At 42.5% G+C, this 47,229-nt stretch carries 44 protein-coding genes and 1 pseudogene; 23 read left to right on the top strand and 22 right to left on the bottom strand.

Features of this window, described 5'->3' with window-relative positions:
- Positions 1 to 589 precede the first annotated feature (589 nt).
- The 4 genes from AC5JL8_RS26395 to AC5JL8_RS26380 all read left to right on the top strand — a co-directional run bounded on the left by AC5JL8_RS26395 (position 590) and on the right by AC5JL8_RS26380 (position 3,342).
- Complete coding sequence (locus AC5JL8_RS26395) at positions 590 to 841, top strand: hypothetical protein (protein ID WP_495882645.1); 252 nt, start codon at positions 590 to 592, stop codon at positions 839 to 841.
- Positions 842 to 1,225 (top strand): type II toxin-antitoxin system VapC family toxin, encoded by a 384-nt coding sequence (locus AC5JL8_RS26390; protein WP_495882644.1) that lies wholly within the window; start codon positions 842 to 844, stop codon positions 1,223 to 1,225.
- A 96-nt stretch (positions 1,226 to 1,321) separates the two neighbouring features.
- Complete coding sequence (locus AC5JL8_RS26385) at positions 1,322 to 2,653, top strand: ParA family protein (RefSeq protein ID WP_495882643.1); 1,332 nt, start codon at positions 1,322 to 1,324, stop codon at positions 2,651 to 2,653.
- A gap of 38 nt (positions 2,654 to 2,691) precedes the next feature.
- Positions 2,692 to 3,342 (top strand): Rho termination factor N-terminal domain-containing protein, encoded by a 651-nt coding sequence (locus AC5JL8_RS26380; RefSeq protein ID WP_495882642.1) that lies wholly within the window; start codon positions 2,692 to 2,694, stop codon positions 3,340 to 3,342.
- 228 nt (positions 3,343 to 3,570) lie between these two features.
- Here the strand turns inward: AC5JL8_RS26380 and AC5JL8_RS26375 are convergent, their stop codons facing one another.
- Positions 3,571 to 4,791 (bottom strand): flavin monoamine oxidase family protein, encoded by a 1,221-nt coding sequence (locus AC5JL8_RS26375; RefSeq protein WP_495882641.1) that lies wholly within the window; start codon positions 4,789 to 4,791, stop codon positions 3,571 to 3,573.
- Between the two features lie 613 nt (positions 4,792 to 5,404).
- On the opposite strand from AC5JL8_RS26375, the gene AC5JL8_RS26370 reads away from it, so the two are divergent.
- Together AC5JL8_RS26370 and AC5JL8_RS26365 are read left to right on the top strand one after the other, a co-directional pair.
- A complete protein-coding gene (locus AC5JL8_RS26370) occupies positions 5,405 to 5,548 on the top strand; it encodes a hypothetical protein (protein ID WP_495882640.1) in 144 nt (47 codons plus the stop codon).
- Between the two features lie 39 nt (positions 5,549 to 5,587).
- Positions 5,588 to 5,803: a hypothetical protein gene (locus tag AC5JL8_RS26365; RefSeq protein ID WP_495882639.1), complete on the top strand. Its 216-nt coding sequence runs from the start codon at positions 5,588 to 5,590 to the stop codon at positions 5,801 to 5,803.
- A 50-nt stretch (positions 5,804 to 5,853) separates the two neighbouring features.
- Here the strand turns inward: AC5JL8_RS26365 and AC5JL8_RS26360 are convergent, their stop codons facing one another.
- From AC5JL8_RS26360 to bicA, 9 genes are all read right to left on the bottom strand, one after another.
- Positions 5,854 to 6,513: a Na(+)/H(+) antiporter subunit B gene (locus AC5JL8_RS26360; RefSeq protein ID WP_495882638.1), complete on the bottom strand. Its 660-nt coding sequence runs from the start codon at positions 6,511 to 6,513 to the stop codon at positions 5,854 to 5,856.
- Positions 6,514 to 6,715: 202 nt separating this feature from the next.
- A complete protein-coding gene (locus AC5JL8_RS26355; protein WP_495882637.1) occupies positions 6,716 to 7,330 on the bottom strand; it encodes a DUF4040 domain-containing protein in 615 nt (204 codons plus the stop codon).
- Positions 7,323 to 7,601, bottom strand: coding sequence for a monovalent cation/H(+) antiporter subunit G (locus AC5JL8_RS26350; protein WP_495882636.1), 279 nt, complete (start codon positions 7,599 to 7,601; stop codon positions 7,323 to 7,325). The genes AC5JL8_RS26355 and AC5JL8_RS26350 overlap by 8 nt, the downstream gene beginning before the upstream one ends.
- A gap of 78 nt (positions 7,602 to 7,679) precedes the next feature.
- The gene (locus AC5JL8_RS26345) at positions 7,680 to 7,937 is read right to left on the bottom strand and encodes a hypothetical protein (protein WP_495882635.1); all 258 of its coding nucleotides are present in this window, start codon (positions 7,935 to 7,937) and stop codon (positions 7,680 to 7,682) included.
- On the bottom strand, positions 7,934 to 8,323 hold the full coding sequence (locus tag AC5JL8_RS26340) for a Na+/H+ antiporter subunit E (RefSeq protein ID WP_495882634.1): 390 nt from the start codon (positions 8,321 to 8,323) through the stop codon (positions 7,934 to 7,936). The genes AC5JL8_RS26345 and AC5JL8_RS26340 overlap by 4 nt, the downstream gene beginning before the upstream one ends.
- On the bottom strand, positions 8,308 to 9,744 hold the full coding sequence (locus tag AC5JL8_RS26335; RefSeq protein ID WP_495882633.1) for a cation:proton antiporter: 1,437 nt from the start codon (positions 9,742 to 9,744) through the stop codon (positions 8,308 to 8,310). Before AC5JL8_RS26335 ends, AC5JL8_RS26340 begins: the two co-directional genes overlap by 16 nt.
- Positions 9,741 to 10,076, bottom strand: coding sequence for a cation:proton antiporter subunit C (locus AC5JL8_RS26330; protein WP_495882632.1), 336 nt, complete (start codon positions 10,074 to 10,076; stop codon positions 9,741 to 9,743). The genes AC5JL8_RS26335 and AC5JL8_RS26330 overlap by 4 nt, the downstream gene beginning before the upstream one ends.
- Positions 10,077 to 10,110: 34 nt before the next feature.
- The gene (locus AC5JL8_RS26325; protein WP_495882631.1) at positions 10,111 to 11,526 is read right to left on the bottom strand and encodes a cation:proton antiporter; all 1,416 of its coding nucleotides are present in this window, start codon (positions 11,524 to 11,526) and stop codon (positions 10,111 to 10,113) included.
- Between the two features lie 85 nt (positions 11,527 to 11,611).
- A complete protein-coding gene (bicA, locus tag AC5JL8_RS26320) occupies positions 11,612 to 13,297 on the bottom strand; it encodes a bicarbonate transporter BicA (protein WP_495882630.1) in 1,686 nt (561 codons plus the stop codon).
- A gap of 1,352 nt (positions 13,298 to 14,649) precedes the next feature.
- Here bicA and AC5JL8_RS26315 point away from each other — a divergent pair.
- The 5 genes from AC5JL8_RS26315 (at position 14,650) to AC5JL8_RS26295 (ending at position 21,295) form a co-directional block, all read left to right on the top strand.
- The gene (locus AC5JL8_RS26315; RefSeq protein WP_495882629.1) at positions 14,650 to 16,512 is read left to right on the top strand and encodes an NAD(P)H-quinone oxidoreductase subunit F; all 1,863 of its coding nucleotides are present in this window, start codon (positions 14,650 to 14,652) and stop codon (positions 16,510 to 16,512) included.
- Between the two features lie 127 nt (positions 16,513 to 16,639).
- Positions 16,640 to 17,338: a carbonic anhydrase gene (locus AC5JL8_RS26310; protein WP_495882628.1), complete on the top strand. Its 699-nt coding sequence runs from the start codon at positions 16,640 to 16,642 to the stop codon at positions 17,336 to 17,338.
- 73 nt (positions 17,339 to 17,411) lie between these two features.
- A complete protein-coding gene (locus tag AC5JL8_RS26305; protein ID WP_495882627.1) occupies positions 17,412 to 18,914 on the top strand; it encodes an NADH-quinone oxidoreductase subunit M in 1,503 nt (500 codons plus the stop codon).
- A 449-nt stretch (positions 18,915 to 19,363) separates the two neighbouring features.
- Positions 19,364 to 20,686, top strand: a complete 1,323-nt coding sequence (locus tag AC5JL8_RS26300) for a CO2 hydration protein (protein ID WP_495882626.1) — start codon at positions 19,364 to 19,366, stop codon at positions 20,684 to 20,686.
- A 345-nt stretch (positions 20,687 to 21,031) separates the two neighbouring features.
- The gene (locus AC5JL8_RS26295; RefSeq protein WP_495882625.1) at positions 21,032 to 21,295 is read left to right on the top strand and encodes a hypothetical protein; all 264 of its coding nucleotides are present in this window, start codon (positions 21,032 to 21,034) and stop codon (positions 21,293 to 21,295) included.
- 218 nt (positions 21,296 to 21,513) lie between these two features.
- Here the strand turns inward: AC5JL8_RS26295 and AC5JL8_RS26290 are convergent, their stop codons facing one another.
- Positions 21,514 to 22,314 (bottom strand): RMD1 family protein, encoded by an 801-nt coding sequence (locus AC5JL8_RS26290; RefSeq protein ID WP_495882624.1) that lies wholly within the window; start codon positions 22,312 to 22,314, stop codon positions 21,514 to 21,516.
- A 286-nt stretch (positions 22,315 to 22,600) separates the two neighbouring features.
- Between AC5JL8_RS26290 and AC5JL8_RS26285 the strand changes: the two genes are divergently transcribed.
- On the top strand, positions 22,601 to 22,876 hold the full coding sequence (locus AC5JL8_RS26285; RefSeq protein WP_495882623.1) for a DUF5132 domain-containing protein: 276 nt from the start codon (positions 22,601 to 22,603) through the stop codon (positions 22,874 to 22,876).
- Positions 22,877 to 23,002: 126 nt separating this feature from the next.
- Here AC5JL8_RS26285 and AC5JL8_RS26280 read toward each other — a convergent pair whose 3' ends face one another.
- Positions 23,003 to 26,011: an ExeM/NucH family extracellular endonuclease gene (locus tag AC5JL8_RS26280; RefSeq protein ID WP_495882622.1), complete on the bottom strand. Its 3,009-nt coding sequence runs from the start codon at positions 26,009 to 26,011 to the stop codon at positions 23,003 to 23,005.
- A 166-nt stretch (positions 26,012 to 26,177) separates the two neighbouring features.
- Positions 26,178 to 26,351 carry a hypothetical protein gene (locus AC5JL8_RS26275; RefSeq protein ID WP_495882621.1) on the bottom strand — a complete coding sequence of 58 codons (174 nt, stop codon included), beginning with the start codon at positions 26,349 to 26,351 and terminating at the stop codon, positions 26,178 to 26,180.
- Positions 26,352 to 26,916: 565 nt separating this feature from the next.
- Here AC5JL8_RS26275 and AC5JL8_RS26270 point away from each other — a divergent pair.
- The 4 genes from AC5JL8_RS26270 to AC5JL8_RS26255 all read left to right on the top strand — a co-directional run bounded on the left by AC5JL8_RS26270 (position 26,917) and on the right by AC5JL8_RS26255 (position 29,326).
- Entirely contained in the window at positions 26,917 to 27,057 is a 141-nt protein-coding gene (locus AC5JL8_RS26270; RefSeq protein WP_495882620.1) for a hypothetical protein, read from the top strand.
- Positions 27,058 to 27,108: 51 nt separating this feature from the next.
- Positions 27,109 to 28,185 (top strand): galactokinase, encoded by a 1,077-nt coding sequence (gene galK, locus AC5JL8_RS26265; RefSeq protein WP_495882619.1) that lies wholly within the window; start codon positions 27,109 to 27,111, stop codon positions 28,183 to 28,185.
- A gap of 22 nt (positions 28,186 to 28,207) precedes the next feature.
- The gene (locus AC5JL8_RS26260) at positions 28,208 to 28,585 is read left to right on the top strand and encodes a signal peptidase I (protein ID WP_495882618.1); all 378 of its coding nucleotides are present in this window, start codon (positions 28,208 to 28,210) and stop codon (positions 28,583 to 28,585) included.
- A 291-nt stretch (positions 28,586 to 28,876) separates the two neighbouring features.
- Positions 28,877 to 29,326, top strand: coding sequence for a DoxX family protein (locus AC5JL8_RS26255; RefSeq protein WP_495882617.1), 450 nt, complete (start codon positions 28,877 to 28,879; stop codon positions 29,324 to 29,326).
- A 367-nt stretch (positions 29,327 to 29,693) separates the two neighbouring features.
- On the opposite strand, the gene AC5JL8_RS26250 is transcribed toward AC5JL8_RS26255, so the two are convergent.
- A complete protein-coding gene (locus tag AC5JL8_RS26250; RefSeq protein WP_495882616.1) occupies positions 29,694 to 30,104 on the bottom strand; it encodes a hypothetical protein in 411 nt (136 codons plus the stop codon).
- Entirely contained in the window at positions 30,094 to 30,987 is an 894-nt protein-coding gene (locus tag AC5JL8_RS26245) for a pirin family protein (RefSeq protein ID WP_495882615.1), read from the bottom strand. Before AC5JL8_RS26245 ends, AC5JL8_RS26250 begins: the two co-directional genes overlap by 11 nt.
- Positions 30,988 to 31,275: 288 nt before the next feature.
- On the opposite strand from AC5JL8_RS26245, the pseudogene AC5JL8_RS26240 reads away from it, so the two are divergent.
- Positions 31,276 to 31,803, top strand: a pseudogene (locus AC5JL8_RS26240) (PadR family transcriptional regulator); the annotation flags it as partial.
- 339 nt (positions 31,804 to 32,142) lie between these two features.
- Here the strand turns inward: AC5JL8_RS26240 and AC5JL8_RS26235 are convergent.
- Entirely contained in the window at positions 32,143 to 32,733 is a 591-nt protein-coding gene (locus AC5JL8_RS26235; protein ID WP_495882614.1) for a flavodoxin family protein, read from the bottom strand.
- 421 nt (positions 32,734 to 33,154) lie between these two features.
- Here AC5JL8_RS26235 and AC5JL8_RS26230 point away from each other — a divergent pair, with 421 nt between their 5' ends.
- On the top strand, positions 33,155 to 33,448 hold the full coding sequence (locus AC5JL8_RS26230; protein WP_495882613.1) for a hypothetical protein: 294 nt from the start codon (positions 33,155 to 33,157) through the stop codon (positions 33,446 to 33,448).
- Between the two features lie 210 nt (positions 33,449 to 33,658).
- Here the strand turns inward: AC5JL8_RS26230 and AC5JL8_RS26225 are convergent, their stop codons facing one another.
- Positions 33,659 to 34,276: a TetR/AcrR family transcriptional regulator gene (locus AC5JL8_RS26225; RefSeq protein ID WP_495882612.1), complete on the bottom strand. Its 618-nt coding sequence runs from the start codon at positions 34,274 to 34,276 to the stop codon at positions 33,659 to 33,661.
- A gap of 226 nt (positions 34,277 to 34,502) precedes the next feature.
- On the opposite strand from AC5JL8_RS26225, the gene AC5JL8_RS26220 reads away from it, so the two are divergent.
- The 3 genes from AC5JL8_RS26220 (at position 34,503) to AC5JL8_RS26210 (ending at position 37,795) form a co-directional block, all read left to right on the top strand.
- Positions 34,503 to 35,810, top strand: coding sequence for an ABC exporter membrane fusion protein (locus AC5JL8_RS26220; RefSeq protein ID WP_495882611.1), 1,308 nt, complete (start codon positions 34,503 to 34,505; stop codon positions 35,808 to 35,810).
- Positions 35,807 to 36,985, top strand: coding sequence for an ABC transporter permease DevC (gene devC, locus AC5JL8_RS26215; protein WP_495882610.1), 1,179 nt, complete (start codon positions 35,807 to 35,809; stop codon positions 36,983 to 36,985). The genes AC5JL8_RS26220 and devC overlap by 4 nt, the downstream gene beginning before the upstream one ends.
- A 108-nt stretch (positions 36,986 to 37,093) precedes the next feature.
- Positions 37,094 to 37,795, top strand: coding sequence for a DevA family ABC transporter ATP-binding protein (locus AC5JL8_RS26210; protein ID WP_495882609.1), 702 nt, complete (start codon positions 37,094 to 37,096; stop codon positions 37,793 to 37,795).
- 57 nt (positions 37,796 to 37,852) lie between these two features.
- Here AC5JL8_RS26210 and AC5JL8_RS26205 read toward each other — a convergent pair whose 3' ends face one another.
- From AC5JL8_RS26205 to AC5JL8_RS26185, 5 genes are all read right to left on the bottom strand, one after another.
- Positions 37,853 to 39,181 (bottom strand): sensor histidine kinase, encoded by a 1,329-nt coding sequence (locus AC5JL8_RS26205; RefSeq protein ID WP_495882608.1) that lies wholly within the window; start codon positions 39,179 to 39,181, stop codon positions 37,853 to 37,855.
- Between the two features lie 5 nt (positions 39,182 to 39,186).
- The gene (locus AC5JL8_RS26200) at positions 39,187 to 42,258 is read right to left on the bottom strand and encodes a PAS domain-containing hybrid sensor histidine kinase/response regulator (protein ID WP_495882607.1); all 3,072 of its coding nucleotides are present in this window, start codon (positions 42,256 to 42,258) and stop codon (positions 39,187 to 39,189) included.
- A 343-nt stretch (positions 42,259 to 42,601) separates the two neighbouring features.
- Positions 42,602 to 43,129 carry a DUF3592 domain-containing protein gene (locus AC5JL8_RS26195; RefSeq protein ID WP_495882606.1) on the bottom strand — a complete coding sequence of 176 codons (528 nt, stop codon included), beginning with the start codon at positions 43,127 to 43,129 and terminating at the stop codon, positions 42,602 to 42,604.
- 25 nt (positions 43,130 to 43,154) lie between these two features.
- Entirely contained in the window at positions 43,155 to 43,349 is a 195-nt protein-coding gene (locus AC5JL8_RS26190) for an RNA-binding S4 domain-containing protein (RefSeq protein WP_495882605.1), read from the bottom strand.
- Between the two features lie 278 nt (positions 43,350 to 43,627).
- A complete protein-coding gene (locus AC5JL8_RS26185; protein ID WP_495882604.1) occupies positions 43,628 to 44,095 on the bottom strand; it encodes a cupin domain-containing protein in 468 nt (155 codons plus the stop codon).
- A gap of 435 nt (positions 44,096 to 44,530) precedes the next feature.
- On the opposite strand from AC5JL8_RS26185, the gene AC5JL8_RS26180 reads away from it, so the two are divergent.
- Positions 44,531 to 45,892, top strand: a complete 1,362-nt coding sequence (locus AC5JL8_RS26180) for an APC family permease (protein ID WP_495882603.1) — start codon at positions 44,531 to 44,533, stop codon at positions 45,890 to 45,892.
- Positions 45,893 to 45,942: 50 nt separating this feature from the next.
- Positions 45,943 to 46,566, top strand: a complete 624-nt coding sequence (locus AC5JL8_RS26175; RefSeq protein ID WP_495882602.1) for an SAM-dependent methyltransferase — start codon at positions 45,943 to 45,945, stop codon at positions 46,564 to 46,566.
- Positions 46,567 to 47,229: the final 663 nt, after the last annotated feature.

Below are 47,229 nucleotides of genomic sequence, written 5' to 3'. Positions count from 1 at the left end.
GCTATTTAAGCATTATAGCCTTTTTTACTTTTTTGTTTTGTTTAAGTCCCGTTAGGACTTACGCAAAAAACCTCTCAAACTCTCATTGCTCTGCGCCTCTGTGGTTCGATTTTCCGTAACCCGCGTGTAAGTTTTGAAAATTTTTACCTTGCAGACCAGTCTTAACTATGAATTCTCTGCAATTATTGTTGCAGAGAATTCATAAGTCATGGTTAATTTATTAAATACTTAACTAAGAAGATATAGTTCTTGGTTTTCGTCATCCTCAGAGGTTGTTTTAAAAGTGGTTTGCTGTGATTTTAGGCACTTATCGATCCCCCCTAACCCCCCTTAAAAAGGGGGGAACCTTCTTCAAGTCCCCCTTGGAAAGGGGGATTTAGGGGGATCTCAAAGGATTTATACATCACCAAGGACTTTTAAAACATCCTCTCAAGTACGGCAACATACAGGTTTTGCAGTGGCTTAACTTGAGTGTATCAAGGCAAAATTGTAGCGATCGCGTTAGAGTTTGAGCAAATAGACATCAAGTAGTTTAGCTTTCAAGTTATCATGAGGTCAGTTTAGAGCAATTATCAAATTTAATTCAACAATGCCAAAAACATATAAGGCTTGGTTGAAAGGAAGCCGTTTAGAGTGGATTGATGAAGTACCTAAATTTGGAGAGCAGCAAATTCAAGTCCACGTGACATTTCCTGATAACGAAACAGCCCTAGAAACAAAGTCACGAGGGCGGAGAATGGCTGAGATATTGAACAACCTCGCTACAAGTGAAGCTCCCAATATTGATCCAGTTGTGTGGCAAAGGGAAACCCGTCAAGACCGTTCACTTCCAGGGCGATAAATGCTTCTCGATAGCAATATCATCATCTACTCTGCTCAACCAGAGTACCCCCAACTGAGAGATTTAATTGCTGAGTATACACCTGCGGTATCAGCACTCAGCTACCTTGAGGTGTTAGGCTATCATCTGCTTACAGAACAACAACGCCAGTATTTCGAGGAATTTTTTCAAGTTGCTCAGGTTTTACCGATATCTCAAGATGTGTTAAACCAAGCGGTAATCCTGCGACAACAAAGGCGAATGACTTTAGGAGATGCGATTATTGCCGGGACTGCGTTGGTTCACGGATTAATCTTGATAACGAGAAATATAGATGATTTTCGTTGGATTGCTCAACTTGAGTTGCTAAATCCTTTTGAGAATGATGAACCCGAAGTAGTTTAGCAATTGTTTTTTATAATCAGTTTATTGAATAAATAATTGTCCTCAGATGGGAACAATAGGCTAAGACATTGCTGGAAGTCAACCCATACTATGAGCATGACAATTCTCAGTCTTCGAGCGGCCCTGCAAAGCCTTCCCGAAAACGCACCAGAAGCTATTATAAGCGGCAATTTTGCTCCTCACTTGTTGAGGGCGTTAGGGTTTCAATCTGAAGAAATTTATCCACAATATAACACTGGTGACGGTGCTGTTGATAAAGCAGCCAGAAAAACTACCGAAGATGATGTTTTTCTATACACCAAATCTAATCCATACCTTCTATTGGAGTTAAAAGGAAGGGATGTTAACCTATCTGAAGATACCGCACAGTATCAAACAACAGTTAACCAACTGAAGCGTTATCTACTCGCGCCTAATTGCAAAACAGTGCAGTGGGGAATAATTACTAACTCCTGCCATATCCAACTGTTTCGTAAGCATGGGAAAGTAATTCATCCGGCAACACAATGTCTTGCAATTGATGCAGATAATATTGATAATGTAGTTGCTTCCATTAGGCAAAAAATTGAAAATCCTGTTAAAGCTCTAACCATTGCGGTTTATAACAACAAGGGTGGAGTTGGAAAAACGACAACTACTGTCAATTTAGCAGCTATCTTAACTTTTTTAGGTAAAAAAGTTTTAGCAATTGATTTTGATCCTAACCAACAAGATTTAACCAGTTCTTTAGGCCTTCCATTAAGTAAAGGCAGTGTGTTTGAGGCTCTAACAGAAAGAAATGTAGAACTTCAAACTACTCTACACCCTTATAAATTTCCTCTAAAAAAGCTTAGTGCCGAACTGAGATTTGATGTTATTCCCGCCGATCAAGAACTGACATCTGTGCCTGAACATATCTTACTTAATCATCTGAGAAGTAACACTCTTCATCGCAAGCTAGAATTTTCAAGACAAGAATATGATTATATACTGATAGATTCGCCACCTAACTGGCGAGTATTTAGTCAACTGGCTGTTTATGCAGCTGATGTTGTTCTTATTCCCACAAAGCATAACAATCTTTTTTCTTTAGAAAATGCTGCAATGGCGATGAAGAAATTCATTCCTGAAGTACAATCTAAAAAAGTTGATGGTAGCCCTATTCCCTTGCCAATATTCTTCAATGGCGAAAAGATTACGCCACCTAAACTGGCAGTTGCTCAACAAGAAATTAATAACATTCTTAAAACTGCTAAAAAAGAGGGATTTAATTTACTTCCTTACTTCTATCCCAAGTATACCAATGCCAGCAGAGATCTTCGTATTCATGAGGTTCCAAGCTACGCTAATATAGCTGATTCAGCTTTTTTGCGTATTCCTGCGGTTTATAGAGATCGATCTGCTCATGAATATTACAAAAATCTAGCTAAGGAGTATTTTTTACAATGAATAGTCTCAGCGATATTGGAAATTTAATGCATTTATATTTGGATGAAATTGACCCTGGTGAAGGAACTGATGCGCCTGAATTTTTAATCAAAGCATCAGCCCATTTACTTAACCAAAAAGGAGGCCGCAATTGGATTCCAGTTATTGTAAAAGAAACTGGCGAAGATAAGTATCAAGTAATTGCTAACTCTTTCATTTATGCGATTGCAGAAGAGGCTGGCTTAGATCGCGTTTGGTGCATTATTACTGATGGTAGTGATGAGACAGTTGAAGTAACAAAAATACTTGCAGGGGAAGAAATTCCAAAAATCAATCTTTCTAAAGCATCTAGGGATGAAATTAAAGCAGCATTAGAGTATTTAGTCAAACAACCAGACAGCGCTCTCAAAGCAGTTAAACCTGCTATAGCTACAAACCGGATTGATGAAGCTCCTCGTCAATATTGGAAGACATTAGAGCCAATCATTAATCTGAAATGTGGAATTACCAAAGGTAAAAAACTTGATGCTTTAAATCAAGTTTTTTATCTGACTCCTCAACCAATGCCGCCTACGATTACCGATACTAAGATTCTCAAAACAATGTCAACGGCTGATCTAAAAGTAATGGCGAAGAAACGAGGCATTACTGGCATCAATAAGATGAAAAAAGACGATCTTGTTGATGCATTGAGTAAGCCTTTAAAATAAAGAGAAGACAACAGAGCGATCGCCCAGTATTAACAGTGCGATCGCATTTAATTCCGCCCAGAGGAATGCAACAAATTAATATTTTAAAACAAGACTAACTTTGGCAACTTGGTATTAAAGAGGAGTATCTTAACTTTTGCGTAAAATCGTGGCGAATTGAAAATTGGAATTTTAACACAAAGAAGCGCAAAGATACGCAAATAATTTGCTACAAATTAATCAAAGGTATCACTTCATCAAAGGAACAGTAGAGCCAGCAAAATGAATTTCTTTAGCAGCATTAAGTCCAGATTCTAATGCTCCTTGAACCCAGCCTCTCGTTTTGGAAGTATGGTCTCCAGCAAAATAAATCTTTCCTTCTGATTTCCCTAATTCTGAAAATAGTTTCTTCTCCTGTTCCTCTGTTGGATAGGCCCAGCCTCCTTTTGACCAGATATCTTTTGTCCATGAATAAAAGTGCGATCGCACAGAATAATTAGTTACCCCAGGCAGAATCTTCTCCCAATGCTGGAGTAATTTTGTCTGTTGAGCTTTGCCCTCAAAAGCATCGATATCAAGAGCTTTTTTTCCTTTGAGATAGGCATGAAGAATACCTGTCTTTTCAGGTTTATCCCAAGTAGTATGCCACAGTTCTTCATCCTCGAAAAATCCCCACCCATTTAAGTTATCTTTTTCCCAGAACCGATTAGGAAATTTAACAAAGCAACGGGTTGCTGCTCGATAGTTATATCCTCCTGCGGCCGCCTGTTTTTTTGCTGGAGATAGGTCAGGTGAAAAAGTAATCTGATTTAAGACGGTTAATGGGACAGTACACAACACAAAATCACCAAGATATTGTTGCCCTGACAAGCACGACACTTCAACACCATTAGATGTTTGTACAATCCGAGCAACAGGATCATCAAGTTTAATTTTGTCTGTCAATGCTTGGGCGAATGCTTGGGGAAGTAAATCAAATCCATCCGTCAGTTTTTGAATCTCTTGTGGACGGATTTGTGGTTGATTTTGAAATAGTTCTTTCGCTGTGACTAATATACGTTTTCCGTCCTTCATCGTGAGATATTTCCCAGATGTCGGCGCAAATTGTGAAAGTCTTAAACCAAAATGTTTAATGTAACTAAGGGTTAAATGATGATTTGGTGGGATTCTAGCCGCTCCAAGTTCTACTAAATCCCCTCCTTGAAAGGCTCCTCGCAGGGTTAACACTCTACCACCGACACGTTTCCTTGCTTCTAAAATGGTGACATCATGACCAACTGCTGTTAATTCATACGCTGCCACTAAACCGGAAATACCTGCACCAATAATAAGTACTTTTCGACGCGGCAATCCTTTGGGCAAAGCGCCGGGGGAAGCTGGTTTTTGGGCTTGTACTTGATCGTAGGTGACAGTTGCGGCAATGGCGAGAGTACTCCGCAATAAAAACTGACGACGATTCAGGTTGAACATAGAGGCGGAATTATTGATTGGGGAAGGACAGCAATTTAGGGTATTCTTATTTCTCGACTAGTAATGTTTCCTCATCATCTTTGAGATGTCTTTTTGTCTGGGCAACAACTACTGCATCTAATATCTTGAATGCTGTTTCAAAGTCCATTGCTCAGGATTGAATTACAACTGTTTATAAATTTAGCTACAACCAGAGTTTTTAACTTTCCAGATTTTTCCCTAACAAAATTTAAATAGCTGAAATCCAGACTGCACCTGCTTAGGAACTTCCAACTAAAAAAATATCCCATCGCATTGAGGGCGGGGGAGCAGGGGGAAGGAACAGTCGTGTTGAACCAGAAATTGGAATAATTTATTTTTTGGATTTCCCTTAAGGGAGGATTACTCTCCTTAAATTTTATTAATTCACCTTACTTAACATTTTTTGTAGTTTAATTTTTTAGATGTTGAAACTCGTACAAAGCACACTAGAGTACCGTAAGATTCAATCTTATGAGTATTTATCGACTACGAATGATGTTTTAGAGGGGTGATGCTATCGGTACTCTGTGTGAGATTGACGATGCGATTGATCAGTATGAACTTTTGACCCAACAAGCTACTGAGGTTTGAAATGGAACAAGAAATTAAACAAGCTATAGATCTGGCTAATCCTCAAATTGTGCCAGAACCAGAGCCAAAACCCGAACCACCACCAAAAATAACAATTTATGATTTGGCAGATTTGCTGGCTAAGAACGAACCACCTAAAAAGTAAAAGTACCCAGAAGTTAAGAGCAACCCAAGGCTTGCGAATGTGGCATTGATTTTAGCTCTGGTTCTGGTTGCAATCATCTTCAGTCAATGGGATATTACGTTTGAATTTGGCGATCGCACATTAGTTTATTCATCTGTAACTCTTACATCAATACTCCAGAAGGCTTCTTCTTGGGCACAAAACTTCAAATTTTGGACGCGATCGCCTCACACCCCAATTCAATCAATTAATTGTCCGCCAAAACTTAGAAGCTGATCAACAAGGATTAAAAGATTACCTAAACTGAAAGCTTTAAACCTCACTGATCACAACAATCCCCGATAACGAATAAAAACCAAAATCACCGCCCACGACCCCAACGCGACTTTGACCGCGACTAGGATATTGAGCAAGGGGATAACCCCTCCACTGACAAGTGCGCCCAACTCTCCGTGCGGTAACTCTACTCCAACCAAAGTTATAACCGCCAGTACAATGAAAACTAGAACCGAAACTTTCTCCCATGTAGCGGCGTGCCAACGCTGGTAGATTCCTTGCATCCACTGCGATGATGAGGTAATTGCAACCAGGCCGATCGCTGTTCCGCCCGCCACCCCAGCCGCAAAACCACCGCCGGGACTGAGATGCCCCCGAATCGCTAGTTCGATACCTACCAAAGAAGTAATGGTGGCTCCCAGACGTGCCAGAACAATTGATGGTTGATCGGTGAACTGATAGATCGCGCAGAACGGCCCTTCATTCGCCAGCAGAAAATGGGCACCCATTACCGCGATCGTAAATACCACCACTTCAAAGATAGTGTCATACAGGCGATTCCTGAGAATGATACCTGTAACTGCATTAGGTACCCCACTATCTTGTACAACCGATTCGACGATCGAGAACGATAAGTCCGGTGCCGGATTGGGCATGATCAGGAATTTGACGTACAGTGCTATCCCCGCTGCAATATAGACCCATTTCATATAGCAATCCTATCTGAGTTGTGAAAAATATTTTGTTTAACGAACCGCAAAGGAGGCGAAGAAGGAGAGGAGAAAAAATTTCATGAATGATTTAAGTAAGTCGGCACAATAAAACCAAACTGTGTGAAGTAAAGTAAACAAGGATCAAATCCTTTTTCCCCCTGCCCCCTGCCTTATCCCAACGATAATTATTTACGCCGACCTACTTAGGACTGCTATAGATGTTTTCCCCTGAGTTTGGTGCATTTTCATAGGTCAAGATTGTCGCTGGTGACGAAAGTTCGGCTTTCATGATGTCATAGAGGCGTCGAACTCTGGTCGTGGTGTGATAGAGTGGCGCATGGTCTTGGTCATCGTGTTCCGATCGCGATCGCTTCTTACAGGTCGCATGGATTTCTTTGTCCATCAACGCTCGGTACAAGGCCTGCCTATTCGTGTACGGGACTAGCTCAAGACGCATATAGTGTTTGTCAAAAATTGTGCGTAATTCATCGATCAATTGTCCAAAATGGCGTTCTGCTTTGCCGTCTTGCAGAGAATCTTCATCTGGCTCGATCGCACTCTCTTCGATCACGCCAAGACGCATGACCAGCGATGAACGCACCGCGATCGCATAAAGTGTAATCGCCAGCAGGGTACCCATCAATGCTTGGGTCAAAGCGACATCCGCCGCCCCCAAAACTGCAAATACCAATGCCGCCACCGCTCCCAGTATTCCTTGGATGACTAGGGCATGGTATGGATTGGACTGAAGTACCAGCATGAACGCGGATAACGGCAACAGGGCAGTGATGATATAAACATAGCTATCATTCATGGTCACCCTCGCTGCTAGAACAGTATGCCAACACATACCCCAGCACTGTATTCCAGATTGCCAAGGAGATAATGCCAAGGATGAGCAGTGGCCATTCACTAGGTATCTTCAGGAGCAGCCCGACAATGATACTCATCGAGCCAAGCGTATCTGCAACCGAAAGACTATGCAGCTTGAATAATACTGAGCGATCGCCGACCAGGGGCAATGTTCCCCAAAACCAGAAGCCGATTCCTACGCTTATGCAGATATAACTAAACAGGTCTATCATAAGTAGTTGGGCAAAATTAAATTCATTCGTAAAGACAGGGAACAGGAAAACAATATGTGTATGTGTAATTAATTTTGTTTAGGCATTTATATCATTCATACGTTTCAGTAGATGTGCCAACAACATTAATCCGGCATTACCCACACTCAGGATGATCACCCCGACAACACCGATCATCCAATCATCGCGCAAGACGGATACGATCAGGATCATAATTGATGTCTTGGTTGCGATACTGGCAAACGCCAACATTTTTTGCCAAATATCATCATCCTGCCAAGCCTCGTAGATAGGTATAAGCAAGGCCAAAATCATTGCAATCAGTACCACGTTCATACCTTTTTCCTCCGTCTAATGCGGTGTACTTCGTACCAGCCATGTTTGTGGTATTTCAAGACAATAGTTTTTGGCGTAAAGGTGATCAGAAATATATCTAGGAATATCAGCCCAGGCGTCCGTTGGGGTTTGACTCGTTCCATGATTACATCTTCGTGATTATGCGGACGGAAGATGATTTCAAATGCCTCCATATACGCCTGGGGAATCGCCACGATGACCTCACCCAACACACGCAGCCAATCTTTTAATGCTTCCGGGACTTTCTGACGGCCCGGCAATAAAAGTGCGATGCTGACGCCGATGATGATATTTGCCAAACTGACATCGGCGGTGAGCAGAAACCAGATGGCTAGTCGCAATATCAGATTCAGATGCCCAACCATGCAAATCCCTTCCAGAACAGCAGGATTAAAATCAGACTCATCACACCGATTAGATGCTCAAATTGCTCAAAGACACGCGGTAGCCTGACTACTAAGTGTTTAAAAATCAGAAAGTAAGCCAGCCAACCAATGGCGATGGTTGCCAGAGGTTTGATGATATTATCGACGGTATAAGCCTCGTAATACACAACATTAGCTAGAATCAGCCCACCGATCAACAAGATGACGGCTGCCCAGAAACCAGGTTTTACATCCGCTTTTCCCCCACGCGGCAGAAATATGAATTTGGCAAACGATATTGCTGTACCAAGGGCTGCAATATTCATAGCGATCGCTTGCCAAGGCAGCAAATTCTTTGTCGTCAACACCTTCGCCCCAAAACCGGACAACAAGGGAAAGCCCGAAATCGAGAAGCTGGCCATGACCAGGGCAATCCAGATTGGGGTAGCGATCGGTTGATGTTGCAGTTCCTTAAGGTTTCGACTCGGTAAGACACCTGCTATTAAAAAGAGCGCCGATTTAACCAGACCGTGCGTCAGCGCATAAAAGCCACCCACGACCGGGGCGGCGAGGATAAAGCCTAACTGCGAAACCGTGTGAAACGCCAGCATCCGCTTGGTATCTTTTTCAAAGACTGCATAGAACACGCCCAGAAGCGCAGTGCCAACTCCGAAGGTTCTTACTATCGGGTCAACCTCTGCCACCATTAGCGCACACCGCACTAATGGATAGACACCAGCTTTGACTACAACTCCCGACAGCATGGCCGACACTGGCGTTTCCGATTCGGAGTGGGTCAATGGCAACCATAATCCCGATACAAAAATTCCTCCTTTTGTCAAGAGTCCCAGAAAGATGAGGGCAAGTGCCTCCGGTGGTGCTACGCGCAACCCGGCAAAGCTGAAGGAATGATGCGCCTGATAGACCAACACCGCACCCACCAGATAAAACAGCATCGCCACGTTGCTGACAAACAGATAGCGCAAAGCTACCCAAATTGATCTGTCAGTCCGGGGATAGGCAATCAAAAGAAACGCGGCAATACTGATCACCTCCAATGCGACGTATAAACTGATCAAGTCTGCACAGGCAAACGCAGCATTTACGCTACCATGCAAAATGATCAGCTGTGCGTAAAAAAAAGCTGTCTTATCGCTTTGCCAACAATAGAGTATGACTGCGGCTGTGACCAGCGCGTTGGTTAAGATAAAGTAGCCGCTTAATCGATCAACTGTTAAGATAACGCCGAAATTATCCAGTAATTGTAGTGTCAGTGATGGTTCAGCAAATACCTGTAACGCATATACTACTGAAGTAAAAGCCACCCCCAGTGCGAGGTAGCGGTCAAGTTTCGGAATGAGATAAATGACGAACCCTAAAAAAAACGGTAGTGCTATCCAGGCGATCGTAATGGTACTCATGGTGTGTTGTTCTTCTCGATTTCGTCGCTTTCCAAGGTCGGATTATCCCGTGCCAGCTTCATGACACCGACCAGCATTAAGGCCTGAATCGAAAATCCGATCACAATCGCCGTCAATATGACCGCCTGGGGGACGGGATCGGAGTAAGCGCGATTTTCGACGTTAGAAACAATTGGTGTGAACAAGCCATCTCGTGATGCAATCAGCACGTAATAGGCGATAACCCCCGTACTCATGACATCCATAGAGATGATTTTCATAACAAGGTTCTTTTTAAGGATGATGCCGAAGAATCCACACAATATTGTTGCGAATATGCACGCTTCTAACACGGGAATTGTCTGTTGGGTAGTGGTATAAAAGTAGCTAGCCTATTAAATTGGCTTCCTTTAAAGATTCTTTTTCTTCTGGGGATTGTTTAAATGCAAACCGCAATAAAGGCGGTGCTAAGAAAGTTGTCAAAATCACCATAATAACGATCGCAGCTTGCAATGGTTTATCAAGGGTACCACTAGCTGCACCAATTCCTGCAAAGACTAACCCAACTTCGCCACGGGGAATCATCCCCACACCAACCGCTAATCGGTTAATTCCAGCTTGACCAAAAATAGACCAACCTGTCACAATTTTACCGATAATTGCTACCACAATTAAGAAGGTAGAAATAATTAATCCTTCTCGATTTCCGGGAACTAAAGGATTAAGAACACCTAAATCAACTTTCGCACCAACTGTCACAAAGAAAACTGGTACTAAGATATCAGCAATGGGTTTAACCTGCTCATCTAGCTCTTTGCGTTTATCCGTTTCATCTAAAACTAAGCCAGCTGCAAATGCGCCTAATATCGCTTCTAAATGAATGGCATTACCCAAAAAAGCCATGAAAAAGGCAAAAATAAATGCTGGGATAATTAAGTTTCCTCGTGTTTGCAATATATTAGCAATGGCGACAAAACTCTGATTGAAATACTTACCCAGCAGAATTGAACCAATAAGAAATACAGTAGCGCTGACAATTAGATAAATCACGTTGAAAATATCAACTTCACCAGTTTTTGCAAGACTCGCAACTACTGCCAACACGATGATACCTAAAATGTCATCAATGACAGCTGCACCTACAATAATTTGGCCTTCACGTGATTTTAACTGCCCAATTTCTGACAAAACTTTCGAGGTAATACCAATACTAGTAGCTGTCAGCGCTGCACCTGCAAAAATTGCCGGAATTACTGGTGCATGAAATAACAAAATTAGCCCCGCTGTGCCAGCCGCAAAAGGAACAGCTACACCAACACAAGCAACAATTGTCGCTTGATAACCGACTTTCTGTAATTCTTTTAAGTCTGATTCTAGGCCAATTTCAAATAACAGAATGATTACACCTAGTTCGGCAAGCACAGAAACAACTTCGCTCTGAGTTTGGAAGATTGATGTGACTGCATCAGGAGTGAGGTTGTTAATAAATTGCAGAATAGTCATGATGATGGAGTCGGTAGCAGCTGCCCCGCTGTCGGGAAATACTACTAAATGGAGAGCAGAAGCACCCACAACCACGCCACCAACTAATTCTCCTAAGACGGGAGGTAAGTCGATTATTCTAGATAATTCACCACCAATTTTACTAGCTAGATAAATGACTACTAAACTTAGTAGTACGCCAGTCAGAACAATAGGAGCATATTCCGCCTCGTTGGTTGTTGCTAATAAAGAAGGCTGTAAACCTACAGCGAGAAAATTTAACCAGGTAAATGAATTAACTATTGGTTCTGAAAAAATCATGTGTTTGTTTGTGTTGCTGATTCATTCCAAAATAATTCGTAACTTATAATTCGTAATTCGTAATTAATAATTCAATTACGAATTACTAATAGGTATTAATTCCAGGAGTATTAGCAGAACTTGCATGAGGATTAACTAAAGCAACAGCTTGTTTAAGTGCCTCTACACGATCTACAAACATCTGATGCTGTGGTACAAACCTCAAAATGCCAAACTTTTCTAAGCGCCGTTTGACTTTGCCAGTTGCACCAACAATCAACACATGACGACCTTGTTCACTAGCATCTTTGATGGCGTTTTCAATTGCTAAAGAAGCAGTGACACCCAACATTGGGACATCACTCAAATCCATAATCAACACATCAGAGTCAGCCATTGCTGAATGTTCACGAGCGATCGCCTTTGATACTCCAAAAATCATCGGCCCGCTCAGGTAGAATAACAAGACACGTCCATTAGCTTGGTCTATCAATCTTTTCTCTTCGTCGTTCAAGACAATTGCATCATCAGCATCGGTAATTGTCTTCACTTCCTGAGCTTGTAATTCAGACAAGCGATCGATAGTTAAGATATTGGCAATGAAAACTCCCACGCCGACAGCGACAATCAAGTCAACAAATACGGTCAAGAACAACACACCGTACATGATGATTGTGCCTTTCAGGGACACCTTATGAGCGCGTTTCAAGAAGCTCCAGTCAAGGATGTCGATCCCCACCTTTAAGGCAATACCAGCCAATACTGCCATCGGGATAGGTTGAGTTAAACCAGCCGCCCACAAAACTACAACTAATAAAATTAGCGCACGAGTTAAACCAGATAAAGCTGTACTAGCACCTGTTTGGATGTTAACTACAGTTCCCATCGTCGCACCCGCACCAGGTAGCCCACCACACAAACCAGAAACTAAGTTACCAATACCTTGACCAATCAATTCTTTGTTAGATTTGTGTTCGGTACGAGTCAAGCTGTCTGCAATTACTGCTGTGAGTAGAGTATCAATACAACCCAACATCCCTAACATTGCACCATCCACAATCATGACTGTAATTTGGGCAGGAGTAAATGTAGGAAATTGCAATGTTGGCAACCCGACGGGAATTTCGCCAATGCGTCTGATATCTGCACCACCAAAGATAGTCAACGAAACTATAGTTCCGATAATCAAGGCAACTAATTGAGGAGGCGCAAAACGCTTAAGCTTGGATGGCATCAAGAAAATAATTGCCAGCGTCAGCACACCCAAAGCTGTTTCAGCAGGGTTAACCTTAGTTAATAACTGAGGCAGGTTTTGCACCATCCCCAGTACGCCACCTTTGGGATTAGGCTGCCCGACAAAAGGCGCAATCTGCAAAATAATCAGAATTACCCCAATCCCAGACATAAAGCCAGAAATCACACTGTAGGGCATGAGGGTAATATATTTACCCAACTTAAATATCCCAAAGAAAATTTGGAATACTCCCGCTAGCATGACTACGGTAAATGCCATTGCCAAGCCATTTTCGGGGTTAGCTGCGGTCATGGAACTGACAATTGCAGTCATGACTACGGTCATTGGCCCGGTTGGCTCAGAAATTAGAGTTGGTGTACCACCAAATAAGGCTGCAAAAAAGCCGACGCAAACTGCACCATAAAGGCCAGCTACAGGCCCAGCACCGGAGGCGACACCGAATGCCAGCGCTAGAGGTAACGAAACGATCGCAGCAGTTAAACCACCGAATAAATCGCCTCGTAAGTTTCTAAAATGGATAGTATTAGTCAATGACATACTGGGAGTGTGGTTACAAAAACAGCAAAATTTTGGTTTGTAAAAATTGCCAACTACTTTAAGTAAGTTTTATGTTTTATGCACATGAAAAATTAGGCAAAGAAAACTTTAATACTTTGCACAGCAGCAGAATATAGTACCTTTCTACATGGCGAGTCCCTGAATACGAATCTCCAATAGAGAAGGCTTAGGCTAAAGACAGTTCAAAAATTTGATTAGAAAAACTTACACAAATTGCAAGTTTTTCTTAAACGCTAACTAGAATACGGTTAACAATAGCTTACAGCGTTATACGTCAATATTGTGCGTTTACAAGCCTTAATATTAAATAAATATTAAATTGGTTTCATAGATAAAAGGTTATAGCTGTTGAGTAACTTTCATTGCAATAATTTATAAAATAAGTTCAAATTATATGAATTTTTATTTCAAGACTTGTAGTAACTGTTCAGGGTAGGTAAGCAGGATAAAATCTCCTGTACAGCATCGAAGCAATTAAATAATAATATTCTTAGATTTCACAAATTTTCCAAATCTAGCCAAGGTAGGCAACAGGTGGTGTCTAGCTTATTTCTTCTTTGACTACGGCTCACGTCATACTTTTCGAGAGCGGCTTTATTCCAAACGTCGCTCCCAGTTTTTGAGTATTTATACAGCTTCCGCTGCTATACTTAAAAATGCAAGGAGTGAGAGTGTCAATGAATACAGTGACATTTTTCCATTCTCTGGGAGCGGCTTATAATCCAAAGCTCACTCCTATTTTTTAGCATTCAATTCGCTACAATACTTAATATAAAGAGTGATTGCCGTTATGGATGAATAACTCAAAATTCCTTACCCATGTATAGTCTGCATTCACAGGCACATCTATGGTAAATTAAAAAACTGGGGGTCAACCCCTCATATTTGCATTGTACCGAGTCAGAGCGATTAAAAAAACCTTGAAAGCCGCTCTAAATAAGAATTAGCTCTTTTTGCTTGAGGCAATTCAGTTTAGCATTGAAGCTACAACTTGCGCCTGGGCTTGACCGAAGTTGTCTAGTTCCACTAATTAATCACGTTTCTATCCGTTGGATACCATTTGAACACTATTAGTTATCTCAAATCATCATAGACTTAAAGTTATGCTTGCCATTTAAAAATCATATATAAGAATTTATTAGAGTAGATATCGTTTAATTATCTAATTAAACTTATTTCCTTTTGATGCATATAAAGCTAATCTAGATTTTAACAAGATTAAGCAAACATTAATTTGTCTTAGTTTCTATACTTGCATTACCTAAGAGGTACGGTTGTATTTTTACAACTGTGCTTTGTGTTGCTGCAAATTTTTTGAGGTGAGTTAGTTAATGGCTCAATTTCTGCTGGAAACCGTTTGGCTAGTACCTTGCTACGCTTTGATTGGTGGGCTTTTAGCCGTACCTTGGTCGCCGGGAATTATTCGACGCACCGGGCCAAGACCTGCGGGCTATGTCAATTTAATCATGACATTTTTGGCGTTTGTCCATGCTGCTTTGGCATTTCCAGCCGCCTGGAATCAACTGCCCTATGAAGTATCTATACCTTGGTTGAGTACTGCTGGTTTAAACCTCTCTATTGATTTAGAAATTTCCTCGGTGAGTGTAGGTGCAATGGTAGTTATTGCTGGCTTGAATTTGCTGGCACAGATTTTCGCCATTGGCTACATGGAAATGGATTGGGGTTGGGGACGCTTTTATTCTTTATTAGGCTTATTTGAAGCGGGACTTTGCGCCCTGGCCCTTTGCAACAACTTATTCTTCAGCTATGTAATTCTGGAAATTCTGACTTTGGGAACCTACCTATTAGTTGGGTTGTGGTTTAGTCAGCCAATGGTTGTCACGGGTGCTAGAGATGCTTTTTTAACTAAGCGGGTGGGAGATTTATTCCTGCTGATGGGAGTGCTAGCAATTTGGCCCCTAGCTGGAACTTGGAATTATACTGAATTAGCTAATTGGGCGGCTACTGCCAATGTGAACCCAACGCTTTTGGCACTGGTTGGTTTGGCACTTGTTGCCGGGCCGATGGGTAAGTGCGCTCAATTTCCTTTGCATCTGTGGTTGGATGAGGCGATGGAAGGGCCTGTTCCCAGTACAATTTTACGGAACTCAGTAGTAGTTGCCACCGGTGCTTGGGTACTAATTAAATTGCAGCCTGTTTTCAGTTTATCGCCTATAGTTTCTTCAGCAATGGTAGCTATTGGTGCGGTAACGGCGCTTGGCGCTTCCATAATTGCGATCGCCCAAATTGATATCAAACGCTGCTTATCCTATTCAGTCAGTGCCTATATGGGTTTGGTGTTCATTGCAGTAGGCACGCAACAAGACGAAGCCGCACTGATGTTAGTACTTACCCACGCCCTCGCCGCAGCATTGTTGGCAATGAGTACTGGTGGAATTATTTGGAACAGCATCACCCAAAACGTCAGTCAGTTAGGCGGATTGTGGTCGCGCCGTCCAATGTCGGGGTTAGCTTATATTGTCGGGACTTTGGGATTAATTGGTTTTCCTCCCTTGGGAAGCTTTTGGGCATTGTTGAGATTAGCTTCGGGGCTCTGGGAAATTAAACCTTGGCTGGTAGGAGTGGTAATAGCGGTCAATACTTTAACAGCTTTCAGTTTAACAAGGGAATTCTGTCTAATTTTTGGTGGTAAACCTAAGCAAATGAGTGAGCGATCGCCAGAAGTTCATTGGCCTATGGCTCTACCCATGATTATTTTGCTGGGTTTTGTTCTACATATGCCTTTGGTGTTGCAAAGCTTATCACTTCTGCCGAGTTGGGCAAGTCTCAATAAAGATGTCGCCTTACTACTAATTTGGTCAACTGTTTTTGGTTGTAGCATTAGCAGCGTCATTTATCTGAGCAATATCGTTCCCAAACCTATTCGCCTCCCTTGGCAACCTTTGCAAGATTTGATTGCCTACGATTTTTACACACCAAAACTTTATCGGATAAGCATAGTTTTGGGTGTTGACCTGATTTCTAAATTCGCCGATATTGTTGACCGTTTTGTAGTCGATGGCATTGTTAACTTCGTTGGTTTGGCTTCGATTGGTAGTGGTCAAAGTCTTAAGTACAGCACCTCTGGACAAACTCAGTTTTATGCTTTCACAGTCCTACTAGGAGTCGGTGTTTTGGGAATGTTCGTTACTTGGCCACATTGGGGAAGTCAGTTATTAGACATGATGTTTTAAGTAAAAGGCATCGTGGTAAATTGAGTTTTGAAGTTGAAACGCAAAGAAGCGCAAAGTTTGTTTTAGTCAGAGTGCAATTAGAAATTTAGTAATTTGTTTGCCAACTTTAGAGTCTGAGGAAAATAAAATGAAAAGAATTTTTTCAAGAAGAAACTTACTGAAATTAGGTGCAGGAGCAGTAGGTACGGGCATAGTAACAGCAGGAGTAGGCTCTGAGTTAGCTTTTCCGCGAAAAGCAGTTGCCAAAGATGATATTTCTCCTGAGCAAGCACTGCAAGAACTAATGGAGGGTAATAATCGATTTGTCAAAAGGAGACGGAAAAGCCCTAATCAAACTTTTACACGTTTAGTAGAAATTGCTAAAGGTCAAAAACCATTTGCTTCTATTCTCGGTTGTGCAGATTCACGGGTTCCTTCAGAGATTATCTTTGATCAAGGTTTTGGGGATTTATTTGTATGCCGTGTGGCTGGTAATATCGCCACGCCAGAAGAAACCGGCAGTTTAGAATTTGGCAGTTTAGTATTAGGTTCAAAAGTAATTATGGTGCTGGGGCATAAAAGATGTGGCGCGGTAGAAGCCACAGTCAAAGGCGCTCAAGTTCCAGGTCAAATTGCTACTTTACTAGCTGCTATTAAACCTGGCATAGAATCAGTCAAAAATCAGCCTGGAGACAAGTTAGAAAATGCTTGTAAAGCAAATATTTTATCACAAATAGAAAAGTTGAAAACATCTCCACTTCTCTCACAATTGATTGCTGATAAAAAACTAATCCTTGTTGGTGGTTATTATGATTTAGATACTGGTCGTGTGACTATGGTTAGTTAACATTTGATGAATTCAAAATAGAGTGCTACAGACGTAAAAATTCTCGATTAATCAAATCAAACTTAAATTCACCATGCTCAGTGTTTTGATTTGGCTCCCAATTATTACTGCGGCTTTTATAGCAGTCTTGCCCCTAAATATCCCTGCCAATCGGATTCGTTTAGGAGCATTAACTCTTTCTGGAATAATTCTTTTCTGGAATCTGTTTATCCTCCTAAAATTTGACATCAACAATCCAGGGATGCAATTACAAGAATATCTACCTTGGAACGAAACTCTTGGTTTGAGTTATAAACTTGGAGTTGATGGAATTTCCATCTTGATGCTGATTTTAAATAGTTTGCTCACCTGGATTGCTATTTACAGTAGCAGCCAGCAAACTGAACGTCCCCGGCTTTTCTATTCTCTAATTCTATTCGTGAGCGGTGGAGTTGCAGGTGCATTTTTGGCAGAGAATTTACTACTATTTTTCCTGTTTTATGAACTAGAATTAATACCCTTTTATCTGCTGATTTCTATTTGGGGCGGTCAAAAACGAGGCTACGCTGGGATCAAATTTCTCATATATACTGCTGTTTCTGGGGCATTGATTCTGGCAAGTTTCTTAGGTGTAGTCTGGCTAACTGGCTCCTCCAGCTTTAATTATGATGCAGTTTCCACCCAAGCCCTATCAACGGCACTGCAAATTACTTTGTTACTGGGAATAATACTAGGTTTTGGGATTAAAATTCCTTTGGTTCCCTTGCACACTTGGTTGCCAGATGCTTACGTTGAAGCTTCCGCCCCGATCGCTATTCTTCTCGGTGGCGTATTAGCAAAGCTAGGAACCTACGGCATTTTGCGGTTTGGGATGGCACTGTTTCCCCAAGCTTGGAGTATTATCGCCCCATCTTTGGCAATTTGGGGAGCAGTAAGTGCTATTTATGGAGCTGTAGTAGCGATCGCTCAAAAAGACATCAAGCGCATGGTGGCATACAGTTCTATTGGGCACATGGGTTACATTCTACTTGCTGCTGCCGCCAGCACCCCCTTAGCACTCGTCGGTGCAGTTGCACAAATGGTTAGTCACGGTATTATCCTCGCCATCCTCTTCCATTTAGTGGGAGTCGTAGAAGCCAAGGTAGGAAGCCGCGAATTAGATAAGCTCAATGGCTTGATGAGTCCTATACGTGGTTTACCCCTCATCAGCGCCCTACTTGTTTTAGGCGCAATGGCTAGCGCAGGCATTCCAGGTATGACAGGATTTATTTCTGAATTTATTGTCTTCCAAGGCAGCTTCTCTGTTTTTCCTATCCCTACATTATTGTGTGTGGTAGCAACAGGTTTAACTGCGGTCTACTTTGTCATCCTTCTCAACCGCACCTGTTTCGGCAGACTCGACAGCAACCTTGCTTATTATCCTCAAGTTGAATGGCATGAGAAAATGCCAGCCCTCATCTTGGCGGTCTTAATCATATTCTTGGGTGTACAACCTACCTGGTTAGTGCGTTGGACAGAACCGACAACAACAGCAATCGTTGCAACAATACCTGCGTTGGAAAAAACTGTCACTCCCCAGATAGCCCTTAAAGAATGAGTTAGGACTTACGCCAAAACCCTCTCAAACTCTTATTTCTTTGTGTACTTTGCGTACTTTGCGGTTCATTTTTATAAATATGAATTTGCCTCACGCACAGAGTAAGAGATTTGGGCGTTGCTAATTGAAAATATGAATTTTTCTCACGCAAAGGCGAGCCAGTGCGTTGGTGAGGCAGCGACGGGTACGCAGGGGGTTTCCACGCCACTTGCTACAACGCGGGAAACCCGCGCAACGCAGTGGCTCCCCATGAGCGACTGCCGAAAGGGTTCCCCGGCTCCCTCACTGGCGTCGCAAAGACGCAAAGGTACAAAGAAAAAGAAAGCTAATTTTGGCATTTCATATTCTGATTTAGCAACGCCGAGATTTGAGTAGTAGATTTAGCAATAATGCCTATTCCCCAATCCCCAGCCCCCAGTCCCTAGTCCCCAGAAACAGAGGAAATTGAAATGGTACAAACTCCAGATAGACCTGTAACTAAATTACCTCCTTCTACACATGAATTTGCAGAAATAATTCATCGCTTGGAAGCTGGCGGTTCTATGTTACCGGATACGCCAGAAAACCTCATGCAAATTATCGGCATTTATAAAGCTTACGCAGTGCCGATGGATTTTTATTGGCGTGACTTGCTTTATATTGCCGAACGGGTATTTTTACAACCATTACCTTTCTTTAAATACTTCTTGCCTAAAGAGTATTTAGAACTCCACAATCACTATGCAGGTGATGATGCCGATTTGCGAATTTGGCGTGGTGAAGCAACTGCCCACCCCGAACTTTTGGCATTTATGGAAAAGGGTGAAACTTTCAAAATGCCAAAGTTATTCCATCACTTGTTTCACGATCGCATCAATATGGAATTTGCCGAAGCTTGTATGCGGGCTATGCTTTGGCATCGCCAGATGTACGCGCCAGTGAATCAATTTGATGCTTATCTGGATAGCGAAGAGTACAAAGCCAATGCAGACAGGGCAATTAAGGCATACTTTCAAGGCAATCCCGTCATGTTGGGACTCTACAAGCTGTTTCCAGATATGTTTTTGGAACAATGCCGCCAGATGTCTTACTACGCCAATCTGGGCTTGTTTTGGGAAGTTATGGCTCCAGTTTTCTTTGAGATGTCTGACATCTATGACGAAGGTGGGTTTAAAGGCGTCCCCGATGCAATGAATTTCTTGGTGAATGGAATTTTTGCGATCGCAGGTCGTCCCATTTACCACCATGTTTATATTCGGGGCGAATGCTACGAAATAATCCCCAAATCTAAAGGTTTCACCTGGCTTTACGAAGCAGCATTACCCTACGTTGAAGCTGTGTTTTATCGTACTGCTCCTTTCCGTGGTACAAAATCTTACAATGCTCAGGCGGGTCAAGTACCTGATAAGCAAGAAGATTTCCACTATGGTATTCTCTATGCCGATGTGTTTCCTGTTGGTACAGCAGGCATTCCACCAACACTATTAATGCAAGATATGTTGCATTTCTTGCCACCATATCTTGTTGAGTATTACAAAAAACATTGCCGGGGTGAAGATGATATGTTGATTCAGTTGGGAATTAGTTTCCAACGGTCAATGTACAATGTCACATCTGCGGTAATTCAAGCTTTACGAACAGCACTTTTATATCCTTTAGATGATCAAAATCCCAAGCATCTACAAGCGAATCGGGAATTTTTTGAAGCACAATTAAATCGTTTTTGTCGTCCTGAATATGGTATGCGTGATGCGGCTCGTCTACGAGATATTCAGCGACAGGATTATCGGTAGTAGTTCCTCCAAAGCCTCAATACTTTATACAGCGATCGCATGAATGTTTATGTAATGGGATACAGCATCGGTTAAAAAACGAAAAATCTTGAAACAGGTATGGCATAAAGCAGAATTGATAGAGCAGATTGCAGCTTGGTGATTGCTCAGATGAGTCTGAACCGCTACGATTGCTTTAGAAACTGAAAGAGCTAAAACGTTAAGTTTTAGCTCTTTTTAAAATGAATTAATGAATTGTCTTCCTTTTTAGCCCTTCATTAATATTTACCTTGAGTTTTTTATCTGTTGTGATTTTCAAAATTGTGATTGTTAGAATATGGATCAGCTTATGCAAGGATTCAAGTTATGCTGACAAGTGATTTTGATAAAACATTAGCTGCTATTGAGTTAAACGCAGCTAGAAAACTAAATTGGGATTATAACCAATTCAAAGACTGTTTCACTTTTATAGTCAATAAAGAAGCTATTGAGATAGTACCTCAGAAAAATCACCTCAAAGAATCTGATTTGCAAATTTTAAAGCAAGCCTTGTTAGATTATGGTTTTCAATACAAGAAAACTGTAGATGATTCTATCTTGGTTTTTGAGCAAGATGTTGAACTAAGATAGTGCTGAATCAATGTATCAGGCTTTTAATAGCCATTTTTAGTGTGTGGGAGCAAAAATTCTGATTGTAACTGTCAGCAGTAGAAGACATGACTTTTGGTGAGGGGATGCTTGTTTACTAACCCAATAACATTCGGATCTGAACTCGTTAGGTTCTGTTGGTAAGTCAACAAAAAAACTTTCATCAAAGTGATCCTTTGTGTTGAGTTCATTTGGCAGCGTTAGCCTTTGAAAATGATGTCGTACAGTGACAGCAGAATCTCCACCACAATTAAAATCACCACATACCACTCTACTCGCTGGCTACTACTATGCTGCATAAACTCTAGCACCGTTTGTGCGGTTCGGAAAATTAGCTCTAGTTTGCGTTCCAGGGCATTGTGACGCTCGCGGATTTCGTATTCATCCTCCAAGCGCAGATATAAGTTTTCTAGCTGTGGGGATTCCCACAGCAGCTCCGGCTTATCGATGATCTCTACTCGGCCTACAATCTTGTGTTGAACTAATAGGGTAGTCCCAAGTTGACGCAGTAATTCCCGGCTCTGGCGTCTACTCCTGTTTTCGCGCTGGAGGCTAGCTGCAAACGGTTCAATTTGATCAAATACAGTGGCTAGGCTAGTTTCATAATGAGACAGCACAACACTCTTAGCCAGAATATCAGCCACTATCTGCAAGCGTTCAATACTAAATTCATGTAGGAAAATTTTTCCTTCTTTGACTCGCTCACTCTCTGCCATGTTGAGCTGAACTTCGACTTCTTCCGTCTCCGGGTTGGCAAAAGATTCGCTAACTTGAGAGGATAGTTTGCTCAAGAACGCTACCTTTTCCACAGGCTCAAGGTTAAACAGGACAACTGCACCATAGCCTAGCAGTACCGCACAACCGTGTTCACCTACTGTAACCATTAATGGCATACTCGCCAAGCAAACGTAATTCTCCAATGTTTGTAGGTTAATCTTCTTACCAAGGAATAGGGCCTGCGCTCTAAAGCTATCTCTGTCATTAAAAAGAAGTTTTTGCATTGTCGCCCGATGCTATATTTTGCCTGTTAATCTGTGCGGGTAGCGATCGCAATTGATTTGGCGTTGTTGGAGATCACTACAATCTCAGCTTACCAATAAACCTATCCAGCACTGCCGAAGGTAAATTTGTGGGGTGCGCGTTGACAGTATTGGCATCTGCTATGCAAGGCTAAAACGCGTTTAGTGATGGCCAAAGAAGTTACATTACATTGCTGCTTCAATATCAAGCTTGAATAATACCGTTACTTTAAAATCAGATTAAGTAAGCAAGGAAGGAAAAAATACTATGTCAGTTAAACTTTTACCCGACCTTGGAGATTTAGTGGAAGGATTAGGAGTCACAGGTATTGTAGGGATAATTCTTTTACCAGTATTCTTGCCAGTTATAGGTGGTGTTGGTAGGCCAATAGCTAAAGCTGTTGTAAAAAGTGGAATCGCTTTTTATGAAAAAAATAAAACATCTTTAGCACAATTGAGCGAAACCTGGGACGATATCATTGCAGAGGCAAAGGCTGAAGTTGGTGAAGAACGAATGAAATCGGCTAAACCTATAGACACTTAGATTCATTGAAAGCGACGGGAAACTCCATCCCCAGAAGATAGCGATCGCTATCTTCTGAGCCTCTTGAAAAGCTTTGTGGTTCTAAGAAAAGGGCCGATGTTACCGGCCCTTATCTGCCTTGTCGAATTAAGCACTCACGAAATCGATTGCTGTAATTGCGTTTGCTTGGACACCATTTAAGGTCGCCAGTAGCTCATTTGTTTGTGTTAAGCGGATCAAGGTGTTGTTGGCATTGCCTTGGATCGTCAGTTGACCAAAAGTTAGGCTATTTGACAGAGCAATCAAATCTGTACCGTCTTTGAAGTCCTGAATATTATCTGAGCCTGTGCCTATTGCCAACACAAAGCGATCGCTGCCATTACCGCCAAGCAGCGTATCCTGACCTTGACCGCCATTGAGTAGGTCATCGCCATTACCACCGTTGAGAATATCTCTACCATTACCGCCAAGCAGCGTATCTCGGCCATTATTGCCATTGAGTTCGTCTCGGCCAGAAGTACCACTGAGCAAATCTTCACCGTTACCGCCGTTAAACACGCTCAGGATACTTGCCAAGTCTGCGCCGATGAGCACAGGGTCGTGATCTGAGGAGCGATAAGGGGTTGGCTCATAGAGTCCAGGAGGATTAAATTCCTGGTTGTAATCCAAGATTCTGGGTTCATCGGCGTTGATATGCCACTCCGTTGCTCCGGTTATTTGGGCACTGAGGCTGGAAGTACTAAGGGCATGATCGAGTCGTCCTGATTGCCCATCAAACACAAAAGAGTAGGGGTTTTGGATATATCTGCCAAGTTCATCTACCAGCCCGCCATTTCGCAGTACATCAATTGGATCTTCTTCACCATAAGCATTGAGGTCTCCAAGGACTAATATATCGCTGTCGCCGGTGGTAGTCTTCAGCTCATTGACAAAGCCAAGCAAGGCTTGTGCTTGCTGAACCCGCGTGAAGTTAAAAGCACCTTGTCCATCGCCTTGGTCTGCATCTGCTCCTGTGCCCGTACCACTCTTTGATTTAAAATGGTTAATTACCGGGGTAAAGGTTTCGCCGTTTGAGTTCAGTTCAAAAGTTTGAGCGACGGGTTGGCGATTGTAAATAGCGTCAGGATCGCTTAAGGAAGCACCAACTGGAGTCACCGTTCCTGGCTTGTAGATGAAGGCGACTTTAATTTCGTCAGATCCTACGCCCGTGGCAGGATCACGAATGTAGTCATAGACTTTTGCACCCAAATATGTATTCAGTCGCTCAACTAGTTCCGCGATCGCAGATTCAGAACCATCACCATCATTTTCAACTTCAATCAGACCCACCACATCAGCATCGAGGGCGGCGATCGCACTGACAATTTTGGCACTTTGCCGCTCAAACTCTGCAAAAGTCGTGGCTCCACGGGAGGTTGGGAAGCCACCGCCCATACCGTTGCCGTTGAAGTAGTTCAGCACGTTAAAGCTAGCAACCTTGACATTGCCGCCCACCTCTTCAGGTGCAACCGTCCGAGGATTAGAATCAACAAAATTTGGTGCTGTGGTGGGTTGCAGTCGATAGCTCCCAAACCCAAAACCCAGGACACCTGTAAGCGATGTAACCGTGCTACCTACGCGTAGCGTACCGTCCTCATTCAAAAAGGGAACCGTTGCAGGATTTTGGGTGTTGCTGCCATCGTCGAGCAGAATTTCGCGCAGGTTGTTGGCGTTCTGTTGCGCTGTTACCGCTGCAACGTTGTTTTCGTCGTTTTCGGTTTCAGTACTCGGAATATCGGTAGGATCAATGAAGTTTGTGGGGTTAAACAACCGTCCTTCTGAAGACAGCAAGACTTCACCAAACCGACCAAGGTTAAAGTTTTCAGTAACTGTCAAGGTTTCGGGGAACGTGACTAACATTCCCTCGTAGCGTTCCAGGTCGGTTGTTGCAGTTACGGGCAAATCAACTGCGATGGGGGTAATTGACCCTGAACCTACTACGCTCAGTCCGCTAATATTGTTGAGCTGAGTTTGATTAAAGTTTTCTTCAACCGTTCCAGTCAGCCGCACTGTCTGACCTACACTTACATCTATGCTGTTAGGCGCAAAGATAAAAATACCGTCTGAGGTTGCAGCATTGCCATCACCAACTGCCTCCTGCACATAAAAGCCATTCAGCCCACTGCTACTTTGAAAGTCACCAACGACAACTGCCTCGATTGCCACTGTCTGCCCAACAATAGGACTAACTGCACCACTCCCCTGAATTTCATAAACCTTTCGTACAGCAACATCATTGTCAATTACATTGACGTTAAGGTTGGGAATTGGTGTGAGTGTGTTGGAGTACGCCGGATCAGCGCTGCTAGCGATCGTATGTGTAATCACTCCCGTGTGAGGAGATCCTTCTACATCCTGGTCATTGACTGCTCTAACGGTAATCGTCTTGGGATTAGCATCCGTCAAGCTGAGTGTGACAGAGTTAAAGAAGTTTGTTCCATCTGTACTTATTTGAGTTTCGTTATCTGCGGCGATTGCTAAATTTACTGCACCCGTCGGTGTGGTGTTGAGGGCGATCGTGTAGGTATCAGTTGTCTCACCCTGCTCATTTACATCGGTACTGTTGCCAGATTGGGTGATAATTACTCCCGCGCCAGTTCCGGGATTAGCAGTGTAGCTTCCTAATCCGTCAAAGGTGTCAATAGCAAAGCCGTCCCACTCCACACTTGGATCAAAGGCATTGTTGGGATTGGTATCGCCACTAGTGATATTACTTTTGCGGCGCAAAGTGTTGTCTGCTGTGCTGGTTAGACCAGTTCCCCACTCAGTACCTGGGTCAACGCCAATCTGACCAATCGAATCAAGGATCGTCCCGCTTGCGCCGCCCTGTCGCAGCACGATCGCATCATCTCCGTTAAACCAGCCCGCACCGTTGGTCTGGTCTGCCTGTGCCAAAATCGTTGCGTTGGCGCTGCTTTGAGCTAGCACGAACACATCACCAGCGGCTACTGTGCCTGTTAAAGGAATGGTTAATCCTGCCGTAGTACTGCCATTAAAGTAGAACTGAACCACATAATTTCCAGCAGTTAAATCGAGCGCTGCACCTGTGCCGTTGTAGATCTCCAGGGCTTTATTGTTGCTGCTGCCCTCAATATATTCCGAAAAAAATAATGCCATTGAAATCTCCGTAAAAGCTACAAATTTCAGGTCAAATGATCGGCTGGACTGAAGCGATCGCCCTTTAAGGTGGGCATCACACATTCACGAACTCACACACAAAAGCGTTCCTTATCTGTGTTTGTTCCACGATCAAATTTGTTTTAAGCAATCAGAGCTGCATCGTCTAACACACTTGAGGTTTGAGTTTGTGTTGAACGAGCCTGGAGATGATGAGTAGTCTGGCTCCACCCAGCAAGGCAACCAGAGTAACTAAATTGGGCAATACGTAGAATAGAGTTCTTGTGCTAAAAACTCTGCTGATTTTAGGCGATCGCTGGGCTAGCAGATGAATGTTCATTAATCTAAAAACTCTAAGGAAGGTGTGGCTTACAGATCCTACCTCCACAATTATTACAGCGACATTAAGGGATCAATATCTCTGGTTTAAACATATATTATTGAAGATTGCGGTATTACAAGTGAGACTAGTTTTATAGGTAAGATGTAATACCATTCCACTATTGATAAGGGCTAAAGCCTGTTTGTTTGGTGGGTATATTAGACTGAGCTAATTAGCAAAACAATAGCGTCTGTATGTACTCTTAAAGCAGACAAAATCGGTTTGAGAAAGGAGCAATCAGGTGGAAGCCAGAATTTTTGACATCGTTGGTGCACATCTAAGCGTGTACGATGCCAGAAGCGGACAATTAATTGTTTTTATACATGGAAATGCCAGCCGTTGACAACACTGAAAGCCGCAACTGCGTGCATTGTCCAATCGCTTCGCTTGCATCAGACTGTCCAAAATATAAATTTGGGTACAAAAAAATGTATTCCTGGTTTTAAAACCACAGACAGACACAGATAAACACGGATAAATCTCATAATTATCTATTATCTGTGTCCATCTGTTCTAATTTTATATGAACAAAGCAGAATCCACCAAACTGGAGCTAATCAGGCAAACCCTACTTCAAACCGAGGCGCAGGCTATGCGTCTACACCGTACAGATTGGTTTGCGTGGGCAACTGCTGGCGGTTCAAATACAGTATCCCAACATTGACGTAGAGGAAGGCTACGCCTTGTACCTTTGTGCAATTAAAAATTAAAAATTATGGATTTCCAACAAGTATTTGGTAAACCACCGGAAACTCAAGCCAGCGCTCCGGGAAGAGTCAATCTTCTTGGCGAACATACTGACTATAACGATGGTTTCGTTCTCCCAACGGCGATTCCCCAACACACGACAGTACAGCTAGGTTTAAGTAGCGATCGCCAGCATCAATTTTACTCGCAAAACTTAGACGAGCGAGTGAGCATTTTAGATGGCAACCATACACCGTCTGGATTCTCAAGTTACATTTTTGGCTGTATTCAAGTTTTGGAACAAGCAGGCTACACCATCCAACCGCTTGCTGTGTACGTCCAATCGTCTGTTCCGATGGGTTCGGGTTTGTCTAGCAGTGCGGCTTTAGAAGTTGCTACACTACGGGCAATTCGTCAACTCCTTAACCTCCCTCTTGATGATGTCGAAATTGCCCAACTTGCCCAGCAAGCTGAGATTCACTATGCTGGGGTACAATGCGGCATCATGGATCAAATGGCTTCTAGCCTCGCTGACACAGAGCATATCTTATTTTTAGATACCCGTACTATGGAACGGCGGGTATTACCTTTGCCCACAGGAACAGAGGTTTTAGTCATAGATAGCGGTGTGCCTCGTACTCTAGCAAGTAGCGGCTATAACCAGCGTCGTGCAGAATGTGAGGAAGCAGCACATCTTTTAGGAGTAAAGGCACTGCGAGATATTACTGATGCTAGCGCTGTGGAAGAGTTACCCGAACCCTTGCGACGTCGCGCTCGTCATGTGGTTACAGAAGATAACCGCGTCTTGGAAGTTTTGCAGGGAGTCACGCCTGAGCGCTTTGGCGAATTGATGAACGCATCCCACGCTAGTTTGCGTGATGATTACGAAGTTTCCGTACCAGCCTTAGATACCTTGGTAGATATTTTACAAAAAACAGCAGGAGTGTTTGGTGCTAGGTTGACAGGTGCAGGTTTTGGCGGTGCTAGCGTTGCTTTAGTTGCAGAAGGTGAGGCAAAAGCGATCGCAAATCAAGTCTTAGAACAATACAATCATGCAGGTTACACCGGGCAAATTTTGGTTCCCGCTAGCAATGTTGAATTTTAGTTGGGACAAACGGGACGAATAAATGACGAATAACAAAGTTGTTTTTGGTAACGCCGCTGTTGAAGGTGCGAATCGCTGGGGATGGTTCCTGGGTCACTTTATCACCCCCGTTGACGATCTGCGATCAACGGAAGTGCTAGAAGTGAAATGGGGCGTCCACAAAGCAGGTGACAGTAGAACCCAGTGGGCAGTAAATGATCAAGCTGCCACCCTTTCCATCCTAATTAACGGACAATTCCGCCTGCAATTTGAAGAGCAAGAAATTGTATTAGCTCGTGAGGGTGATTACGTTCTCTGGAGTGCTGGCGTACCTCACTATTGGATTGCTGAGTCTGATTGTACTATTCTTACCGTTAGATGGCCGTCGAAGTCAGGAGATAGCGTCGCAGTATCTAGTTAAACATTGAAATACTGACTTAGCAACAGCAAAATAGCAAGCATTGTGCAACAACAATAGACTCTAATTGCGCTCTATATTGCTTTACTGTTGCTCGGAAAATATTTTTGTCTCTTAAACAATATCGAGTTGCAATCGTTGGTACTCAACTGGTTGACATAATCCAACATTTAGAGAAGTGCGATCGCATTATTGCTCGCAAATTCAGGTATTAAGATTACTGATCCTTAACTAAATATCAGTACATCTTGAGTATCATTGTTTCAATCTCAATTAAAATTTTAGAGATTTACTATGCAACTCGATTTTTTAACTCAATTTTTACCCCCATACCTTGATGGTACTGAAGCGTATGCGCTGTTAGCACTCCGGCTAATCTGGGGAACTGCCATGATGTTTTATGGATTACAGAAACTCAAAGACCCATTTCACTGGCTAGATTTAATGCCCAATACCCCGAAGATTCCCGGCTTCTTGCAAGCGATTGGAGCCGTAGTCAACTTCTTTGGTGGTATCGCTACAATTGTGGGATTTCTGACACCTATCGCAGAACTCGGTCTAGCCGTATTTTTGGGAGTTGCGTTGATTCTTCACTTAACTGTATGGCACAGTCCGTTTATTAAGCCAGACCCATCTAAGCCAGGGCCAGCTTACGATGAAGTTCTCATTTTTTTAGGAATCGCAATTATGTTCCTGTTTGTCGGCCCTGGCAGTATTTCGATTGATTATTTACTGTTTGGGTAATTGCACCTCGCAAGGCGCTTTCATGATACAGCATCTAGCCAAGTGCTAGAGTTCTTAAAATCAATGAAAGCGCAATCCAGTATTATACCAATTCAAAATCCGCTCATTAGGAAAGCCAGATACCAAAAGGGTTTCTGAGTTTTGATCTGAGTAATGAATTTTGGATAATTGGTATAACTTGGCAATCTTCAGTCTCCTTCCAGCAGGGATCGAATTCCAGATTAATCCCCACTGAAGCAGGGTTAATTGTAGAAAATCAATACCTGCCGGAATTGGCGTGAAGCTGCCTCTAGCGAAGGAACCAACAAAGTTTTGTGTTGAAATCAAAACTAGTTGGCAAGATGATGTACTGAATATCTAGCGAGATTTACTTAGATGCAAGAAGCTGAGATACATCTGCATGTGCCAATACAACGCTAGGTTCACGCTGGAGAGCAGCGTAGTACTTTCTGGCAAATGTATTGCCTACTTCTGAAGGCACGATGAGCCGACGGGCTTCGGCTATCAAATTTTGGATATCGTCCAGCGATATAGGTTCATCTGCTGCGAGCATTTCATCAATTTGCACAACAAGCTCAGAAATGCGATGTAACCAAGCAAATTGTTCATGATCGATGACGAGGCGAAGGAGTTCTGCACTCGATACTCGTCCGCTAACCTGTTCGTAGGCAATGCGTTCTGTCTCCAGCAAACAGCTATGAAGGCTGAGAAATTTGTTTCGTAAATTACGTAGATATTGCTGTTGATGTATCCGTTGTAGAAGTGTATTAGAAGTCAATGGAACCCAACCTCCCATTACGATAGTCTTCGATTGCTTGAGTAATTTCTGTTTGAGTATTCATCACAAATGGGCCATACCGAACAACTGGCTCGTTAAGTGGTACACCAGCGATGAGCAACACATCTAATTGTGATTTGGCGTCTGTTGGAGTTGCAAACTTCACTTCCTCTCCGTCTTGTGCAAATAATACCATTTGCCCGTTTCCTGCACGCTGTGAGTCTTCACCAAACAAGCCTTCCCCATCAAGCACATATATAAAAGCATTGTATTCTTTTGGCACAGGCTGAACTGCAATCGCACCTGGTTGAAGCCTAAAATGCAAGTAAATAATTGGAGTTTGCGTTTGAATCACAGCTTTTGCTCCCAGCGCTTCTCCTGCAATAACTTTTACAGTTACTGAACCATCCTCTGTTTGAGCAGTTGGAATTTTTTCAGATGGGATTTCTTGATAACGAGGCTTCATCATCTTGTCACGACGAGGTAGGTTTACCCAAAGTTGCAGCCCATGAATCCGTCCGCCAGTACGAGCAAATTCTCGCTCTGGCATTTCCGAATGGACAACACCCGCTCCTGCTGTCATCCATTGAACATCACCAGCACCAAGTTCTCCTTTATGTCCTTGAGAATCTTTGTGTTCAACGCGTCCCTCAAGGATGTAAGAGACTGTTTCAAAACCCCTGTGAGGATGATCTGGTGCTCCCTTTGCCTGACCTGGTTCGACATCAACAGGGCCAAATTCATCAAGGAGAAGGAACGGATCAAAGTCTGAAAAGGTGCTTTTGGGAAATGGGCGACGAACAAGCATACCTTCACCCTCTAGCGTTTGGACACTGTTGATGATTCCTGCAACTGTTCGCATTGTCCGTGTTTGAGTTGTCATTGATCTCCTCCTTAATATCCTATTTTCTAACTTGATCGCAGGTAAATTGAAGAATATGTATATAACCTGAATCTGTATTTGTAAGCATAAAAGTCTAAGTCAGGTCATAAAATTTACATGACAAGAAGCTGGTGGACTGTTCAACCTAACACTAAGTATTTACGTTCTTTGCCAAAGCAAAAGTTATTTTTTAGATTATTCTTATATAAGATTAGTCTTATAATAACATGAAAGCATCTAAAAACTAACAGATAGAGTTTCCCCTACCTTAGTTACGGACAACTGCCCATGTCACTAGCACACACAATTTTAGGTTTCCTTCAACAAGAAGAAATGACAGGTTACGACCTGAAAATAAGCTGCTTTGATCAATGCATTGCTCATTTGTGGCCCGCAGATCAGGCACAGATTTACAGAACCCTTGATAAATTAGTTGAGCAAGGTTTTATTACTTGTAGCATTAAGATTCAACGCGATCGCCCTAACCGCAAAGTCTATAGTCTGACAGAAACAGGAAAAGCCGAATTAATCCGATGGCTTCAATGTCCTCAGCCTTTGCCAACAGTACGAGAGCCGTTGCTCGTGCAGTTATTTTTCGCAGCACAGTTACCGAATGAAGTTATCATTCATTTGCTAAAACAACAACTAGCTGCACACAACAAAAAAATGACAGAGTGTGGCAATATTCAGCTACCGACACAGGGGGATGAGTATGCAAATCGTGAGCAGATGATGCAAAAACTGGTACTAGAGTTGGTGATAAAAAGAGAACAAACTTACATTGATTGGCTAAAGTCAACTATTGATGTCATTGAGCAGACAAGCAATTATCCTACCAAAGCAAATCTTGCCGCATCCTCTACAAGTGTCGCTCTTGAACAACTTAAATCTTACGTTGAGAAGCAAAATAATCCTGATAATTGAGGGAGCTAAAACTTCCTCAATTATCTGGTAATTCTGTTTCCACCCCAGCAAAACTTAGTGGCGAGGGGAATTGTCATACAATTTTGGATTTTAGATTTTGCGAAAAGTTGCGTGGGTGGGTTTCCGACTTGAGCAAACTTTTCAAGACAGATTTTAGATTGAGAAATTCTCTAATCCAAAATTAAAATTTAAAATCTAAAATTCGCTAAAGAGCTAGGCGAGATTTAAAATCTACTGAACCCAACGTTTTGTTGCTTCGGCAATACGTTGTCCAAAGCGTTCTGAGGTGAGGCGATCGCCTTCGTCCAGCATTGCTTCTTTGCCACTCATATCAAGTTGGCTTTGACCCATTGCACCTAAAAATCCCCCTAGTCGATTCACTCCATCATCCTTACCAAATAAAAAGCTTTGCAAGTCTCCCACATTCACCCAAATCATGCCGTGCTGAGCTGCATTTGTCGCTAAGTATAGAAGCGTCCCTTGCTTATCGCCACTAGGCGAGCTAGAGTGCGTAAAGCCGGCAGCAATCTTATCTTTCCATCCATGTTGAAACCAAACTGCACTGGCTGCATCGGCAAATGCTTTGAACTGAGCCGCTACACCACCCATATATGTGGGTGAACCAAACACAATTGCATCTGCTTGGTTGAGCTTTTCGATAAATGCATCATCTTTCCAGCGGCCATTTACAATCTGCTCGCCAGTGATCCGCAGCACTTCAACATTTGTGCCTTCAGCTTGTTTTGCGCCTTCGGCAATTGCTTGCGCCATTAGATGAGTATGACCCGCACCCGAAAAGTAGATGATCGCAATAGTGGGCATAATAAACCTTGGTTAATTTTTTAACTACAAACGAATGAGAAATAACATAGACACTATTTAGTTGTAAAGCCTGTAGCGACGCCCCATCAATTGTCATTAAGAAACAAACAGGTACTCCAATAGTGTCGTGCTGAGTAACGATTCATCAGTCCTGAGCAACAGCAACAAGAATTTTATTTACTCTTTTAACTCAGCATTTTGAGGAGGCGCTGTTTCGGTGAAGTGTGCATCTATGCTGTGCTTATCAATGTGTTTATAAAAAGCGCGTGCATCATACTGCCTATAACACTGTTCTGGCAACGATACTTAAAGCTAGAGAAGCGCTAATCCTATGCCAATCAATTACGTATTTTAACTGTTGCATTAGCCTTCAATAGCCGCCTAGTATGTAGCGCAATGTCTTTTCGTAATCTCAGCCATTGTGAAACATATTCTCCAAACTTATTTAGAGCAGGAAATCTGGGTATTAATACGAGATAAGTGGTACTTCGCCACAGTTATCGGCGTTTGGGATGATTTGTTATGGTTTAAACACAGAACTTACAACAAAGATACAGAGGAAGATACTCTGTGGGAAATGGTTGTAAAAATCAGTGAAGTAATTGCTATTGATAAAGTTAAGTCTGTTATGAGTAGAAAACCAGACGTGTTTATTGCACGACTATTAGAAACTGATGCAGGCACAAGTAATCATCCTCAAGAGCATGAAAAGTAATTGGCAATTGAGTAATTAAACTTAAATGAACAGAAAATCCTTAAGCGGATATTTATATTTTTGAGGATGTCTGAGAAGTAAAAAAACTCTGGTAACCTTAGTTCGACTTTATCCATACCACAGAACGCAAACCTTGTTAGCTAGCAAAACTTCTATTTATAAGGATTTTGGTGTATGCGATCGCGTTTTGTGAAAATGGATAAAGTCGATTTAATTTGCATTACTAACAATTAGGTTAGTCATAGTATCAATCAGGTGATCGCTTGCCATTGGTAAAATATCTTTACCGTGCATAACATCCTGAACAATATGAAAATGCACTAATGTTCCTAAAAGAATCCTGGCGACTGCCTCCGGGTCAGTTATCTTCAGTTCAGGATGACTTGCTAAGTAATGAGTCAGAGTTTCTACAACTGGTTTAATCATAGCGCGCACACAAACCTGGGCTAACTCTGGAAAACGGCCAGATTCCCCGATTAACACCCGCATAAAGGCACGATGTTCTTCATCTGAAACCATTTGCTGTAATGCTTTGGTTCCTAACTGACGCAGTACAATTGCTGGTTCCCCCTCAGGAGGTTCTGTGCCGAATATAGAGTTAAACTTTTTGCGCGCCAGTCGTTCGATCAGCACTTTAAAAAGTCCTTCTTTATCTTGAAAGTGGCTGTAAACTGTCGCTTTGGAAACACCCGCAGCTACCGCTACCTTATCCATGCTTGTACCAGCAAAGCCATGTTTAAGGAACTCCTGCATCGCCCCAGAGAGAATTTGTTCCACTTTATCAACGGAACTGTCCCGATCTACTGCGTCAACTTTGATGTGTGCCATTTATTCATCAACCTTTCTTATAAACCATCTTATAGATAATTCCGCATACCCTATATAATTCATGCCAACAGAGGCAAGGATTTTGGCAGATCGCTTTGTTCACGGGCATTGGGATTGCATAGGAAATAATTTTAGATGCGTTCGCTTGACTAAACTAATCAGTTTAGTTTAGCATGAATTAAACTAGACAGTTTAGTTTAATGTACTGTCATCAAAGGGGAATAATATGGCGCAAAACTGGAATTTAGCAGGTTTCCGAAATTCCCAGAATCTTTTAAAATCACCCGCAACCTTGGCAATAATTACAGCTATATTGACGGCTGGAGCCAGTGTTTATACGGTGACTAAGTTTCAGGATGCTTCACAGCAAAAGCCAGAAGTAGCAGCGCCGATTCAACCAGAGATAAAAACAGTAACAGCCTTGGGACGATTGGAACCGAACGGCGAGGTGATAAAACTATCTGCACCCACTTCTAATGAAGGAAATCGAGTTGAGCAACTGCTGGTAAAAGAAGGCGATCGCGTCAAAGGTGGGCAAGTAATTGCGATTATGGATAGTCGCGATCGCCTGCAAGCGAGTATGGGTGAAGCCCAAAGACAAGTGCAAGTAGCTAAATCCCGCCTTGAGCAGGTAAAAGCAGGAGCAAAACAAGGAGAAATCGGGGCGCGTCAGGCTACCGTCAACCGTCTGCAAGTCGAACTAGAGGGAAGCATTAGAACCCAACAAGCGGCAATTAATCGCCTAGAAGCAGAACTACAAGGGCAACAACAAACCTTACAAGCAACAGTAGCGCGTGTAGCAGCCGAGAAGCGTAACGCCCAAGCTGATGTGCAACGCTACGAGACTTTATACAAAGAAGGCGCGATTTCTAGCCAAGAAGTTGACAAGAGACGCCTCAGTGCCGAAACTTCTACTCAGCAGTTAATTGAGAGTCAAGCTACCCAAACAAGAACTGTCACCACCCTACAACAGCAAATTAACGAAGCCAAAGCCAACCGCGACAAAACTATTGCCACCCTGCAACAGCAAATTAACGAAGCCAAAGCCACCCTAAACCAAACTGCGGAAGTGCGGCCAACAGATATAGCCACCGCACAAGCAGAAGTAGACAGCGCTCAAGCCACCGTTGAGAAAATTAAAGCACAACTGAATCAAGCATATATTCGCGCTCCCAAGGCAGGGCAAATTTTGAAGATTCATACACGAGCCGGAGAAACCGTTGGTACTGATGGGATTGTAGAGCTAGGTCAAACCGAGCAAATGTATGCAGTCGCAGAAGTTTACCAAAGTGATATTAACAAAGTGCGACCGGGGCAACGAGTAAAAGTAATCAGCGATTCCCTCCCTAGTGAATTGCAGGGAACCGTCGATTGGATTGGAATGCAGGTGCAACGGCAGAATGTGATTAACGCCGACCCCTCTAGTAATATTGACGCCAGAGTTGTAGAAGTTCATGTACGACTAGATCAAGCATCAAGTGCCAAAGCTGCTCAGTTTACAAATTTGCAAGTCAAGGCGGTGATTGAACGATGATTGGATTTATCCCTCAACTACAGCGCCGGACGCCTCTAGGATGGTTGCAATTGAGTAAGCAGAGGAGTCGCTTTCTCGTAGCACTATCAGGTGTAGCCTTTGCAGATTTACTGATGTTCATGCAGCTGGGCTTTCAGTCAGCCTTATATGACAGTGCCACCAGACTGCATCAAGTATTACGTGCAGATGTAGTAATTATTGGTAACCAAGCCCGTAACCTTTCCTTTATGTCTTCCTTTCCTAGAAGACGACTGTATCAGGCTGCCGATGTACCAGGGGTAAAATCCGCAGAAGCTTTGTATACCAACAACGTGACGTGGAAAAATCCCCAAACTCACCGTGAGACAGGGATGCTAATTATCGGGTTTAATCCTGACCAGCCAGCCTTTAACTTACCGGAAGTTAATCGCCAATTGCCGACAATTACGCTCCCGGATACCGTCTTATTTGATGCCGCTTCCAGAGGAGATTATAAAGAAGCGATCGCTTCAGTTGCTCAAGGTAAACCTGTTACCACAGAAATAGATCGGCGGACGATTACCATTAATGGCTTATTCACAGTCGGAGCTTCCTTTGGTGCTGATGGTAGTTTAATTACCAGTGACCAGAACTTTTTGCGGCTATTTCCCAAACGACAAGCAGGTAGTGTCAGTATTGGTTTGATTCAATTACAACCAGGTTACGACCCACAGCAAGTAGCGAGTGCTTTAAAGTCTTACTTACCTAAAGATGATATTAAAGTTCTTACCCACAAAGAATTTATTGCGTTTGAGAAGAACTACTGGCAGACAAACACTGCGATTGGCTTTATCTTCACCTTGGGTGTATCAATGGGGTTTGTGGTCGGGGTGATTATTGTCTATCAAGTTCTTTCCACCGATGTTAATGCCCACATGAAAGAATACGCCACATTCAAAGCGATGGGGTATAACAATCTCTACTTATTAGGAATAGTGTTTGAAGAAGCTGTAATCCTGGCAATACTAGGGTTTATCCCTGGAATGACAGTATCTTTGGGGCTGTATACCTTGACCCGTGGCGCTACAAATTTACCATTGTATATGACCTTGGCAAGAGCAATCCAAGTGCTGATCCTGACCTTCGTAATGTGTATGATTTCCGGGGCGATCGCAACACGCAAAGTTCAATCTGCCGACCCTGCGGATATGTTTTAAAACTTGCCGACTAAATACTACTTTGCATAATTCTATAACCAAACTCTGCGCGTCTCTGCGTTTACCTTTGCGTTCCTCTGCGTTTAAAATCTAACCTTTATTTAAAGTATGAATAACAAAGCAGTTATTTCTATCCAAAATCTCGACCATTATTTTGGTCAAGGTCAACTTAAAAAGCAAGTTCTCTTTGATATCAACTTAGAAATTAATGCTGGCGAAATTATCATCATGACAGGGCCATCTGGTTCTGGTAAAACTACACTTCTCACCTTGGTAGGCGGGTTACGTTCTGCTCAGTCTGGTAGTTTGCAAGTATTAGGAAGAGAACTCTGCGGTGCGAATGCAGCCCAACTCACCGAAGCGCGACGCAGTAACGGTTATATTTTCCAAGCACACAACCTACACGGTAGTTTAACAGCACTGCAAAACGTCAAAATGGGCTTGGAATTGCACAAGCATATTTCACTACAAGAAATGAAAACTCGCGCAGCCGAGATGTTAGAGCAAGTAGGATTAGGACATCGCCTCAATTACTATCCTGATGATTTATCAGGAGGACAAAAACAAAGAGTAGCGATCGCTCGTGCGCTAGTCAGCCATCCTAAAATTGTCCTAGCAGATGAACCAACAGCTGCGCTTGACAGTAAATCTGGTCGAGATGTAGTTAACATGATGCAGAAATTAGCCAAAGAACAAGGCTGTACAATTCTCATGGTGACTCATGACAACCGCATCTTAGATATTGCCGATCGCATTGTTCACATGGAAGATGGCAAGCTAGCCAAGGATCTAGCTCTTGCATCAGCTTAAACCCCGCATCTTTGCTACGATTGAAGCTACATAATGTATATCACCAGTAGGGTACGATTAAGCAACCTGGGCAAATTGCTGTTGAACTGGAATTTTAATCACGAATTCCGTCTCCTTTCCTGGTGTAGATTGGCAATAGATACTGCCGTGATGCTTTTCTACTACAATTTGGTGGCTGATAGATAAACCCAATCCGGTTCCTTTACCCACAGGTTTAGTCGTAAAGAAAGGATTAAATAGTTTTGCTTTGACTTCTTCAGGGATTCCTGGGCCGTTATCAACGATGTGAATGGCAACCCAATTATTTTCAATCATCGTCGTGCGAATTTTAATCAAACTGGGATTTTGCTTAATTTCTTCACTTGAGCGTTGTTGATTGTATTCATCCAAAGCATCAATACCATTAACAATAATATTCATAAATACTTGATTAATTTGTCCGGCGCAGCATTCAACTGGCGGCAACAAACTGTATTCTTTAACCACTTCAATTCCAGGATGTTCGGGTTGTGCTTTGAGGCGATAATTCAAAATTGCCAGCGTGCCATCAATACATTCATGAATATCAACCTCTGCCATACCAACTTCGTCTACACGAGAAAAAATTTGCATAGATTTGACGATTTCACGAATTCGCCGTGCGCCGAAATTCATCGATTTAAGTAAATTTAGTAAATCATTTTCCAGAAATTCTAAATCTGTCGATTCAAATTCTTCTTGAATACTAGGGGTTGGATTCGGATATTCCTCTTGATACAAATGCAGAAGATTCAGTATTTCTTGAGTGTATTCATTTGCATGAATGATATTCCCATAAATGAAATCCACAGGATTATTAATTTCATAAGCAATTCCAGCAAGCATTTGCCCTAAACTCGAAAGTTTCTCATTTTGAATTAGTTTAACTTGTAGCTGTTTTAGGTCATCATAGGCTTGACTTACTTCTGCAACTTTTTGCTCTAACACAGCATTTTTATGCTCCAGTTCTTCAGACAAATTATGCATTTTTAAATGCAATTTTACTCGTGATAGCACTTCTGATTGCTGGAAAGGTTTGGTAATATAGTCCACAGCACCAACTTGAAAACCTTCAACCTTGTTGCTGGTATCAGAGAGCGCTGTCATAAAGATGACGGGAATATCTTTAGTTTGTAGATCTGCTTTTAATTGACGACAGGTTTCAAATCCATCAATCTCTGGCATCATCACATCCAGCAATATTAAATTGGGTAGGGCATATTTAACTCGCTCTAGAGCCACCTTCCCAGATTTAGCTACCCATACTTCCAGACCAGCCTGATCTAAGGCATCAGATAAGACACCTAAATTAGCAGGATTATCATCAACAATTAGAACTGTTGTAGTTTTTTCAGTTGCCAGATTCATAGTGCTTAGTTATGAAATTTGAGGAGTGCCAAAATTTCTTGGTCTTGAAATCCTTTTGCCAGTTGATGCAGTTGTTTGGCAAATGGAATGTATTTATTATCCATTTGTGTAATTAAAGCTGCCTGTTTTATAATTCCCTTAAAATTGCCTTTCATTACCAACTCATGCAGAATTTCGATTTCTGCTACTGGTGGAAAAACTAGCTCAAAATTGTCTTTTTGACTCTCGTTATCAGGCTTTTTCTCTTCATAAATCCATTCTAATTTGAGATAGTGCCGCAATTTTTGAAAGAGTGCGATCGCCTGTACTGGTTTAGGCATAAAATCATCGCCACCAGCTTCGATGCTGCGATGTTGATCGCTTTCAAACACACTCGCTGAAGAAACAATAATAATTATGTGTTTATGTGTTTGCGATTGGCGAATGCGCGCGATTAACTCAAAGCCATCAAGTTTTGGCATCAGCAAGTCAGTAATTACCAAATCCGGTTGAATTTCTAAGATTTTCTGCCAACCCTGTTCGCCATCATTAGCTTCAGTGACATCAAAACCGATGGGACTGAGCAAATTGTTAATGACTGAGCGATTTTCCCATTTATCATCAACAACTAAAATCTTCGGTTTACGGTCTTTAATACCAATAATTTGACCATAATCATCAGCTTGAGATGTTCTCACCCACTCTTGGGCCTCTGGCAAGTTGACCTCAAACCAGAAAATACTACCAACACCAATTTCACTTTGAACTTGAATCGTGCTGCCCATCAATTGGACAATTCTTTGGCTGATTGCCAATCCCAATCCTGTGCCCTCGGTCTGTCGCCGCCGATCGCCTGCTTGCTCAAATGGTTGAAAAATAGCTTGGAGTTTTTCTTGAGGAATGCCAACGCCCGAATCACGGACTTCAAAGCGAATTTTGCCTTCAGACGCATAGCTGATTGTAAAAGTGACACTGCCAGCATCAGTAAATTTGATGGCGTTGCTGAGTAAGTTGATTAATACTTGGCGGAGTCGTTTTTCATCAGCATGGATCGCAACGGGTAATTCTAAAGCCAATTGATGGCGGAATTGAATGCCTTTAAGTTCTGCACGAATGCGACACATCTCAGCTACACCTTGGAGGAATGCCGGAAAGTGGAAATCGCTGTTCATGAGTTCCACTTTCTGGGCTTCGATTTTCGACAAATCTAGGATGTCGTTAATTAAGGTGAGCAAATGAGAACCGCACTGATAAATTACATCAATGCGCGATCGCTCGTCTTCGTTGAGATGTTTAGAACGCTGGAGAATTTGAGCATAGCCAAGGATGCCATTGAGGGGAGTGCGTAACTCGTGACTCATGTTGGCGAGGAATTCGCTTTTGGCGTGACTGGCGGCTTCCGCTGCTTCTTTGGCTTGGGCAAGGACAAGTTCAGCTTGCTTGCGTTCAGTAATATCTATGTTAGCACCTACCCACTCTCGAACACTATTATCTGCATTCAAAATCGGTACACCACGCACATTCAAGTAGCGATACTCACCGTCATAACGCCGAAGCCGAACCTCAATTTCGTAAACGGTGCGTTTAGCGAGGGCTGCTAACCATGTCTCGGCAGCATACTTCTGATCTTCAGGATGGATCGTATTTAGCCATCCCCAACCCTGAATTTCTTCAACCGTTTGTCCTGTGAAGGCACGCCACTGCGGTTGGTCTGTGACAAATCCACCCTCAGCGTCAGTACTCCAGACAATTTGTGATGTCGCTTCAATTAGGGAACGAAATCGTTCTTCACTCTGCTGGAGCGCTAGTTCTACTTCTTTGCGATCGCTAATATTGCGTGTGGTGGCGATGACGCCCAAGATGTTACCATGAGCATCCTGCCAAGGAGCCTTAGTCGTGAGAAAGGTGCTGCTGATTTCACCATGATAAACATTTTCCTCATAAGTTAGGGTCATGCCTGTGGCGATCACTTGCTGGTCTTTTGCCATGATTTCACGGGCAACTTCCAGTGGCAGCACTTCAGTATCGTCTTTGCCAATAATCTCTTCATTTGATTTACCCATGAAGTTGGCTAAATTCGAGTTCAGGGCGACATGGCGTCCTTGACAGTCTTTGACGACAATAAAATCTGGTGTACTTTCCAAAATCGAGCGTAAAAGTGCGTTGTTTTCCCGTAGGGCAACTTCAGCTTGTTTGCGATCGTGGATGTCGGTATGGGTTCCAACCCACTCTCGAATGCTACCATCTGCTTCCAAAACCGGAACACCCCGCGCCACCATATAACGATATTCACCATCATGTCGTCGAAGGCGGTGTTCTACTTCATATCGACTACCATTTTTAACCGCCATTTCCCATGCCTCGGCAGTTAATGAGCGATCATCTGGATGAATCGCCTCTAGCCATCCCCAGCCCCAAAGCTCGTTTAATGTTTGCCCAGTAAATTTCCTCCAAGCAGGAAGATCACAGGCGACAATACCATCGGGTGGAACCGTCCAAACTATTTGAGAAGTTGCGATAACAAGAAACCGATAGCGCTCTTCATTGTGCCGAAGTGCGATTTCTGATTGTTTACGCTGGGTGATGTTTTCGCTAAACATCATAATGCCGCCAATTTCACCGCTTGCCATATACCAAGGGCGAAGTGACCAGCGCACCCACTCTACCGAACCATCGGCGCGTAGGTAAGAATCTTCGTGACGTTGTTCAATTGCCCCTGCTAAACACTGTTGGTGAATTTGCTTCCACTCTTTTGGGATATCAGGAAAAATCTCATAGTGAGAGCGCCCGATAATGTCATTGGTCAAGCTATATTCTTCCAGCCATTTGCGACTGACAGCAAGATAGCGCATTTGTTGATCAAATATGGCGATCGCAACAGGAGCATATTCAATTGATTGCCGCAAGTGTACTTCGCTCTGATGCTGGTTTATTTCTGAATTTATATGAGTGTTTGCTCTCATCGGCTCGCCAATGGCACCGTTGAATTGTGCTTCTTTTGGCTTAAGAGCGTCCTGGGGATTTGCTTGTGGCATTTGGCTCATGCTATCGGGTCGCTCATTCGCCTGGAAATTTTCAGATGGGAATATCTCACTCATATTCAATTTCTTATCTTGCTTGAATTCAGGGCTTTTACTTAGGAAAGCATCAATGTTTATAGTTCCAATATAAAGAATTCCCTGTTACGTCAAAAAAGTAACAGGGAATAAGCAAATTTAATACGAAAAAGTCAGGGTTTATGATTGTAATTAGTAATTCAAGACTTAGTAGAGGCCTTAATCTTAAAAGTTGCTCATTTTTAGGTGGAGTTTAAAGGTCTGAAGCTTAATTACAAATTATCAATTATGAATTGCAGTTTTTTAATCTTATTAACTAAACCTAAATGTTTTAAATTTAAGTTGAATATTATAAAAATATGTAAACCTTTACTCAAGTATTTAGCTATGGCTTGACAAGTATAAACCTCCTTACCTGCTCGAAGAGTATGAAGCTAAATTGCATGAAAAACAGTCCAAAAATGGTATTACCAAAAATGTTTATCCAACTGCTTTTCCGAAGTAATACAGCGCGTTGAGGGTGACGTGGACAGTAGTATACTAAAGTGCGGCTACCAACAGGGTAGGTAGCAATGAGATCATTAGCACTGCTACGGTCATAAGAGCCACTATACGCAAACCAGAGTCGCTTTCCACGATATTGCCTACCGTTAACTTCGTAAGTATAAATAATTAACGCTTTGTAGGGTGAACCAGGAGTTATACTGGCACTATGAATAGTAGCTTCAACATTTAGCCAAGTAGCACTTTTATAAAATAAGTAGATATTGCGTATTGCTGGCAGGAACAAAATCATCGCCAAGATAAAGAATACAAAGCACGCAATGAGGAAAAAACCCACAAAAGAGAATAACGAAAAGGAACGCAAGCGCAGGGGTAGTTGGCTTTTGATGAATTCCAGCAAAGTTTGCATTAGTAACAAGAACTGAAATATAGGGTTACGATTGAATGACGTCGCCAACTTTGAAAGTTTGCCCTTCTACTGTTACTTGGTCACTTGATACTAATTTCCGTCCTCGTCGGGTTTCAACTGTACCATTGACTTTGACATCACCATCAATAATCATTAGTTTCGCTTGTCCTCCAGTTGAGGCTATACCCACCAACTTTAAAAACTGGTCGAGTTTAATCATTTTGTCACTTATTAAAAGTAATTCGCGCTGCACAACAACTTAATTTTATAGTGGTATCGTCAAGCCAAAAGATTTATAGCAATTCGTAATTAGGAGGCATCAGATTTAATCTGTGTTTCCTTTCTTTCTATCTAAGTAAATCGGCACAATAGAACCAAACTGTGTGAAACAAGTAAACAAGGCTCAAACCCTTTTTCTCCCTCCCCCCTGCTTTATCCCAACGATAATTATTTACGTCGACCTACTTATAGTCCTAGCTCTATTGTGGAGAATTGATATTACTCCATCTCTACTGGTTCTTGGTCAAATTGCCGCATTAGCTCTATGAAGGCTTCCCGGTTTGGTTTTTGTCCATCCTTAAGGAGTGCAGCCAAACCCTCAAAATACTTTTCTCGCTCTCCACCAGGAGTAAACATGATTAGTAACTTTGCAGGTTTTGTAGAGCGATTGGCAAAGGTGTGGGGTGTACTGCGAGGAACAAGCACAAATGCACCAGGATGACCGACTATGGTGCGATCGCCAACTTGGATTTCTACTTCTCCCTCTAAAACATAAAACATTTCTTCCATCTGGCGGTGAATGTGTAATATTGGCGCAGTTCCCCCTGGTTGTATGAGGTTTTCAAACAAACCCAAGTGACCGTGGGTGTCAGCGCCAACCACCTTGAATGTCACTTCGCTATTGCCGATAGTGAGGCGATTACCCTCTCCCGGCGCTAATATAATTTCTTTGATAGGTAAGGTCATCTGAACTCATCTCTCCCGAAAGTCTTAGTTTTGAGCCTATAACTATATTTTTCACTCTTAAGAGATTTGTCATCATTCAATCGATATGTATTGGAACAGTAAACCTTTAGCAACTAAACTTATTGCCAGATTTACCTCTTACCCTAGTGACTAGGCCTAAAGCTCTGAATGATGGGCTAACAGGCCCTCTCAGGGCAGAAATGCCAAATACTTTGCCATCAGCATTTGAAATTTTTCTACTCAAATATTGAAAAATTAATATCTTGTCATTTTTAAGTCACATTTACTTTTAATTCTAAAAATAGGAATCTCAAACAATACTATCTATCCCAATTTAATTTGGGATTAAACATTATTTGTCTGGATGACACAAATATTGGAGTACTGCTGAGTGTCGGTTACAACTTCTAAGAGTTTGACAAGAAGGTGCGTTCTGTGAGTAGACCTGAAAACTACAGTTTAGTTGAGGAATCAACAGCAACCACAGGTGCTGCTCCCAAGGCATCGCTGGCTTTTGGTGATGCAGTCGCTCTAATTGTCGGTATCGTCATTGGTGCAGGTATTTTTGAAACTCCTGCTTTGGTTGCAGCTCAAGCAGGCAGCGAAGTTGCTGTACTACTGTTATGGTTAGCTGGTGGTGCAGTTTCTTTGATTGGGGCCCTATGTTATGCAGAGTTGGCAACGACTTATCCCCATGTTGGCGGTGTTTACCATTACCTGAAGCGTGCCTTTGGGCGTCCAGTTGCCTTTCTATTTGCCTGGGCGCGGATGACGGTGATTCAAACAGGTTCTATTGCGCTATTGGCATTTATATTTGGTGATTATGCCAGTAAGATATGGCGCTTAGGCGATTTTTCATCGTCTATCTATGCTTTGATAGCGATCGCGCTTTTAACAGCATTAAATATTATCGGTTTGCAACAAGGTAAGTGGACGCAAAACCTGCTCACGGCTGCGAAAGTAATTGGCTTGCTACTGGTTGTGGTCGTGGGAATCGCCTCTCCTACTGTCTCTGTTGCTCCTGCTGCTCCCGCCTCCTCTGGAGGATCTTGGGGGTTGGCAATGGTGTTTGTGCTGCTGTCCTATGGTGGATGGAACGAAGCCGCTTACATCTCAGCAGAAATTAAAGATAGAGGGCGCAATATGGTGCGATCGCTCATAGTGAGTATTGGCATCATCACGGTCATTTACCTGCTGATTAATTTAGCTTACTTGCGGGGGCTAGGATTAGCAGACATGGCTAATTCAGAAGCCGTGGCAGCAGCTTTAATTAACCGGACTTTAGGGACACAAGGAGCCTTGCTTCTGAGCTTGCTGGTGGCAGTTTCTTGCTTGGGAGCAATCAACGCCACGATTTTTACAGGGGCACGTACTAATTATGCTCTAGGTCAAGACTTTTCTGTGTTTAGTTTTATGGGAAGCTGGCAGCAACGCCCCAGTACTCCTATCCGTGCCTTGCTCTTACAAGGAGCGATCGCTTTTGCTTTAATTTTGTTGGGTAGCATCACCCGTAATGGGTTTGAAACAATGGTGGATTACACCGCCCCCGTGTTTTGGTTCTTTTTCCTACTTTCTGGCATCTCTTTGTTCGTACTACGAAGCCGAGAACCCTACATCTTACGCCCATTCCGAGTGCCATTGTATCCTTTGACACCACTGCTGTTTTGTGCAGTTTGTGGCTACTTGCTCTACTCCAGCTTGGCATACACGAATATAGGTGCAATTGTTGGCGTTTTGGTAGTGGCAGCAGGTATCCCCTTGTTGTTATGGAACCGCCATCATCCTCGCAGAACATAAAGTTTCAAGTCCAAAGATTAACTTTAGGTCATTGATAAGGAAGCAAAATTATGAAACTACAAAAAACACTGCTTTTACTAGTTACAGGGTTGAGTGTAGCAAGCTTGGGACTTGCTGGTTGCGCCACACAAGAGCGCGATTTTGAAGCCACAGCGCAAACACCGACAGCGACACCGGCAACTCAAGCCCAAGAACGTCCAGGTGATGTACCTTATGTGCCAACGCCCCAACCAGTAGTGGATGCAATGTTGAATTTGGCAAAGGTGCGTAAAGAAGATGTGCTTTATGACCTTGGCAGTGGTGATGGGCGGATTCCAATTACCGCAGCGCAGAAATTTGGTACACGGGGAATTGGTATAGATATTAATCCAGAACGTATCCAAGAGGCTAATGCCAATGCTCAAAAAGCAGGAGTAACAAACTTAGTACAATTTCGCCAACAAGATTTATTCAAAACAGATTTTAAAGAGGCAACAGTGGTAACACTTTACCTGCTACCCGAAGTTAACATGAGGCTTCGTCCCACGCTTTTGCGAGACTTAAAACCGGGTACTCGAATTGTGTCTCATGCCTTTGATATGGGCGATTGGAAACCACAACAAGTGCAAAATGTAGATGGCAAAACGATTTACTTATGGGTTGTCCCTGAAAATCCTCCAGCAAATTTGAAGTAACAGAACATAGGAAGAAATCTTTAGGAATTTAAATAAATTTAAGCTGGTGTAAGAGTTTTCAGCGTATAAACATCAAAAAAAATTTTTGTAAAATCGCGGCTCTCTCACCAGCTTTACATATTTAAAATATCCTCTTATACCAAATTGGCAAAAAGTGTATTGTTTCAGCAGCAAGTTAACAAATCGAAAACCCCCTTTAACAATGATTTAGATAAGCCTACAAGCTTTAGCCTACGGCTACCGTAACAAAGCCTGCCATTGCAGGCTTATTTTATTTAGTCGCATCCTAAAGGTAAGTAGAAAGGTGCAAATAAACAGAGGTATGTAACAAAAAATAAAGTTATCTCAAAGCCTCTTTCGTTCTGCCTTGTCTCAACGATAAATATTGAGGTCGAGCTACTTACTACCGTTAATTGAAGTTTATTGGATCACAGAAACTATAAAAAGTTCGTGGTAAGCAGTTTAGTGCTTAGGAAAGGGTTGAAACCTTGACTATAAGCCTTCAAAATCGGAGTGGAACAATTTTTTTGTCATGCTGTCATGTAAAAATGATAAAAATGTCTTGATTTTGAGATTTCATGAAAGAAAATAAAGATAGGTGTAAATTCAGCAGTTCAAAATTATATGACCGACAGAAGGCGTTCTGATGATTACAAGCAAATA

It is taken from the genome of Mojavia sp., assembly GCF_059505145.1.
Note: the sequence above shows the minus strand (reverse complement) of the source record. Positions and strands in the feature narration are given on the sequence as shown.

Bases quoted from the DNA above. Each gene is read 5' to 3' on its own strand.
- AC5JL8_RS26300 (WP_495882626.1), top strand. From the start codon at position 19,364: ATGGTACAAACTCCAGATAGACCTGTAACTAAATTACCTCCTTCTACA.
- AC5JL8_RS26220 (WP_495882611.1), top strand. From the start codon at position 34,503: ATGGCGCAAAACTGGAATTTAGCAGGTTTCCGAAATTCCCAGAATCTT.
- AC5JL8_RS26335 (WP_495882633.1), bottom strand. From the start codon at position 9,744: ATGAGTACCATTACGATCGCCTGGATAGCACTACCGTTTTTTTTAGGG.
- AC5JL8_RS26375 (WP_495882641.1), bottom strand. From the start codon at position 4,791: ATGTTCAACCTGAATCGTCGTCAGTTTTTATTGCGGAGTACTCTCGCC.
- AC5JL8_RS26210 (WP_495882609.1), top strand. From the start codon at position 37,094: ATGAATAACAAAGCAGTTATTTCTATCCAAAATCTCGACCATTATTTT.
- AC5JL8_RS26355 (WP_495882637.1), bottom strand. From the start codon at position 7,330: ATGAATGATAGCTATGTTTATATCATCACTGCCCTGTTGCCGTTATCC.
- AC5JL8_RS26225 (WP_495882612.1), bottom strand. From the start codon at position 34,276: ATGGCACACATCAAAGTTGACGCAGTAGATCGGGACAGTTCCGTTGAT.
- AC5JL8_RS26360 (WP_495882638.1), bottom strand. From the start codon at position 6,513: ATGAAATGGGTCTATATTGCAGCGGGGATAGCACTGTACGTCAAATTC.
- AC5JL8_RS26295 (WP_495882625.1), top strand. From the start codon at position 21,032: ATGCTGACAAGTGATTTTGATAAAACATTAGCTGCTATTGAGTTAAAC.
- AC5JL8_RS26235 (WP_495882614.1), bottom strand. From the start codon at position 32,733: ATGCCCACTATTGCGATCATCTACTTTTCGGGTGCGGGTCATACTCAT.
- AC5JL8_RS26340 (WP_495882634.1), bottom strand. From the start codon at position 8,323: ATGGTTGGGCATCTGAATCTGATATTGCGACTAGCCATCTGGTTTCTG.
- AC5JL8_RS26260 (WP_495882618.1), top strand. From the start codon at position 28,208: ATGACGAATAACAAAGTTGTTTTTGGTAACGCCGCTGTTGAAGGTGCG.
- AC5JL8_RS26390 (WP_495882644.1), top strand. From the start codon at position 842: ATGCTTCTCGATAGCAATATCATCATCTACTCTGCTCAACCAGAGTAC.
- AC5JL8_RS26270 (WP_495882620.1), top strand. From the start codon at position 26,917: ATGAACAAAGCAGAATCCACCAAACTGGAGCTAATCAGGCAAACCCTA.
- AC5JL8_RS26190 (WP_495882605.1), bottom strand. From the start codon at position 43,349: ATGATTAAACTCGACCAGTTTTTAAAGTTGGTGGGTATAGCCTCAACT.
- AC5JL8_RS26205 (WP_495882608.1), bottom strand. From the start codon at position 39,181: ATGAATCTGGCAACTGAAAAAACTACAACAGTTCTAATTGTTGATGAT.
- AC5JL8_RS26175 (WP_495882602.1), top strand. From the start codon at position 45,943: ATGAAACTACAAAAAACACTGCTTTTACTAGTTACAGGGTTGAGTGTA.
- AC5JL8_RS26395 (WP_495882645.1), top strand. From the start codon at position 590: ATGCCAAAAACATATAAGGCTTGGTTGAAAGGAAGCCGTTTAGAGTGG.
- AC5JL8_RS26255 (WP_495882617.1), top strand. From the start codon at position 28,877: ATGCAACTCGATTTTTTAACTCAATTTTTACCCCCATACCTTGATGGT.
- AC5JL8_RS26315 (WP_495882629.1), top strand. From the start codon at position 14,650: ATGGCTCAATTTCTGCTGGAAACCGTTTGGCTAGTACCTTGCTACGCT.
- bicA (WP_495882630.1), bottom strand. From the start codon at position 13,297: ATGTCATTGACTAATACTATCCATTTTAGAAACTTACGAGGCGATTTA.
- AC5JL8_RS26285 (WP_495882623.1), top strand. From the start codon at position 22,601: ATGTCAGTTAAACTTTTACCCGACCTTGGAGATTTAGTGGAAGGATTA.
- AC5JL8_RS26305 (WP_495882627.1), top strand. From the start codon at position 17,412: ATGCTCAGTGTTTTGATTTGGCTCCCAATTATTACTGCGGCTTTTATA.
- AC5JL8_RS26245 (WP_495882615.1), bottom strand. From the start codon at position 30,987: ATGACAACTCAAACACGGACAATGCGAACAGTTGCAGGAATCATCAAC.
- AC5JL8_RS26280 (WP_495882622.1), bottom strand. From the start codon at position 26,011: ATGGCATTATTTTTTTCGGAATATATTGAGGGCAGCAGCAACAATAAA.
- galK (WP_495882619.1), top strand. From the start codon at position 27,109: ATGGATTTCCAACAAGTATTTGGTAAACCACCGGAAACTCAAGCCAGC.
- AC5JL8_RS26185 (WP_495882604.1), bottom strand. From the start codon at position 44,095: ATGACCTTACCTATCAAAGAAATTATATTAGCGCCGGGAGAGGGTAAT.
- AC5JL8_RS26290 (WP_495882624.1), bottom strand. From the start codon at position 22,314: ATGCAAAAACTTCTTTTTAATGACAGAGATAGCTTTAGAGCGCAGGCC.
- AC5JL8_RS26310 (WP_495882628.1), top strand. From the start codon at position 16,640: ATGAAAAGAATTTTTTCAAGAAGAAACTTACTGAAATTAGGTGCAGGA.
- AC5JL8_RS26325 (WP_495882631.1), bottom strand. From the start codon at position 11,526: ATGATTTTTTCAGAACCAATAGTTAATTCATTTACCTGGTTAAATTTT.
- AC5JL8_RS26200 (WP_495882607.1), bottom strand. From the start codon at position 42,258: ATGAGTGAGATATTCCCATCTGAAAATTTCCAGGCGAATGAGCGACCC.
- devC (WP_495882610.1), top strand. From the start codon at position 35,807: ATGATTGGATTTATCCCTCAACTACAGCGCCGGACGCCTCTAGGATGG.
- AC5JL8_RS26195 (WP_495882606.1), bottom strand. From the start codon at position 43,129: ATGCAAACTTTGCTGGAATTCATCAAAAGCCAACTACCCCTGCGCTTG.
- AC5JL8_RS26345 (WP_495882635.1), bottom strand. From the start codon at position 7,937: ATGAACGTGGTACTGATTGCAATGATTTTGGCCTTGCTTATACCTATC.
- AC5JL8_RS26385 (WP_495882643.1), top strand. From the start codon at position 1,322: ATGACAATTCTCAGTCTTCGAGCGGCCCTGCAAAGCCTTCCCGAAAAC.
- AC5JL8_RS26370 (WP_495882640.1), top strand. From the start codon at position 5,405: ATGGAACAAGAAATTAAACAAGCTATAGATCTGGCTAATCCTCAAATT.
- AC5JL8_RS26350 (WP_495882636.1), bottom strand. From the start codon at position 7,601: ATGATAGACCTGTTTAGTTATATCTGCATAAGCGTAGGAATCGGCTTC.
- AC5JL8_RS26275 (WP_495882621.1), bottom strand. From the start codon at position 26,351: ATGAACATTCATCTGCTAGCCCAGCGATCGCCTAAAATCAGCAGAGTT.